The sequence below is a fragment of the Flavobacterium sp. GSP6 genome, assembly GCF_003984855.1.
Lineage (GTDB): Bacteria > Bacteroidota > Bacteroidia > Flavobacteriales > Flavobacteriaceae > Flavobacterium.
Genome location: NZ_RYDO01000015.1, coordinates 1 through 57,671 on the forward strand (window position 1 = coordinate 1; position 57,671 = coordinate 57,671).

Annotated in this window: 49 protein-coding genes and 1 pseudogene (1 of these 50 running past the window's edge); 24 read left to right on the forward strand and 26 right to left on the reverse strand. The window is 35.4% G+C overall.

Annotation, left to right across the window (positions count from 1 at the left end; genetic code table 11):
• Positions 1–206: 206 nt before the first annotated feature.
• The 3 genes from EKM03_RS12845 (at position 207) to EKM03_RS12855 (ending at position 2,353) form a co-directional block, all read left to right on the forward strand.
• Positions 207–497, forward strand: a complete 291-nt coding sequence (locus EKM03_RS12845; RefSeq protein WP_126461608.1) for a hypothetical protein — start codon at positions 207–209, stop codon at positions 495–497.
• A gap of 72 nt (positions 498–569) precedes the next feature.
• Positions 570–704 (forward strand): anti-sigma factor, encoded by a 135-nt coding sequence (locus EKM03_RS12850; RefSeq protein ID WP_199741564.1) that lies wholly within the window; start codon positions 570–572, stop codon positions 702–704.
• Positions 705–904: 200 nt separating this feature from the next.
• Positions 905–2,353, forward strand: a complete 1,449-nt coding sequence (locus tag EKM03_RS12855) for an IS1182 family transposase (protein ID WP_126740545.1) — start codon at positions 905–907, stop codon at positions 2,351–2,353.
• A 598-nt stretch (positions 2,354–2,951) separates the two neighbouring features.
• Here the strand turns inward: EKM03_RS12855 and EKM03_RS12860 are convergent.
• From EKM03_RS12860 to EKM03_RS12870, 3 genes are read right to left on the reverse strand one after another with little or no spacing between them, the layout of a single operon-like run.
• Positions 2,952–5,627, reverse strand: coding sequence for a hypothetical protein (locus EKM03_RS12860; RefSeq protein ID WP_126740546.1), 2,676 nt, complete (start codon positions 5,625–5,627; stop codon positions 2,952–2,954).
• An 8-nt stretch (positions 5,628–5,635) separates the two neighbouring features.
• On the reverse strand, positions 5,636–6,259 hold the full coding sequence (locus tag EKM03_RS12865) for a hypothetical protein (RefSeq protein WP_126554617.1): 624 nt from the start codon (positions 6,257–6,259) through the stop codon (positions 5,636–5,638).
• A complete protein-coding gene (locus EKM03_RS12870) occupies positions 6,256–6,738 on the reverse strand; it encodes a T9SS type A sorting domain-containing protein (protein WP_126461620.1) in 483 nt (160 codons plus the stop codon). Before EKM03_RS12870 ends, EKM03_RS12865 begins: the two co-directional genes overlap by 4 nt.
• 313 nt (positions 6,739–7,051) lie before the next feature.
• On the opposite strand from EKM03_RS12870, the gene EKM03_RS12875 reads away from it, so the two are divergent.
• The gene (locus EKM03_RS12875) at positions 7,052–8,215 is read left to right on the forward strand and encodes an AraC family transcriptional regulator (protein ID WP_126740547.1); all 1,164 of its coding nucleotides are present in this window, start codon (positions 7,052–7,054) and stop codon (positions 8,213–8,215) included.
• 99 nt (positions 8,216–8,314) lie between these two features.
• Positions 8,315–8,650 carry an OmpA family protein gene (locus EKM03_RS12880; protein ID WP_233584092.1) on the forward strand — a complete coding sequence of 112 codons (336 nt, stop codon included), beginning with the start codon at positions 8,315–8,317 and terminating at the stop codon, positions 8,648–8,650.
• A 79-nt stretch (positions 8,651–8,729) separates the two neighbouring features.
• Here the strand turns inward: EKM03_RS12880 and EKM03_RS12885 are convergent, their stop codons facing one another.
• On the reverse strand, positions 8,730–9,311 hold the full coding sequence (locus EKM03_RS12885) for a tRNA-(ms[2]io[6]A)-hydroxylase (protein ID WP_126461626.1): 582 nt from the start codon (positions 9,309–9,311) through the stop codon (positions 8,730–8,732).
• Positions 9,312–9,422: 111 nt separating this feature from the next.
• Here EKM03_RS12885 and EKM03_RS12890 point away from each other — a divergent pair, with 111 nt between their 5' ends.
• A complete protein-coding gene (locus tag EKM03_RS12890) occupies positions 9,423–10,664 on the forward strand; it encodes a glycosyltransferase (RefSeq protein ID WP_126740548.1) in 1,242 nt (413 codons plus the stop codon).
• A 56-nt stretch (positions 10,665–10,720) separates the two neighbouring features.
• On the opposite strand, the gene EKM03_RS12895 is transcribed toward EKM03_RS12890, so the two are convergent.
• From EKM03_RS12895 to porU, 5 genes are all read right to left on the reverse strand, one after another.
• Positions 10,721–12,394 carry a pyruvate dehydrogenase complex dihydrolipoamide acetyltransferase gene (locus EKM03_RS12895; protein WP_126569168.1) on the reverse strand — a complete coding sequence of 558 codons (1,674 nt, stop codon included), beginning with the start codon at positions 12,392–12,394 and terminating at the stop codon, positions 10,721–10,723.
• A gap of 7 nt (positions 12,395–12,401) precedes the next feature.
• Positions 12,402–13,400 carry a pyruvate dehydrogenase (acetyl-transferring) E1 component subunit alpha gene (gene pdhA, locus EKM03_RS12900; RefSeq protein ID WP_126554627.1) on the reverse strand — a complete coding sequence of 333 codons (999 nt, stop codon included), beginning with the start codon at positions 13,398–13,400 and terminating at the stop codon, positions 12,402–12,404.
• Between the two features lie 156 nt (positions 13,401–13,556).
• Positions 13,557–14,039: a cytidine deaminase gene (cdd, locus tag EKM03_RS12905; RefSeq protein ID WP_126461638.1), complete on the reverse strand. Its 483-nt coding sequence runs from the start codon at positions 14,037–14,039 to the stop codon at positions 13,557–13,559.
• An 85-nt stretch (positions 14,040–14,124) separates the two neighbouring features.
• Positions 14,125–15,297, reverse strand: a complete 1,173-nt coding sequence (porV, locus tag EKM03_RS12910) for a type IX secretion system outer membrane channel protein PorV (RefSeq protein ID WP_126562836.1) — start codon at positions 15,295–15,297, stop codon at positions 14,125–14,127.
• A gap of 37 nt (positions 15,298–15,334) precedes the next feature.
• Positions 15,335–19,162, reverse strand: coding sequence for a type IX secretion system sortase PorU (gene porU, locus EKM03_RS12915; protein WP_126740549.1), 3,828 nt, complete (start codon positions 19,160–19,162; stop codon positions 15,335–15,337).
• A gap of 208 nt (positions 19,163–19,370) precedes the next feature.
• Between porU and gldJ the strand changes: the two genes are divergently transcribed.
• Positions 19,371–21,059 carry a gliding motility lipoprotein GldJ gene (gldJ, locus tag EKM03_RS12920; RefSeq protein ID WP_126461647.1) on the forward strand — a complete coding sequence of 563 codons (1,689 nt, stop codon included), beginning with the start codon at positions 19,371–19,373 and terminating at the stop codon, positions 21,057–21,059.
• Between the two features lie 63 nt (positions 21,060–21,122).
• Positions 21,123–22,406 carry a UDP-N-acetylmuramoyl-tripeptide--D-alanyl-D-alanine ligase gene (gene murF / locus EKM03_RS12925; protein WP_126740550.1) on the forward strand — a complete coding sequence of 428 codons (1,284 nt, stop codon included), beginning with the start codon at positions 21,123–21,125 and terminating at the stop codon, positions 22,404–22,406.
• Positions 22,407–22,438: 32 nt separating this feature from the next.
• Here murF and EKM03_RS12930 read toward each other — a convergent pair.
• Positions 22,439–22,702, reverse strand: a pseudogene (locus EKM03_RS12930) (glycoside hydrolase family 3 N-terminal domain-containing protein); the annotation flags it as partial.
• 51 nt (positions 22,703–22,753) lie between these two features.
• A complete protein-coding gene (locus tag EKM03_RS12935; protein WP_126740551.1) occupies positions 22,754–22,963 on the reverse strand; it encodes a hypothetical protein in 210 nt (69 codons plus the stop codon).
• A 318-nt stretch (positions 22,964–23,281) separates the two neighbouring features.
• On the opposite strand from EKM03_RS12935, the gene EKM03_RS12940 reads away from it, so the two are divergent.
• A complete protein-coding gene (locus tag EKM03_RS12940; RefSeq protein WP_126740552.1) occupies positions 23,282–24,037 on the forward strand; it encodes an NUDIX domain-containing protein in 756 nt (251 codons plus the stop codon).
• A gap of 368 nt (positions 24,038–24,405) precedes the next feature.
• Here the strand turns inward: EKM03_RS12940 and EKM03_RS12945 are convergent, their stop codons facing one another.
• The 5 genes from EKM03_RS12945 to fabD form a co-directional block, all read right to left on the reverse strand.
• The gene (locus EKM03_RS12945) at positions 24,406–25,134 is read right to left on the reverse strand and encodes a superoxide dismutase (RefSeq protein WP_126452624.1); all 729 of its coding nucleotides are present in this window, start codon (positions 25,132–25,134) and stop codon (positions 24,406–24,408) included.
• Positions 25,135–25,466: 332 nt separating this feature from the next.
• The gene (locus EKM03_RS12950; protein ID WP_126740553.1) at positions 25,467–25,967 is read right to left on the reverse strand and encodes a hypothetical protein; all 501 of its coding nucleotides are present in this window, start codon (positions 25,965–25,967) and stop codon (positions 25,467–25,469) included.
• A gap of 54 nt (positions 25,968–26,021) precedes the next feature.
• Positions 26,022–26,891, reverse strand: a complete 870-nt coding sequence (locus EKM03_RS12955; protein ID WP_126740554.1) for a chromate resistance protein ChrB domain-containing protein — start codon at positions 26,889–26,891, stop codon at positions 26,022–26,024.
• Between the two features lie 506 nt (positions 26,892–27,397).
• Positions 27,398–27,649 carry a hypothetical protein gene (locus EKM03_RS12960; RefSeq protein ID WP_197037213.1) on the reverse strand — a complete coding sequence of 84 codons (252 nt, stop codon included), beginning with the start codon at positions 27,647–27,649 and terminating at the stop codon, positions 27,398–27,400.
• 117 nt (positions 27,650–27,766) lie between these two features.
• Positions 27,767–28,642, reverse strand: coding sequence for an ACP S-malonyltransferase (fabD, locus tag EKM03_RS12965; protein ID WP_126456372.1), 876 nt, complete (start codon positions 28,640–28,642; stop codon positions 27,767–27,769).
• Between the two features lie 174 nt (positions 28,643–28,816).
• Between fabD and EKM03_RS12970 the strand changes: the two genes are divergently transcribed.
• Entirely contained in the window at positions 28,817–30,460 is a 1,644-nt protein-coding gene (locus tag EKM03_RS12970) for a hypothetical protein (RefSeq protein WP_126562840.1), read from the forward strand.
• A gap of 38 nt (positions 30,461–30,498) precedes the next feature.
• On the opposite strand, the gene EKM03_RS12975 is transcribed toward EKM03_RS12970, so the two are convergent.
• The 5 genes from EKM03_RS12975 to EKM03_RS12995 form a co-directional block, all read right to left on the reverse strand.
• The gene (locus EKM03_RS12975; RefSeq protein WP_126461666.1) at positions 30,499–30,822 is read right to left on the reverse strand and encodes a DUF6370 family protein; all 324 of its coding nucleotides are present in this window, start codon (positions 30,820–30,822) and stop codon (positions 30,499–30,501) included.
• Between the two features lie 143 nt (positions 30,823–30,965).
• Positions 30,966–31,118 (reverse strand): hypothetical protein, encoded by a 153-nt coding sequence (locus EKM03_RS15295; protein ID WP_231507376.1) that lies wholly within the window; start codon positions 31,116–31,118, stop codon positions 30,966–30,968.
• Positions 31,119–31,384: 266 nt separating this feature from the next.
• Complete coding sequence (gene purT / locus EKM03_RS12985) at positions 31,385–32,545, reverse strand: formate-dependent phosphoribosylglycinamide formyltransferase (RefSeq protein WP_126740555.1); 1,161 nt, start codon at positions 32,543–32,545, stop codon at positions 31,385–31,387.
• A gap of 235 nt (positions 32,546–32,780) precedes the next feature.
• Positions 32,781–33,983 carry a pyridoxal phosphate-dependent aminotransferase gene (locus tag EKM03_RS12990; RefSeq protein WP_126461673.1) on the reverse strand — a complete coding sequence of 401 codons (1,203 nt, stop codon included), beginning with the start codon at positions 33,981–33,983 and terminating at the stop codon, positions 32,781–32,783.
• A 99-nt stretch (positions 33,984–34,082) separates the two neighbouring features.
• A complete protein-coding gene (locus EKM03_RS12995) occupies positions 34,083–35,177 on the reverse strand; it encodes an acyl-CoA desaturase (RefSeq protein WP_126461676.1) in 1,095 nt (364 codons plus the stop codon).
• Positions 35,178–35,283: 106 nt separating this feature from the next.
• Between EKM03_RS12995 and rsmG the strand changes: the two genes are divergently transcribed.
• Complete coding sequence (gene rsmG, locus EKM03_RS13000) at positions 35,284–35,913, forward strand: 16S rRNA (guanine(527)-N(7))-methyltransferase RsmG (RefSeq protein ID WP_126569159.1); 630 nt, start codon at positions 35,284–35,286, stop codon at positions 35,911–35,913.
• 71 nt (positions 35,914–35,984) lie between these two features.
• On the opposite strand, the gene EKM03_RS13005 is transcribed toward rsmG, so the two are convergent.
• Positions 35,985–39,536, reverse strand: coding sequence for a PAS domain S-box protein (locus EKM03_RS13005; protein WP_126740556.1), 3,552 nt, complete (start codon positions 39,534–39,536; stop codon positions 35,985–35,987).
• A gap of 344 nt (positions 39,537–39,880) precedes the next feature.
• On the opposite strand from EKM03_RS13005, the gene dnaG reads away from it, so the two are divergent.
• A complete protein-coding gene (dnaG, locus tag EKM03_RS13010) occupies positions 39,881–41,863 on the forward strand; it encodes a DNA primase (RefSeq protein ID WP_126740557.1) in 1,983 nt (660 codons plus the stop codon).
• 141 nt (positions 41,864–42,004) lie between these two features.
• On the opposite strand, the gene EKM03_RS13015 is transcribed toward dnaG, so the two are convergent.
• The gene (locus EKM03_RS13015; protein WP_126461693.1) at positions 42,005–42,634 is read right to left on the reverse strand and encodes a response regulator transcription factor; all 630 of its coding nucleotides are present in this window, start codon (positions 42,632–42,634) and stop codon (positions 42,005–42,007) included.
• A 94-nt stretch (positions 42,635–42,728) separates the two neighbouring features.
• Positions 42,729–43,532 carry an NAD(+) synthase gene (gene nadE / locus EKM03_RS13020; protein WP_126461696.1) on the reverse strand — a complete coding sequence of 268 codons (804 nt, stop codon included), beginning with the start codon at positions 43,530–43,532 and terminating at the stop codon, positions 42,729–42,731.
• Between the two features lie 100 nt (positions 43,533–43,632).
• Between nadE and gldB the strand changes: the two genes are divergently transcribed.
• Positions 43,633–44,589 (forward strand): gliding motility lipoprotein GldB, encoded by a 957-nt coding sequence (gene gldB, locus EKM03_RS13025; protein WP_126740558.1) that lies wholly within the window; start codon positions 43,633–43,635, stop codon positions 44,587–44,589.
• On the forward strand, positions 44,589–44,924 hold the full coding sequence (gene gldC, locus EKM03_RS13030) for a gliding motility protein GldC (protein WP_126554651.1): 336 nt from the start codon (positions 44,589–44,591) through the stop codon (positions 44,922–44,924). The genes gldB and gldC overlap by 1 nt, the downstream gene beginning before the upstream one ends.
• An 80-nt stretch (positions 44,925–45,004) precedes the next feature.
• Here gldC and yihA read toward each other — a convergent pair whose 3' ends face one another.
• Both yihA and EKM03_RS13040 read right to left on the reverse strand, forming a co-directional pair.
• The gene (yihA, locus tag EKM03_RS13035; RefSeq protein ID WP_126740559.1) at positions 45,005–45,625 is read right to left on the reverse strand and encodes a ribosome biogenesis GTP-binding protein YihA/YsxC; all 621 of its coding nucleotides are present in this window, start codon (positions 45,623–45,625) and stop codon (positions 45,005–45,007) included.
• Positions 45,626–45,650: 25 nt separating this feature from the next.
• Entirely contained in the window at positions 45,651–46,430 is a 780-nt protein-coding gene (locus EKM03_RS13040) for an alpha/beta fold hydrolase (protein ID WP_126461705.1), read from the reverse strand.
• 378 nt (positions 46,431–46,808) lie between these two features.
• On the opposite strand from EKM03_RS13040, the gene mraZ reads away from it, so the two are divergent.
• From mraZ to murC, 10 genes are all read left to right on the forward strand, one after another.
• Entirely contained in the window at positions 46,809–47,282 is a 474-nt protein-coding gene (mraZ, locus tag EKM03_RS13045; RefSeq protein WP_126562845.1) for a division/cell wall cluster transcriptional repressor MraZ, read from the forward strand.
• A complete protein-coding gene (gene rsmH / locus EKM03_RS13050) occupies positions 47,257–48,165 on the forward strand; it encodes a 16S rRNA (cytosine(1402)-N(4))-methyltransferase RsmH (protein ID WP_197037212.1) in 909 nt (302 codons plus the stop codon). The genes mraZ and rsmH overlap by 26 nt, the downstream gene beginning before the upstream one ends.
• Before the next feature lie 105 nt (positions 48,166–48,270).
• Entirely contained in the window at positions 48,271–48,618 is a 348-nt protein-coding gene (locus EKM03_RS13055) for an FtsL-like putative cell division protein (RefSeq protein WP_126452681.1), read from the forward strand.
• Positions 48,609–50,612, forward strand: a complete 2,004-nt coding sequence (locus EKM03_RS13060; protein ID WP_126461714.1) for a penicillin-binding protein 2 — start codon at positions 48,609–48,611, stop codon at positions 50,610–50,612. Before EKM03_RS13055 ends, EKM03_RS13060 begins: the two co-directional genes overlap by 10 nt.
• Positions 50,609–52,072, forward strand: a complete 1,464-nt coding sequence (locus tag EKM03_RS13065; RefSeq protein WP_126461717.1) for a UDP-N-acetylmuramoyl-L-alanyl-D-glutamate--2,6-diaminopimelate ligase — start codon at positions 50,609–50,611, stop codon at positions 52,070–52,072. Before EKM03_RS13060 ends, EKM03_RS13065 begins: the two co-directional genes overlap by 4 nt.
• 98 nt (positions 52,073–52,170) lie before the next feature.
• On the forward strand, positions 52,171–53,400 hold the full coding sequence (mraY, locus tag EKM03_RS13070) for a phospho-N-acetylmuramoyl-pentapeptide-transferase (RefSeq protein WP_126461720.1): 1,230 nt from the start codon (positions 52,171–52,173) through the stop codon (positions 53,398–53,400).
• A 1-nt stretch (position 53,401) separates the two neighbouring features.
• Complete coding sequence (gene murD, locus EKM03_RS13075; RefSeq protein ID WP_126461723.1) at positions 53,402–54,733, forward strand: UDP-N-acetylmuramoyl-L-alanine--D-glutamate ligase; 1,332 nt, start codon at positions 53,402–53,404, stop codon at positions 54,731–54,733.
• 72 nt (positions 54,734–54,805) lie between these two features.
• Positions 54,806–56,095: an FtsW/RodA/SpoVE family cell cycle protein gene (locus EKM03_RS13080; RefSeq protein ID WP_126461726.1), complete on the forward strand. Its 1,290-nt coding sequence runs from the start codon at positions 54,806–54,808 to the stop codon at positions 56,093–56,095.
• Positions 56,096–56,136: 41 nt separating this feature from the next.
• Positions 56,137–57,240: an undecaprenyldiphospho-muramoylpentapeptide beta-N-acetylglucosaminyltransferase gene (gene murG, locus EKM03_RS13085; protein WP_126740560.1), complete on the forward strand. Its 1,104-nt coding sequence runs from the start codon at positions 56,137–56,139 to the stop codon at positions 57,238–57,240.
• A 51-nt stretch (positions 57,241–57,291) separates the two neighbouring features.
• Positions 57,292–57,671: the 5' end (the start) of a UDP-N-acetylmuramate--L-alanine ligase gene (gene murC / locus EKM03_RS13090; protein WP_126740561.1), read on the forward strand. It continues 970 nt past the right edge of the window; 380 of the gene's 1,350 nt are visible here — the first part of the coding sequence; it begins with the start codon at positions 57,292–57,294; its stop codon lies beyond the right edge, outside the window.

The window sequence follows — 57,671 nt, forward strand, 5'->3', positions numbered from 1 at the left end:
ATTTGAACCCCAGTCTGAAAAGACTGGGGTTCTTTTGTTTATAGATACCACGTGTTCGCCATGCGGGCTCGGTTCGTAGCCTTTCTTTGAAAACCCCTATTCCGATAGGAATAGGGGGTTTTTGTTTTAAAAAATTATGTTTTTTTACTTAAATTTGGACAAAGTTTTAAACTAATTTTATTAGTACATGACAAAAACATATATTATTGAAATTCAACAAAATAACTGCTACTAAAAACAGCTCTTATAGAAGAATGCAAAGATTCATGAAGGAATTTTATTTTCGCATGAAAATAGTTTCTTCATTGATATTCATTTTATTATCAGCTAAATCCGATTTGGTATTGGTGCTAGATAGAACCAATTGGAAGTTCGGAACTAAAAACAGTAACATTCTGATGTTGGGAGTAAGTTATAAAAACGTAGCATTTCCATTGATGTTCAAAATGTTGGACAAACGAAGGAATTCAGATACACTAGGGAGGATTGATTTATAGAATGGTTTATGTAGATGCTACAGTATTACCGGAACCTCCAGAAGAATTGTATATCAAGTAGGGGCATTAAATTTGAATCCATTAACTCCTACAAGCATTGGATTATTAGATAATTTCAAGGTTAATGATCAAAAAATGTTTGCTGTAGCTAACGCAATTGATGCAGGAGCTTTTGGGATAACCTTAGAACCTAAGGAAGGAAGTTGAACCCTTACAATGGAACAATTATATACGTTAGGAAAAGTGTAAATAGTACTTCTTCTTAATTACTAACAAAAAAGGTTCAACCGTAAAGCGAGGGCACTGAAAAAGTCTTTTTAAGAATTAATTGTTAATAAAAAGGAGTAGAAAACTATAGTTTTTTGCTCCTTTTTTCGTATTTTTAATGGTAACCAAAAGGCTTTTAGATGTTAGTTCAACAACAAAAAATTCAATTCAGTCCGTACTCTTCGTTATATGATTTAATCGTTCCCAAGGACAATATGCTAAGAAAAATCAATGAGTTGATAGATTTTTCATTTATCTATGATGAGTTGCTAAATAAATACTGTACAAATAATGGTCGCACAGCAGAAAGTCCTGTGCGTATGTTCAAGTATTTACTTCTGAAAACAATTTATACCGTTTCAGATGTTGATGTAGTGGAGCGTTCCCGTTTTGATATGTCCTTTAAGTATTTTTTGGAAATGGCACCAGAAGAAGATGTTATCAATTCTAGTACGTTAACAAAATATAGAAAACTACGTTTGAAGGACACCGACTTATTAAATCTATTGATTAGTAAAACGGTGACTATAGACCTTGAAAAGGGCATTATCCGTCCTAAGTCTATTATAGTTGATGCCACACATACTTTATCGAGATCAAATCCATTTTCGGCAATTGCAGTATTGCGTGAGCGTTCAAAACTACTGCGAAAAACGGTTTATTTATTTGATGACCAATGGAAAGAACGTATGTCAGAGAAGAACAATACCAATGAATTAGAAAAGGAATTGGCCTATTGTAAAGAGTTGGAGAGACGGCTAGAAAAAGAACAATCTTTAAGTTCTATACTTGCGGTGAAAGAAAAATTAAACTTGCTTAAAGAAACGATAGAAGACACTCAGGAAAATTTTACGTTATCAAAAGATCCAGATGCTAAAATGGGGCATAAATCCGCTGATAGTTTCTTCTTCGGCTATAAGACTCATTTAGCGATGACCAAAGAGCGCATCATTACAGCAGCTGTAGTCACATCAGGCGAAAAAGGAGATGGCCCGGAGTTACCTAAACTTTTAGAAATTAGTCAGGAAAACGGAATCGATGTTGATATAATTATTGGCGATGGAGCCTATACAGGAAAAAAAAATCTCAAACTCACAAGTGGGCAAAATATTAAAGTGGTAGCAAGACTAAATGTTACAATAGCACAAGGGGCTAGAAAAGACGAAGATAAATTTGATTACAATAAAGATGCCGATAGATTTGTTTGTCCTGCTGGTCACATGGCTATACGAAAGGCTTGCCAAGGCAAAAAAAATGTTGGAACCAATCAAATACAAACCTACTATTTTGATGTGGAAAAATGTAAGACCTGCTCTTTAAAAGAGGGTTGTTATAAAGAAGGAGCCAAGACAAAAACATATTCGGTGTCGATAAAATCGGACTTACACCAAGAACAAATTAGCTTTCAAGAAACTGATTATTACAAAGAAAAAGCAAAACACCGATATAAAATAGAAGCGAAAAATAGTGAGTTGAAAAATGTACATGGTTATGATAGAGCAATATCATATGGCATTACCAATATGCAAATGCAAGGTGCAATAGCAATTTTCGCAGTCAACTTAAAAAGAATACTCAAATTAATGTAGGAAAATCAAAGCTACATGCGCAGTACACTCAATGAGCCTATAAAAGTCAAAAATCGACTCATATAACCTATAATAAAAAACAGTTGTAAAAATTAAAACGCTCATAAAGGATCTTTAAAATCCTGTTATAAGCGTTTTTTTATTGTCTAAAAAACGACTCTAATCAAAATAAGTGAAGTTTTTCAGTGCCCTCCGTAAAGCTGAACCTTTTTTATATAAAAATCTAAATAACAATAACTATAAAAATTATCGCTAATTTGCATCATTGGCTCAAGGTCATTTTTAAATTTTACGTGAAATATCACTTCGCAAAATCTACTCTTATTAAAATATTACCACAACCATCCTTTGTTACAAAAAGCAAAAACTTTGTCTATGCTATCCATCGAGGTGTTCTTTCTTTAGCCCTGAATATACTCCTTACCAATTTCAATGCATCCCTTTTTACCCCCCCCCCCCCCTTGGATAATTACAAACATTCATTTATTTTTTTGAAAAAATCTTTATCCAAGGGTATAAATCATAATAAGTGCTATTTTTTAAATTAGACCGCTTATGCGGTAATGAAAAAATGGTTAATCCCGATAGCTATCGGGAGTTAAAAAGCCCTAACTCCACGTACGGAAACCGCGGTGGTCTTAAGATCGATTATGACGTAACCAAGTAAGAAACTGAAGTTATACGCCATAGAGTTTGTATTTTCGGTACTGCTCCAATAGTTAGCTGATATTGAAAGCAGTGTGTTGTTACCTGCTCGCAAAGCCTTTTGTGCACTATAACGATTGGAATACAATAATATTAATTCATCAATACTTGGCAAATACCACTCAGGGCCTAATCCGTTAATATAAGTTTTCGTTGGGCTTCCTGTCATTAAATTGGTGTTAAATGCACCATCTTCGGTACGGTTGGCACCTGTAAGTGTGGGTGCTGTTTGCCATGCATATGTGTTTTCGGTAAGCGCAACGATAAGCCCGTGTTCTAAACCATCGCTACCTTTGTAGAGATAATAAATTATGCCACCATTAAAGAGTTCGCCAAGGTAATGTGTAAAACCACCCGATGCTGCTGCCCAAGTAGCCACACCACTTCCATTTGTTGTAAGTACTTGCCCGTTGGTGCCATTTATAGCAGGATAAGTAATACCACCAGCGGTTAAACCTCCAGTTAATGTCCAGTTCGTACCATTATTTTGTGCTTTAATGGCTCCTGTACCGTTGGCTAAAATGATGTTGTTGGTAAGCGTTGTGGCTAAACCTGTTACATTAGCCCCTAGTATGGTGTTGCCAGATCCTGTACCGGAACCTGCACTTACACCTGTATTGTAACCGATAGCAGTATTGTTGTTGCCTGTTGTGTTTTCGTACATCGCATCCTTACCTATAGCAGTGTTGCCGCGACCTGAGGTGTAGTAAAGGGCATTAGAACCAATACCAGTATTGTTACTGCCGATTGCGTTAATGTGAAGAGCATTAACACCGATAGCAGTATTTTCGCTACCTGTGGTGTTGTTTCTAAGGGCTAGAGCGCCATTGGCGGTGTTAACGCTACCTGTGGTATTGACCTTTAATGCCTCATAGCCTACCGCTGTACTATAGAATGAATTGCCTGTACCACGCCCTACAGTAATTTCATTGAATTTCGCATCAGTGCTAAAAGTTTTTACGCCCGCAACAGTTTGCGCAGTTGTTAAATCTACAAAAGAACCTCCAGCAGAAGTTGCCGCATTTACAAATGCGGTTGTGGCTAAGGCGGTCGTATTATTTCCAACCGCTTGAGTTACGCCAATAGTTCCGGTTGGCAATATAGGTGCGCCGGTAAAAGTTGGAGAAGCTATATTAGCTTTTAAGGCTAATGCGGTATTTGTAGCGGCGATTGTTGTTAAGCCGCTCAAATCTTGATCCCCTGAGTTAGTGCCCGATTGATTGCCAAGTTTTGTGATTTCTGTTGCGTTGATAAGTCTTTCTCCTGTTACTTTATCTACTTTGGATCCTAATGCAGTTGCGGTTAATGTTGAAACAGGTTTATTAACATCGCTGGTATTATCTACATTACCTAAGCCCACCATTGTTGAGGTAATTCCTGCTACCGTTCCGGTAAAAGTGGGAGAAGCTAATGGTGCTTTCAGGTCTACCGCACTTTGATCTGATTTAGCTGCCAGCGCAGCTAGACTCGCCTTTAAGTCTAATGCGGTTTGTATGGCAGTTGATATCGGCTTTGCTGCATCGCTTGTATTATTTACATTGCCTAAACCGACCATCGTTGCTGTTACTCCAGATACAGTTCCGGTAAAAGTAGGAGAAGCTAATGGTGCTTTCAGGTCTACCGCACTTTGATCCGCTTTAACTGCCAGCGCAACTAAACTCGCTTTTGCATCTAATGCGGTTTGTATGGCAGAGGAAACAGGTTTATCTGCATCTGCTGTGTTATTTACATTGCCTAAACCTATATCGGTTTTATTTAGTGTTATTGCTCCGTTTACCTGTGTAACTCCGTTAACTGAAGTGGTTAAACCAGCTGCTCCTGTTGCACCGGCTACTCCTGCTGCGCCAGTATCCCCTTGAATTCCTTGGGGTCCTGTTGTAGGTACTTGACTATCTACATAAGTCTTAACCGATTTTACCGTTGGATATTTAGTATCTGATGCAGCATCAGTTGCAATACTAGTGCTTTTGTTTGTTACATTTTCTTTTAAACTGAATACTAATTGAGCAGCGGCACTTATTGGTTTATTCAAATCGCTCGTATTATCCATATTCTCCATTCCGAAGTTTGTTTTTAAACCACTCATCGTAATCGCTCCGGTACCTCCATTTTCAATAGCCACCATACCAGTAACATTTTCTGCATTTTTAGTAAAAAACGCAAAAGGAACCGAATTAAAGTGCTGATTGCTTATTTCAGTAAAAGAGTTGCAACTGCCATTTGTGTTAATAGCCACTATCAATTTTTTACTGATAGAATTCCATACGATTTCCTGAAAAGAGGAAGCATACCCGCCTGTTTGTGATCCTGATCCAATGATCAGATTGACCATTCCAAATTTATCTGTTTTAGTTTGAATCACTTCCTGATATTCTACATTAGAATATTCGTCAACAAATTCAAACTTCATGCAAATGTCTTTACTTACTAAAAAAGCATTTGAATTATTTACTCCTGGTATTTTTTCTCCTTTTGGATTCAAAATTACGGCCTGATAGGTTATCCCATTAGTTTGCGCAAAATTTTTGGCGCCAATAAAAAGGAAAATAAGTAGAATTATTTTTTTCATAATTTAATTTATTTAATTGGGAAATTAACACCTAATTGTAGTTGATGGGTCATGAATGATATTTTTTCAGTTGTCGAATTGGATATGTTTAAAGTTTGACCATAATTATAGCCAATACTTAAAAAACCCAGGGAAGGAACACGATACTTGACTTGAAAACCGATGGATGATTCCACTACTAGTCCCGTAAATTCCTTTTGGTGCACTAAATCATAATAAGCGCCATCTATTTTTTGTTTTCCATAAATGATGGTTTCGCCTAAAATACCCACTTGCAGTAAAAAATTTAATTTATGAAAATCGTCCATAGGGAACAAAGAAAATCCTAATCCTGTTTTAACGCCCAGGTATTTAGTTTCCCAACTATAGGAATTTGCAACATTCCCGCCTAGGGCATTATATTCATTAAGAGAAAGTCCATATGAATAAAGTATATGCTTATTTAGTATCGGTTTATTAAACCCAATTTCATAAAAATTACCCGTTCCGCTTTGAAGATCTGGATCTGATTGCCCAAAGCCATTCTTATAATCATACTTTGTAAAATTCTTTCCTGTATTTAAAAAAATTTCTTGTGAAAATAATTGACAGGAAGTAATTAAAATAACAAATAGTAGGTAATTTTTCATCATCGTTTTATAATTTTAGTATAATAATTGAGGTTGGTGGAATTTAGTCGTACTAGGTATTCTGAACTTGGCAACTGTGCCAAATTAATAGTCAAAATTGTGTTGACGGATACTTTTTTTTGTTCAAATATCAAACGTCCCAAAATATCAAAAATAGAAATGGTAATTAGATCAGTAATCGATTCTGAGAATTGAAAATTGACAGTTTCAGTAAATGGATTGGGATAGGTTATGGTTTTAATACCTTCAATCACATCTATTTTATTGGAAGTAATATATTTCCCCCAAAGGCTTTGCTGAAATCCTTGCATTACGGTATAATCTTTATTCGTGGAAGTTCCTGTCATACTTTGCTGACCAATAGTTTGTACTACTATCAAACCATTATATGTTTTTGTTGATATCCCTTGAGAAGAAAGCATTTCATGGTGTAGTACCTGTGCATAAAAAGCTGTACTGAAAAGTAAAAGTAAATATTTCATATAAACGGATTTTGATGTAATGATAAGACAAAAAAAAAGCTATCAAACATCATAAATCCGACGAACTACACAAATTAATCAAAATAGTAAGAGTTTTTGAGTTTTTAGTAAATAATAAATTCAAAAAATGATACAATAAAAAGTAATTCTGAAATCAAAAAAGAATTGTTTCAATGTTAATTTAAAAACATATTACTTGTTTTTGAATTTTTTTGCTACCGAAAAATTGAATTAATAATATATATTTGTCTTTGTGTCGCAGCGTCTATTTCAGTAAAAACAAATTTTTAGTTTTATTTAAAATATATAAATTTTGATTATAAATTTACTTTTCATTATCACTGGTTTTTTAGGCTTTTTAACCTTAATAATAATCCTAGCAAGCTTTAGAAGAAATAAAACGATCAATTTTTATTTAATATTGATTTTTACTCTAATTTCTATTCGTTTTCTATTAAGCGGATTTTTCTCTTTTGGTTATTTAGTTTATTTAAAAGAACATTATATTAATTACTGTAAATTTTTAATACTAATCATTCCTAGTTTATATTTGTATTTTAAAAATTTAATTGCCGATCAGAAGCTATTTATGAAGGCTGATCTTGTCCATTATATTTTCCCTCTTGCATTTTTGGCGATAAATTTATCTGTCGTAAGTACAAATTATTTCTTGCCACCCTCTTTTTATTTTTCCTTCTTTTTAGTCTTAATATTGTACACCATAACATACTTTTTTTTGGCTTACCAGATATTAAACAAGAATGTTTGGGCAAAAAAAAATGGAGAAAGTAATAGTAAACATAGTATATTGATTAAAAAATGGAACCTTTTTTTGTTCATCATAGTATTAATTATTTCGCTTAAACTTTTTGCGACGCTCTTTTTAGTTAACGATTATCGCAGTGGTTTTGTTGTAGCCGATCGTTTTCAGTGGATAGGTGCAATAATTTGGATAATAACTTTTTTTAGAGTATTAATATCTCCAGAATTACTTTATGGCTACCCAATTTTTGATATCATGAAGGAAACAAAAAAGGTCAATCTGTTATTGGATACAGATTGGATTGTTGAATTTAACAAAGAGCAAAAAAAAGATCAAGATAGTAAATTACAAGAAAAAATTGATAAATATATTATACGGTATATTAATGAAATTGAGGAAATTTCTAGAAAATTTGAATTGTTTCAAGATTCAAAATTTTCAATAGTTGACTTAGCAATAAAATTAAACATTCCCAATAGCCATTTAAATTATCTTTTTAAGTATCATTCTAAAATCTCGTTTTTAGATTATAAAAAGAAAATCCGAATTTATCGTTCAATTCTATTGATTGAATCGAATTATTTAAAAACAAATACAATGGATTCATTGGCAAAAGAAGTGGGATTTGCCTCGTATAATCCCTTTTTCACCAGTTTTAAAAATATTACTGGAATTTCTCCACAAAAATATATTCTCCAAGAAAATGATTTTTAAAAAACAAAAAAAGCTTCCAATTTTATAGATTGGGAGCTTTTTTTTATTAGATTAAATCCTATTTCTAGTCCTTATTTTTACTATAGTATTTTCTATATTTTGAATCCTATTTATTTCGATTACAACAAAAGTAATATAACAAAAAAAGGCGCGACAGAACTTGATAAATTGGTTTATGTGATGGCTCAAAATGATCAATTAAAAATTAATGTAAAGGCACATACGGATTCCAGAGGAACAGAGGAATTTAACTTGGATCTTTCTGAGAGAAGAGCAAATGCTGCGGTAGCTTACATTGTTTCAAAAGGAATTAGTGTTGATAAAATAACAGGAGAAGGGTTTGGCGAATCAGAATTTAAAGTGGATTGTCAAGAGAATTGTACCGATGAGGAGCATGCCTTAAACAGACGTTCGGAGTTTATGATCGTTAAATAATAGACTAGAATTTTAAGTAAACAAAAACAGGATACCGTAAAGCATCCTGTTTTTATTTACTATTAGATTGTCTGTTTAATTATCCATGAATCGTTTCCTGTTTTCCGTAATTAGTGATAATTGATCCTTCAAATTCTATCCATGCTGCCCATCTTTTGTCAACATCTACATTATCAGCATATTTCCGTGCAAATCTCAAAAATGTGGTGTAATGTCCCGCTTCACTAATCATTAAATCTCTGTAAAAAGTAGCCAGTTCAACATCTTTTATGTTTTCTGATAAAACTTTAAATCGTTCACAGCTTCTTGCTTCAATCATTGCTGAAAATAATAATCGGTCACACAATGCATCTTTTCGGCTGCCATCTTTTTTCATGAATTTGAAAAGTTCATTTACATAATGGTCTTTTCTTTCTCTGCCTAAAGTCAATCCTTTGCTTTTTATTAAGTCATGTACCATTTGCAGATGTTCTAACTCTTCTCTTGCAATTATTAACATTTCGGTTACTAGTTCTTCTATTTCCGAGTTGTAGGTAACAATACTGATGGCATTTGAAGCAGCCTTTTGCTCGCACCACGCATGATCCGTTAGAATTTCTTCTATATTTGATTCAACTATATTTACCCAACGCGGGTCTGTGGCTAATTTTAATCCTAACATACTGATGAAATTTATTTGGTGCAAAATTAGTGTTTTATAATCTATTTTTGATTCAAATGACCAGATTGAACTCAAAATAGCATTATTTTGCAATTGAAATTTTATAATACTATGAATCAAGTTCAAAAGCTTTTAATTATTGGTTTTGTTTGGCCGGAACCCAATTCGTCTGCAGCGGGAGGAAGGGTGATGGAATTAATTTCACTCTTTAAAGCGCAAGGTTTTAGCATTACGTTTGCCAGTCCTGCACAAAACAGTGATTACATGGTTGATTTACAAGAGTACGAAGTGGAGAAAATAGCAATAGAACTTAATAATTCCAGTTTTGATGTTTTTATAAAAGAACTGAATCCTGGTGTGGTTTTGTTTGACCGTTTTATGATGGAAGAGCAATTTGGTTGGCGTGTTGCCGAAAATTGTCCGGATGCGTTACGGTTGCTAGATACCGAAGATTTACATTGCCTGAGATTGGCTCGTCAGAAAGCATTCAAAGAAAATCGTTCCTTTAAGACTACTGATTTATTTGTTGAAGAGGTAGCCAAACGTGAAATAGCCAGTATTTTACGTTGTGATTTGTCTTTGATGATTTCTGAATTTGAAGTGGAACTTTTGGAATCTACATTTAAAATTGAGAAAGCCTTATTGTATTATTTGCCTTTTTTATTGGAACCAATTGTTGTTGCCGAAATAGACAAGCTACCTTTCTTTGAAAAACGAAAAGACTTTGTTTTTATCGGGAATTTTCTTCATGAGCCCAATTGGAATGCGGTTCAGTATTTAAAAGAAACGATTTGGCCCTTAATTAAGATGCGTTTGCCAGAAACAGTTTTGAATATTTATGGTGCTTATCCTTCTCAAAAAGTACTGCAATTGCATAATAAGAAAGAAGGCTTCTTAATCTTGGGACGTACCATTGATGCGCAAGAAGTTGTGAAGGAAGCACGAGTGGTTTTGGCTCCTTTGCGTTTTGGTGCGGGTATTAAAGGGAAATTATTAGAAGCCATGCAATGCGGAACGCCAAGCGTAACAACTACTATTGGTTCAGAATCCATGCATGGTGATTTGTCTTGGAACGGTAACATCACGGATGATGTTGTTGATTTTGCGGATGTGGCAGTACAATTATATCAAGACAAAACAATTTGGCTTCAAGCCCAACAAAATGGACTAAAAATTATTAATCAGCGATATGTAAAATATTTGTTCGAAAATAACTTTAGAACTAAAATAGAATTTTTATGTGCTAATTTGAAGGAACATCGACTACGTAATTTTATGGGAGCCATGTTGCAACACCATACTTTAAAAAGCACAAAATATATGTCGCGCTGGATTGAAGAGAAGAATAAATAAAAAATCCCGTCAAGTTTTTGAAACAAGACGGGATTTGTATTTTAAAAACGGAGTTATTACGCAAGCATCGTAACTGGGTTTTCTATAAATTGTTTCAATGTTTGTAAAAATTGAGCTCCAGTTGCGCCATCAATTGTTCTGTGATCGCAAGCTAAAGATAACATCATTGTGTTTCCTACCACAATCTGACCATTTTTCACTACTGGTTTTTCTACAATAGCTCCTACGGATAGAATAGCAGAATTGGGTTGGTTAATGATTGAGTTGAACTCAGTAATACCAAACATTCCAAGATTAGAAACGGTAAAAGTACTTCCTTCCATTTCTGTAGGTAATAATTTTTTGTTTTTAGCTCTTCCTGCAAGATCTCTTACGCTTCCGCCAATTTGAGATAAACTCATAGCATCTGTAAAACGCAATACAGGAACTACTAATCCGTCTTCAACCGCTACAGCAACTCCTATATTCACGTGATGGTTTATAAGAATTGAATCTTCTCTCCATTGTGAATTCACTTTTGGGTGTTTTTTTAAAGCCATTGCACACGCTTTTATCACCATATCGTTAAACGATACTTTTGTGTCCGGAACACTGTTAATGATTACTCTTGATTGCATTGCTTCATCCATTGCTACCTCTATCACTAAGTTGTAATGTGGCGCGGTGAATAAAGATTCTGCTAAACGTTTCGCAATGATTTTTCGCATTTGCGAATTTTTGATTTCTTCTGTAAAAATTTCTCCTGCCGGAACAAATACTTTAGGCGCAGCTGCAGTTTCTGTTTTGGCTGGTGCAGCCGCTACATTTGTCTGCGCTGGAGCGGCAGTTTGTGGCGTGAAGTTTTCAATATCGCTTTTTACAATACGTCCGTTTTCACCAGAACCTTTTACTTGTGTCAATTGAATTCCTTTATCACTTGCAATTTTCTTTGCTAATGGGGATGCTAAAATTCGTTGCCCGTCAGTTGATGCTTCTTGAGCAAGTGGTTCTTGAGTCACTGGCTCTGAAGTTTTTTCTGTCGAAGCGACTTCTTTTTCTATCTCTTTTTCAGCTACGGGTGCTGCTTGTGGTGCTCCGCCAGTTTTATGATTTTCTGCAATTCCGGAAATATCCGTTCCTGCTGGTCCAATGATTGCTAAAAGGCTGTCTACTGGTGCTGAATTTCCTTCTTCAATTCCAATATACAATAAAGATCCTTCGTTGAAGGATTCGAATTCCATTGTTGCTTTGTCTGTCTCGATTTCAGCAAGAATGTCTCCTTCGGCAACTGTATCGCCTACTTTTTTTAACCAAGTAGCAACAGTTCCTTCGGTCATGGTGTCACTTAAACGTGGCATAGTAATAACTATAACTCCCTCTGGTAAAGCAGTGGTAGTAGGTTTTGTTTCTTCTTTTATAGTATCGGGAGTTGCTTCTGTAGTAGCTTTTGCTTCTTCTTTAACTGGAGCCACATCAGCTGTTTTTCCAGCGATTAAGTCAGAAACATCTTCGCCTTCATCTCCAATAATTGCTAACAAAGAATCTACAGCTGCGGTTTCTCCTTCCGGAATACCTATATATAAAAGAGTTCCTTCATTGAAGGATTCGAATTCCATTGTTGCTTTGTCTGTTTCAATTTCGGCAAGGATATCGCCTTCGCTGATTTTGTCCCCTACTTTTTTTAGCCAAGTCGCTACCGTTCCTTCCGTCATCGTATCGCTCAAACGAGGCATTGTAATTATTGTTGCCATAATTGATTTATAGTTTATGAGGTAAAAATGGATAGTTCTCTTGTTCGTATACTACATCGTAAAGTTGTTGAATAGGTGGGTATTCAGATTCTTCAGCAAATTTCACACATTCTTCAACTAAACTTTTCACTCTCTTATCGATTGCTCCAATTTCTTCATCGGTAGCATATTCTTTTTCTTTAATTATATCTAAAACCTGTGTAATTGGATCGATTTTTTTGTACTCTTCAACTTCTTCTTTCGAACGATACAATTGCGCGTCTGACATTGAGTGTCCTCTGTAACGGTACGTTTTCATTTCAAGAAAAGTAGGTCCGTCACCACGACGTGCTCTGTCAATTGCCTCTGTCATTGCTTCAGCAACTTTTACAGGATTCATTCCATCTACTGGTCCGCAAGGCATTTCATATCCTAGACCTAGTTTCCAGATATCAGTATGATTCGCTGTTCTTTCTACAGATGTTCCCATGGCATATCCATTGTTTTCAACAATAAATACGACAGGAAGTTTCCATAACATTGCCATGTTGAAGGCTTCGTGTAAGGATCCTTGACGTGCGGCGCCATCACCAAAATAGGTCATAGTAACACCCCCAGTTTCAAAATACTTGTCTGCAAAAGCCAATCCTGCACCTACAGGTATTTGTCCGCCCACAATTCCGTGTCCACCATAAAAACGGTGTTCTTTTGAAAAAATGTGCATAGAACCACCCATTCCTTTTGAAGTTCCGGTAACTTTTCCTAAAAGTTCCGCCATCACACGTCTGGGATCAACTCCCATTCCTATTGGCTGAACGTGATTTCTGTACGCGGTAATCATTTTGTCTTTTGTCAAGTCCATGGCGTGCAATGCACCGGCTAGTACTGCTTCTTGACCGTTGTATAAATGTAGAAAACCTCTAACTTTTTGTTGGATGTATAATGCGGCAAGTTTGTCCTCAAACTTTCGCCAAAGCAGCATGTCTTCATACCACTTTAAATATACTTCTTTTGTAACTTCTTTCATCTGAATTTTTCTTTTGCTAAAGTGTTATTGTATTATCAATGTGTACCTATAACGCAAAATAGTTTCCTCCCACAAATTTGCGCCCCGAAGGGTCGGGATGCAAAAATAAGACATTCCAACTTAGAACTAAAATTTAATAGGTAGTTTTTGGATTTTTTACAAGTATTTTTTGTCAAACATAAAAGGGAGCAGGTTTTTTAGGGATTCGGATTTGTAAATTGTACCAATCTCTCCCATGAAATAGATTTCAATAGGGGTCTCTTGCCGAATTTCATATTCGGCTATGGATTGTCTGCAAGAACCACAAGGCGGTATTGGGGTCGAAGTCGTATTAGTATCTGAAGCCGCTGTGATAGCCATTTTCAAAATTTTAGCCTCTGGATAGACTGCGCCTGCATGAAAAATAGCCACCCGCTCCGCACAAAGCCCGGATGGATAAGCCGCATTTTCTTGGTTTGAACCTAAAACGATCTTGCCGTTATCTAAAAGAAGGGCTGCGCCAACTCTGAATTTTGAATACGGGGCATACGCTTTTTTTCTAATTTCAACAGCTTGTCCCATTAAATTCTGAATGTCATTTGGCAAATCTTCAATGGCATCAAATGCTTTGAATTGTGTAGTAATTATTATTTCTTTCATACTAATTTGAGGAAAAAAAATCCAAACTTCATTCCGAAGCGTTCGGGCTGAAATTTGGATTATTATTGGTAAATTTTATTTATGTTTAATATTCTTCGTATTTATCTCCAAAATTGAAGGTAAGTGAAAAACGAAGGGTGTTTTCTAAAGGGTTTTTTACTTTTGATGCCGAGAATAAATACGAAACATCTACTTTGACAACATTGTATTTAAAACCTGCTCCAAGGGATAAAAATTGTCTAGCCCCTTTCAACGGACTTTCATGAAAATATCCCAAGCGCATGGCAAAGGAATCTTGGTACAAATATTCAGCACCTACCGCATAAGTTACTTCTTTTACCTCTTCTCCAAATCCATCAGGCGCATCACCAAATGATTTAAAAACACCAGATGCCCAGCCTATTGAACGGTAATTGTCATTGTTTTGATTGCGTTCTTCGGGAGCCACTGTGCCATCTCCATTCAAATCTGGATTTTGAGGAGTTGGAACTAATAATTTATTAAATTCAACATTTAAAGCAACCTTATTATAATCGTCTAATATAAAATCAAAACCAGTTCCTATTTTTAGATTTGCAGGAATGAAATTATTATTGAAATCATCGTTGTCGTAACTAATTTTTGGTCCTAAATTCTGAATATTAAATCCCGCTCTCCATCTCCCGTTGAATTCATTGTACGCCAGTTCTTCGGATTGGTAAAAACCGGCTACATCAACAGCAAATGAACTGGCAGATGTGGCGTCGTTATTTTCGGAAGCAATTTTTAAATTAGAATTTATAAATCGTCCTGCAATCGCCATCGAGAATTTCTCGCTTAGTTTTAAGGAGTAGGAGCCGTCAATAGCAAATTCATTAGGCGATACGGTTGGAAAGGTTTCTGTAGGTTCGCCAGTTCTGCGTAATTCAATATCGCCCCATCCAAAATAACGAATGCTTCCTGCAAAAGCACTTCGGTCATTCAGTTTTTGATAATAGGTCAGTTGTGCTAATGCGATATCATTTACCAGATCAGTAAGGTATGGCGTGTAACTTATTGAAAACCCTTGCGCATCTGTGGCAAATGCATATTTTGCCGGATTCCATTGCTGAGAAAAAGCATCGGCTGATGTGGCAACCCCTATATCTCCCATACCTGCAGCTCTTGCATCGGCAGCGACTAATAAAAATGGAACTCCAGGGTTTATGACCCTATTATCCTGAGCTTTTGCAAAGGAAACCATAAATAAAAGGGTAAAAATCAGTATTGTTTTTTTCATTATTTCAGAAGGTTTGTTAAACAAATATAGTATTTAATTAAAGGATTACAAGTTTCTCATATTTTTCGGATTTCTTGTTGGTTAGGCTTGATTTTACAGTGAGTTTATAGATATAGACGCCCTTTCCTATTCGGTCTCCAAAATCATCTTTGCCGTCCCAAGTGATTTCTTTGGATAAAAAACCGTCTGTCGTGACGATTTGATTCCTTGTCCAAACTATTTTCCCTGTTATTGTCATTACTTGAACCTGAACGTCTAATGGTTCAAATGGTCTGTTGTGCGTAAACCAAAACTCCGTATAGCTGACAAATGGATTGGGGTAATTTAGCACATGTGTCAATGTTATGGCATCATCACCCACTACAATAAACTGAATTTCTGTGGTTACGGGATTGTTGTACACATCCCAAGCTTTGAATGCGATTGTATGCAACCCGGGAGCTAAATTGCGCAACGGAAACCGAAGCGTTCCACTGGTGAAATCATCCAGTTTTGTTTGATAATAGTCATTTAATACAAAGGGATTGCTTACATCGCCATCTAAAATGGCAACAATATCATGGCCTATTCCGCTGGCTGTATTTATGCCGTTTTCATCTTCAAGTAACGCAACAAGAAACGGGGATTCATTTGTTATTCCGCCAGAAACAAAAGTCTCGTCATTCATGTATAACTTCACTGTTGGGCTAATATTGTCTGTTGCGGCATTTTCGTTTATTCCGCCTATTTTTATGGTAGCATCATATCCGGTTTCGTTTTGTAATACTTCATTTTTTTTGGCATAAAAGCTAATTCTTCCGTTTGCCAAAGGGATTCTGATGTCTCGGGGTACAACAAAGCTAAATTCAAATTCACCGTTTGTAACCGATGCATTTCCCCGGAATATGGTTTCTCCTAAAACATTAAAATTCATGACTGGACTATTTCCGTCATTATTATAGGTTGCTCTTGAAATGGTTTTGTCAAAAATAGTAGTGGAAACTTCACCATTATAGTTGGTCAAAGGATTGTTGTTCTCATCCGTAATCTCTCCGGTCAACTTGATTTTAGAGAGTGATTTGAAGTCCTCAATACTTTGGGTAACGGCTATGTCATTCACTTTTGTTAATCTAATTTTTGGTCTGGGGACAGCGAGCATTAATGCAGGGTCGCCAATGTAAAAGACGACATTGGTCGCTGAATTGGGATTGCTGTTTTTCGAAATTCTCAGTGCTTCTGCAATAGATAAATATTGGTTTGAGCCGTATGATAATAAATTTTTAGTAAAAACATCATTAAAGTTTTCGGCACTAAACTGACCAATGGAACGAATCGTTGTAATCATGGCTATTGCCCCGCCTTTTGGGTTCCAGTACGTATATTCCCCAGCTGTAGGTCTAAAGGGATTGTCAAAGCGGGAAAATTCACAGGTAATAGTGATGAATAATGGATATTTGAATTGATTGCTTAAATTTTGTCCGTCTGATTTTTCCCAAATCCGCTCGCTTGATAAACCGTCTTCGCCACCATGACCTAAATAATTAAATACTAAAGCGCCTTTTTCGAAAGCATTAAAGAAATCGGCTCGTGCTTTAGGGTATCTGGATCCTCCTGCAGCGGCTTCCTGAATGTAGGAATCCAAGAGGATTTTATTGACATTCAAAAAAGGTTTTTCGGTAGCAATGGTATTTGCAAGCGTATTTTGTCTTTTTTGCAAAGTGGCATCGGAAGCAATATCGGAATCATCAGAAACGAGTACAAAGTTATTCCTCCAGCTTCCGTAGGATTTTAGGTCGTGATATTCAATCACTTTATTCACCATTTCATCCGCCTGTTTGGAGTCGTTCACCAGCATTCGGCCTACTGCAATATCGATTCCCCCAAAATAGGAAATAACATTTCCTTCTGAAGGATCCATTAGTCCAAAAAAATCATCAGAGGCAAAAGAGGATTCTCCCGATGTATTGCTATTTAAAGAGTGATAAATAGGGACAACATTGGTATTGTTGATGATTCTGTTTTTGAAATCGTAGGAAGCATCGCCAAAAAGGTTAATGAATTGTATTCTTTTTTGTGGTGTTGAAGCATTTTTATAGATGTATTTAATGCAGTTTCTTATAGCAGCGACATCCTGTTTGCCCGAAGAAAATTCTTGATATATCGATTCTAAAGGGATTACTTTTACATTCAAATTAGAATAATTGCGATGAAAACCGGCTAGTTTTTCAGCTTGAGAAACTAAAAATGAAGGCGAAATAATTACATAATCGATATCTTGAAATTGACCCAGACTATTTTTGAATAAGGTTCCTTTTAGGTTTTGATTCTGGACCGTTGATCTGCTTTCTTTTAAAGGAGTATAATAATCCAAGGCCTCTACTGCAATGTACTTTCTGGGTTCTCCCAAACCTGCTTTAAAATTGACTGTATTTTGATCTACATTTTCGATTTTAGTTGTGTTGTAGCTATCCGTAACATCCCATATTTGAGAGATTCCCGCTGCATTTGAAATAAGATAATTGACAATTCCGGTCTTTGCGCCGGATTGATCGTATTGAAAATGAAACTGTTTTCCGTATCCTTGAAGTTTTCTCTTGGCAATTAGCCTAATATTATCCAGAAAGCCTTTAGAGCCCGGAACACCATTGTTGTTGTATTTGAGCTTTATTTTGATCGTTTCGGCTCCATTGAATGAGGCGTTAAGGGGTAAAAACCCCAAAACAAATTCCGTTTCTGAATTTTTATTCAGCGCAGGAAACGAGATGTTTCCAACTGAAATTCCGTTTGCAGTCACAGTAAATGAAGTAGGTGTAAAGGCGGCTGAGGCTGCTGTCAGCATGATTTTAACGGGTGATGTGGTGTCAAAATTAGGAAAGGTAAAGTCAAATTCCTGTTCGTTTTTAACCTCAAATGATTCACCAAGCCATTGACGGCCCAATCGGGCAATGTTTGCCAGATCTACTTCATGGTGTTGGTGATCATCAAAGGAGGTTAAAGTCAACGTGCTGTTTCCGGCAGGTTGACTTAAAGGAGCCATTCTTTTCCCGTCAGCACCTTGCGTTGTAATGTAGTAATACGATTTTGTGTCATATAAGTTAAGGTGTGTTTTGCTTTCCTCATTCCAAGTATCAACGCCTTCACCATAAAAAAGGATGTAATCTTCATTGTTGAAAATGCCGTCCCCCTCGCCATTTATTTGAATTGCATTTTCGATCAAGTCATTTGGATAGTAAATGTTGTTGGACAGTGGTGCCATTCGTCCACCATTGCCGTATATTTTTATTTTTCGGGGGTCAGCGGTAACATCAAGTCCGAGTTGTTGCAGAAAGCTTTTAGAGATTTTATACACGCCCGATTTTTCAATATAAAATCGAAACCAAGTACCGCTCGATAAAACCGAATTAGAAATGCCATTAAACGTTTTTTCGGAGGGTGAAATTCTAGAAGCGTTACGCTCTATTTCATACGAAAAGGATTTGATTCGTTTGAATCCGAAATTATCTTTAATTATTGGTGTAAGCTCAATAAAGGCATTCTTTAGCTCTCTGGAATTACGTATTTGCAAAGACGAACTTACTGTTTTAGGAAGGTTTACAATATCTAAATCTCCGAGTTCAGCAGCAGTAATCGATTCGTAAATTATATTTGTAACTTGAATTTTCCCTTCGTCAAAAGAGACTGGTTCATTTATTTTTAAAGTAAAAAGGAGCGTTTTGGCAGTAGCATTATAATGGAAACTATTTCCTAAAAAAAAAGGGATCGTAACTTTGAAATCACCATAGGACATTTCTTTTTTTTCTAACCAATCGATGGTTGCATCGCCTTTGATTTGGGCAAAAGAAATGAACGGAAATAGGACTAAATAAGCCAAAATAATTTTTCTCATTATTTTTTTAACGGGATTAATAGACAGTTATTATTAATCAGTAAAAATAAATCATTTCATGTTATAGTAAATAATAAATATTATAAATTTGCGTTCGTATATATAATTTGTTGTTAAAATTGGTTTTTTGAAAATAGTAAGAAAGATCGATGTTGATTAATTGATAATTATTATATTGCGCCACTAAAATTATTACCCACTAAAGAGTATGAAAGCAAACAGAATTATGAGCTTACGATTGTTAATATCAATCCTGTTTATTATTGGTTTTTCCAGTTGCAGTAAAAAATCTAGCTCAAAGAATACTTCAAGAGCGACTGGTTGGAATATGGACAGTAAAAAGGCAGGTTCAAATAATAAGAAACAAGTAGCAGGTCCGGGATTGGTTTTTGTGGAAGGAGGTACATTTACCATGGGTAAAGTGCAGGATGATGTTATGCATGACTGGAATAACACCCCAACACAACAACATGTTCAATCTTTTTATATGGATGAAACGGAGGTAACGAATTCAATGTATTTGGATTATTTAGACTGGTTGAAAAATGTGTACCCACCAACGGAAGAAAATTATAAAAATATATATGAAGGTGCCTCGCCAGACACTTTAGTTTGGAGAAATCGATTGGGCTATAATGAAACAATGACCAATAATTACTTAAGACACCCTTCTTATGCAGAATATCCTGTAGTAGGTGTAAATTGGATTCAAGCAGTCGAATTTAGCAATTGGAGAACCCAACGTGTAAATGAAGCGCTTCTGGAAAAAAACGGATACCTTAAAAAGAATGCAAAAACACTAGATGTGACTGCAGACAGCAATTTTGATACTGAAACCTATTTAAATTCACCGACCTTGGCTTATGGAGGAAATGAAGATATTGTATTAAAAGGAAGAAAAGGAGCCAGAAAAACTCCTAAAGCTGGAAAAAACGGGACGGTTGTAGAACCAAAGAATGTTTATGCGCAGCGTTCTTCCGGAATTCTTCTTCCGGAATACAGGCTTCCTACAGAGGCGGAATGGGAATATGCAGCTGCAGCCGATGTGGGACAAAGAGAATATAACATATACAAAGGGCAAAAAAAATATCCTTGGTCAGGCGGGTACACGCGTTCAGGCAAAAGACAAAGCAAAGGGGATCAATTGGCTAATTTTAAGCAAGGAAATGGTGATTACGGCGGAATTGCAGGTTGGTCTGATGATGGGGCTGATATTACAAATGAAGTAAAAAAGTATCCTGCAAATGATTTTGGATTGTACGATATGGCCGGAAACGTAGCTGAGTGGGTTCAAGATGTTTACCGACCTATTATCGATAATGAAGCAAATGACTTTAATTATTTCAGAGGGAATCAATACACTAAAAATAAAATTGGTGAAGATGGCAAAGTAGAAATTGTCACTAAAGACAATATGAAATTTGACACTTTAAGCAACGGAAGAATCATTGCCAGAAACTTTCCAGGTCAAATCGCTCAGGTACCCGTTGACGAACAAGAGACTTATCTGAGACAAAATTTTAATAAAAGTGATAATATTAACTACAGAGATGGAGATAAACAATCTACTAGATATTATAATTTTGGAGATTCAGAATCAGATGACGAGAAAACGAAAGAAGAAAAAAACATGTATAACTCCCCAATACACAATGTGACTACGGACAGTTTAGGGAACATGGTTAGGAAATATGATAAATCAAGCAAAAGAACAACTTTGATAAATGACAATGTCAGAGTTTACAAAGGAGGATCCTGGAGGGATAGAGCCTATTGGTTAGATCCGGCTCAAAGAAGGTATTTTCCTCAGGACATGGCCACAGATTACATTGGCTTTAGATGTGCGATGTCTAGAGTAGGAGCAAAAGCAGATAAAAAAAGATCAGCCAGAAATTAATTTTTATATAAATACAAACAAAAGCCCTTTGATTAGGGCTTTTGTTTTTTTAAATCGTTTCAAATGGATATTAATTACATTCATAGTTTGTTTTTGCAATGCAACTCAGTTTCAATTGACACCCGCAAGATTGAGCCAAACTCCTTATTTGTTGCCATAAAAGGAGAGCGTTTTGATGCTAACACTTTTGCAAAAGAAGCATTAGAAAAAGCAGCTGCGTATGTTATAATTGATGATGAATCTTATTTTATTGATCAAAGGACTATCTTAGTTGAAGATAGTCTGGTCGCGCTGCAGGAATTAGCAAAATACCATCGTGAATATTTAAAATTACCTATAATTGCGCTTACGGGAAGTAATGGAAAAACAACCACTAAGGAACTTATTCAGGTTGTACTTTCGAAAAAATTTAAAACCAAAGCAACCGTTGGCAATTTAAACAACCATATTGGGGTTCCATTGATACTGCTTTCTTTTACTTCAGAAACTGAAATAGGAATAGTTGAAATGGGAGCAAATCACAAAAAAGAAATTGAATTTCTATGTGAATTAGCAACACCGGATTATGGGTATATCACTAATTTTGGCAAAGCCCATTTAGAAGGTTTTGGTGGTGTAGAGGGCGTTATTGAAGGCAAAAGCGAAATGTATCAATACCTTTCAAAAAAAGACAAGCTTGCTTTTGTTAATTTGGAAGATACAATTCAAGTTGAAAAATCAAAAAGGTTACACTCATTTACTTTTGGTATAAATAAAACAAATGCGGATGTTAATATTACTTCGATTAAGGCAAATCCTTTTGTAGAAATATGTTATTTCGGATTGGAAATAAAATCCCACCTAATTGGGTTGTATAATGCCAATAACATCAATGCAGCGCTCACTATTGGTAAGTATTTTAGTATCGATGATATCGCAATAAAAGAAGCTTTAGAAAGCTATGTACCTGAAAACAACAGATCACAGTTGTTGACAAAAGGAACTAATCAAGTAATTCTAGATGCCTATAATGCAAATCCGAGTAGTATGGCTGTAGCTATTGAGAATTTTCTACAGTTAGAGGATTTAAATAAGGTTATGATTTTGGGAGATATGTTTGAGTTGGGACAGGAAAGTCAGCAAGAACATAAAGCAATAGTTGACCTTCTTTTGAACGAAGATAAAGTGAAATGTTATTTTATAGGTGCAGCATTTTATACCAATAAAATGGGAAAAAGCAACTTTTGGTTCTATAGTACATTTGAGGAATTTTCTAATGATTTACCAATGATAACATTCAACAATAGTACTATTTTGATAAAAGGATCGAGAGGAATGGCATTGGAACGAACGTTAGATTTTTTGTAATTAAAAAATATTTTTTTTTAATAAAAATGCCATCATATTAAAGTTATGATGGCATTTTTCATGGAAGTTCCCACGCCTTGACTTTGAAGACCATTGATAAAACTAACAGCAACTTCTCCGGCTAAAACTGGATATTCAGAAAAATATTCGAAGTTTCTTCCGAGAAGAGGCGATCGCTTCATATTTACTCCGGGGTCTAATACTATTTGAAGATCGTTAGTCTGAGATTCGATTTCTAGGGTTTCACCCATTTTTTGTACCAATGCTGGATTCCAGGACGAAGCAAGTGCCGATGCAGTCGGAAAAGAATGGAAGGAACACTATTAGTAAAGTCGAAACCTTCTGCTTTACGCAAACCAAGCGGTCCATCCGTCATAAAAATAGTGGGAATATCCAGTATTGAACAGCTTTTGTGGACTAATCGGTTTCGCCGGAACATAAAAAAGCTTTTCTTCTAAACTCATTTTAGCTACTAGTTTTTTTGCCTTAGCGCGATAATCTACATCTTGAGCATGCGATTGGGAGATTGATATCAGTCCAAAAAGTAATAAAAACATTTTTTTTTCGTCTTTTACTGGGTTGTTTTTGAATTATTGGGTTCGTTAATTAAATGTGTTATTTTGACGCATTGCGCATATTTATTTGATTCGTAATGCATTTTGTATAATTTTTTGATTAATACTTTTTTTAAGCTATTTTTAGTACAGATGTGTTTTTACACAATCGATTTGTACTATTATTGCAGTGTTTTTTCTTTTCAATAGAAAAACACAGCATTGAGAGTTTTGAAAAAGTGATGTTCTTTAATTTTCTTATAAAAATGAGCTAAATTGCAACACTAATAAATTATACTTTAATTATCAGAAAATAAGTACATGTTAAAAAATATTTTAGACAATAAGGAAAACTATCAGCCCGGTTTATCAATAGATTGTGTGATTTTTGGATTTCATGACAATCAGCTAAAAGTGTTATTGATAAAAACAAAGTACAGTGATAAATGGGCTTTGCCCGGTGGTTTTGTGCCTATAAATGAGGATATTGATCAGGCTGCTATCACAGTTTTGAATGGTAGAACGGGACTAAGGGGGATTTTTCTAAGACAATTTTCAACTTTTGGAGCAGCCAGAAGGTGCAATGTTGATGTCAGTAATACTGTTTTAGATTTTTACGGAATACCTTTAGCGGAAGGCAAATGGTTTGCCAGTCGTTTTGTAACCGTTGGGTATTATGCCTTGGTTGATTTTTTAAAAACGATTCCGCAACCCGAGGGTAACAATGAAACGGTGGAATGGATTGACCATAATGCGGTGCCGGAATTAGTTTTAGATCACAAGGAAATTTTAGATAAAGCATTAGAAACACTCCGCATGGAATTGAATTTAATGCCGGTAGGCTATAATTTATTACCCGAAAAATTCACGATTCCTGAGTTGCAGAAATTATATGAAACCATCTTAGGCAGAAAACTCGACCGTAGAAATTTTTTACGTAAGATAATGGCAATTGGGATATTAAATAAGCTGGACGAGAAGAAAAGTAATGTAGCCCACAAAGCCCCTAATTTATACCGTTTTGATAAAGAAAAATACGAAGAGGTTGTTAAAAACGGGTTGACGCAGGGGTGGTAAATTAAAGAAAAGGCATAAAAAAACTTCATTAGAAATAATGAAGTTTTTTGTGGGCGATTAGGAACTGTTTTCTAACCATTTTATGCAGGATTTGAAGAAATAACAATTTATAATTTAATTCGATTTTAATTAACCATTCTTTTTTGAAGGGTTATTGGCAGGAAAATATTTTTTTCATCTTTCTAAAAGACTTCTACTTATTTTAAACCGAGTAGCCAAACGTATAGAATAAGTAAGTCGAAAGTTTAAACGTCATAAAGTCAAAAGTAGTAAACAGTAGTTTAAAATCAATCTGTTGGGTTATTTCATCTAATTTTAAAATACGATATTATACAATGGTTGTTACTTAGTTGGTTTTTATTACTATTTTATTTCATCAGATTTTCTGCATCGTTCAATCTCATCGCCACATTGTCCCAATTGATTATATTGAATAAAGCATCTACGAAATCGGTTCGTTTATTTTTGTATTTTAAATAATAGGCGTGTTCCCAAACATCAATAACCAATATCGGAATGGCTCCCCACTGCGTAAGTTTTTCGTGGTTTTCGCATTGTAAAATTACCAGGCTATCGCTGTAAGGTTGATACGCAAGAATTCCCCAACCGTTGCCGTCAACATTTTTTGAGGTGGCAGCAATTAGAACTTTCAATCTATCGAAACTACCAAAACTTTTTTCTATTCGTTTTAGCAAATTACCTTGGGGTGATGTGTTTTTATTGGTAAGATTAGTCCAAAATATAGAATGTAAAATGTGAGATGAAAAATGATGGGAGAGCTTTTTTGTCCAAAAATCAACAGTTTCCAAATTGTTTTCATCCAATGCTTTCTTTATCATTTGTAAATCTTTGTTAGCACCCTTTACTGCGCCACCGTGATGAAAAGTATAATGCAGGTGCAAGGTTTCGGCATCCATGTAGGGTTCCAAAAAACTTTCGCTGTAAGGCAACGTTTGTTGAATATAATTACCATTGGCATCTACCAATTTATCAATGGAATTGTCTGCTAAATTTTTAGCAAACGTGTTTGTAGTCGGAAGCACTAATGCTGCTGCTCCAAACAAGCTACTCGATTTTAAGAAATCTTTTCTGTTCATTTTTTTAGCGTTTAAATTATTTTTAAAATTAGTCCTATTATTGCGGAAATCAAAATGAGGTTCGTTCTTGTGTTTCCTTAATGTAGATCTTGCAAATATTGATAAAACGGCATGTATTGTCGTCGTTATGTTCGTTATATTATGCTGTGCCTTTTTTTTAAATGACTCTAAATTTATTTTTTCGAAAGCCTATTTTCTTTGACTAAATCTCGGGGGTACTTAATTGACTAGTAGCACTGGACTAGCGAAACCTGAATGACTTAATTTTTAGAAAACAAACAGTTAACACTTTTAACATATATATTGTGTTTTCTTTCATAAATTAAGTAGCTTTAAAAGGCGATGCCAAATTGGAAACCTACAGTAAAAGTGGTAGGGTGATCATTACCAAACCGCACTGGCAATGGAATGGCAATATAATAACTGCTATTGGTGTTTTTTATTATCGTTTTGTTGAATACTGGAGTTATGCCATACCTACCACTAGTCTCAAATGCTGCTCTGCCTGCAAAGGTGTATCCGTTTCCTAGTGCTACTAATACGCCAGGATGAAATAATAAACTATTCACTTTACTAATTCCGTTTTCTGCTCTTATATTGGGTACAATTTCAAATGAGAACCCAATTTTTGGACTTTTCCAAATATTGATTCCAGTTGGGAAACCCAGAGCATAATAATCTCTAAAATTGATATTAGTTCCATCCGGACTTACCGTTACAATGGGATGTAATATCCCAAAATATCCCGTAATTTTCGGATAAGTTATTTGCCCAATTGCAGGTATAGAAAATACTAATATAGCAACAAGAAGAAAATATTTGAAAAAAATCATAATAGTTTGTATTTTTTACAAAACTACAGAGGAGAAATAGGAATAAATAGAATGCTATTTACTTTTTGTATTTGAATTACTTTTTTGCTTTTTTTTTCGGTAGGAAGAAGGGTTTTTCCCTGTATGTATTTTGAATATCCTCGTAAAATGACTTTGGTCTGAAAAGCCGGTCATATAAGCTATTTCAGTAAGAGAGTACGTTGAATTCTGAATAAGGAAGATTGCTTTTTCAATTCGTAATTTTCTAACATAGTCTCCAAAATTGAGGTCTCCAAAATATTTTGAAAATTCTCTTGATAAATAAGAAGGGTTAATCTCCAAGTCACTAGAAATTTTTTTTAGGTCAAAAGTAAATTGATTGTCTATTTGATCCTGAATAATTTTTTTCAAATCTTTGACCCAAGCTGGAGCTTTCTTTTTGTTTTTTTTCTTTTCCTTTAAAAATTTATTGTACACTTCGTGCAGCAGGTTTTCAAAAGGACTATTCTGCAAATGATTCTGTTTGTACAAATTTGTTGCCCAACTGTATAGCCCATCATAAATAACCATTCCTGTTTCTAATAACTTATAATCATCTGTAATATTATAAGAAAGTCCCGCTGAAATTGCCAAAAGTCCCGCTGATTCTTTTGCAATATCGTGTCTATCTGTGTCTGCTCCTCGTACAATATCAGCTATAATTAAAATAGCTGGGTCTTTAATTTTATATTTTTTTACAATATAATCAAAGGTGCTTTTTTCTTCATAATGTGTGTATTCTACATTAGGAATATCAAAAGGAATGGCATCAAATTCTTTTGCTTTATTCAAAACATCACTGAATGGGACATAAATAAATTCAGCGTTTTTGTCTACAAAAGTTTTGATCAACCAAGGACTGGCTATTCTATCAATTTTAGGGCGTTCTCTAGTAATCCATTTCATTTGAAATAATATAAAGGAAATTTTGCTCCTTAAATAGTAAGCTAATCTACATTTATTTATCTAGGTTTCAAAAAAACACTTACGAATCAATTGTTCAAGAGCTAAGATTAGAGATTGATTATTTCGACAATGGATCTTTATACAAAAAAAGATAAAACAAATAAATATCAGTCTCTTTAATATGACTTTAGGATATTCGAATCAATAAATTGAGGGTTATCAATTGTAGAACCAAACTAACCTCTAAAATTAAATGACTTTGGCTATTTGAATTTTGTGCGCGATAAAGAATTTGAGCACCCGATAACTTCGGGTATAATCGTAATGTTATGAACCATTTAAGCTTATTTTTGTTTAAATTAATTCTTGAAATTTAACCCGGTTTTCCAAGATTTAACGTTGTACCTCTTTATTAATTTACAGTACGCAACTAGATGAGGGCTTGTGTACTCAATTTAGAAACAAGGCTGTCTGGAAATTACTTTCCGGGCAGCCTTGTTTTTGAATTATTCTTTTCCGGATTCCTTCAGTTTTTCAGCAGCCTGATTTATTTTGTCAGCTCCTTTTTTAAGAATTTCTCCTGCTTTTATTCTGGTAGAATCAGCGGCAGCATCAACTTTTACCGCCGCAGTATCGATAGCTCCTTCCATTTCATTACTAATGGCCTCTCTAGCTTCTTTCACTTCCTCTTTTGTTTCTTCTTTACAAGAAGTCATTAAAGTGGCAACAAATACTAATCCTAAAAGTGCTTTTTTCATTATATTTTCATTTTAAAAAATTGATAATTGAGTACATTCATCGTATAAAGATAAACAAAATCGCTACAAACATAAGTTTGGGGAAATTTCGTTTATTGGACACCAATTACCACTATTTTATACATTAGCGGTAACAGCGTCTCTGTCAATTTTCCCGATCAATCCTGCTAATACTTTTCCAGGGCCTACCTCAGTAAATGAGGTTGCTCCGTCTTGGATCATTTGCTGTACTGATTGTGTCCACTTTACGGGAGCTGTCAATTGAATGATTAGGTTTTTCTTAATTTCTGCGGGGTCTGATACTGCACTGGCTGTTGTATTTTGATATACCGGACAAATAGGAGTTGAGAACGTTGTTGCTTCAATAGCTGCGGCCAGTTCTTCACGAGCCGGTTCCATCATTGGAGAGTGAAAAGCACCTCCAACAGGCAACAATAATGCACGTTTTGCACCAGCGCCTTTCATCGCTTCACACGCTTTTTCCACTGCTGATGTTTCTCCTGAAATCACTAATTGTCCTGGGCAGTTGTAATTTGCAGGGACTACAATTCCGTCAATCGAAGCACAAACTTCTTCTACAATGTTGTCAGCCAATCCTAAAACGGCCGCCATAGTCGATGGTTTTATTTCGCAGGCTTTTTGCATAGCTAAAGCTCTTTGAGAAACCAGTTTCAAGCCGTCTTCAAAAGATAAAGTACCATTAGCTACTAAAGCTGAAAACTCACCCAATGAATGTCCCGCTACCATTTCTGGTTTGAAATCCTCCCCTAATGTTTTTGCTAAAATCACCGAATGGAGGAAAACGGCTGGTTGTGTCACTTTGGTTTCTTTCAATTCCTCGGCTGTTCCTTCAAACATGATGTCTGTGATGCGGAAACCTAAAATTGCATTGGCTTTTTCGAATAATTCTTTTGCGAGAGCAGAATTTTCATACAAGTCTTTACCCATTCCTGTGAATTGCGCGCCTTGACCTGGAAATACGTATGCTTTCATGTTTTTATTTTAAAGATTGAAAAAAATTAAAGACTGAAAAATGAATTCCAATCAGAATGCAAAAATACTGTTTTTTGCGGTATTGTAAATAGGGTTATTGTTTTCTTTAAAATTGACACTTTTATTAGTGTAACATTTAGGAGTATTAAAGACTAATATTTAAAACTTAGTTTTATGAAAAAGATTTTATCAATAGCTTTCTTACTCCTTTTTAGTTTTTTATTGTTTTATGGCAACCTTCCGGTAATCAATTATGGATTTACTGGTTTTGCTTTTATTTTATTACTGTTGTTAGTAATAGGGATCTTATTTTCTGTTGGTTTGACTATTTCTCAGCAAACAAAGCAAGTCAAGATTGTTTCCAAACCTAACAAGATTTTGTTTGTTTTGGTAGGATTGCTTTTAGCGTATTGTGTTGCACTTCCTTTTATAACCAGCCTAAAAATGTTCCGAAGCGATTCGTATCAAAAATTAATAGGCGAGGTTAAAAACGGACAAAAAATTACGAATCATATTGCTCCAATTTCAATTGATAAAATCCGTGTGGTCGATGAGGAACTAGCCCATCTTTTGGGAGAGAAAATTTTAGGTTCTCAACCCGCTTTGGGAAGTCAGGTAGAATTGGGGGATTTTTGTATCCAAAAGGTGAACAATAACTTGTACTGGGTTGCTCCATTATTACATTCTGGTTTTTTGAAATGGTTTAACAACCAAGAGGGAACTGCGGGATATGTTATGGTTTCTGCAACCAATGAACGTGATGTGAAATTAGTTCAGAGTGTAGGAGGGAAGAATATTAAGATTAAATACCAGCAAGGCGCTTACTTCCAAAGTGACATTCACAGACACGTTTATTTTAATGGAAATGCTACTGTTGGTCTGGCTGATTTTAGTTTTGAAATTGACGATGCTGGAAATCCGTTTTGGATTGTCACTAAATATGTGAAAAAAATTGGTTTTTCAGGAAAAGAAGCTACGGGAGTTATTGTGGTTGATGCACAATCTGGAGTTATAAATGAATATTCAATTGCTAAAACGCCAAAATGGGTGGATCGAATTCAGCCTTTGGATTTTATAGAAAATCAGTTGAATGATTGGGGTGAATATGTTCACGGCTATTGGAATTTTTCTAATCAGGATAAACTGCAAATTACAGAAGGAATGACATTGGTGTACGGAAAAGACAATAAATCCTATTGGTACACCGGATTAACTTCGGTCGGGAAAGAAGAATCTGCTGTAGGTTTTGTATTGGTAGATACCAGAACCAAAGAAACTACTTTTTACAAACAAAGTGGCGCGACGGAATATGCGGCTCAAAGTTCGGCACAAGGGAAAGTTCAGGAGAAAGGATATAAAGCGTCGTTGCCTATTCCGTATAATATCAATAACATTCCCACGTATGCGATGACGCTCAAAGATAACGGCGGATTAGTTAAAATGTTTGCGATGGTGGCCATTTCAGATTATACGATTGTGGGCGTCGGCAATACAATGCGGGAAACCTTGACTTCGTTTAAAAATGTCTACAATATGTCTGATAATAAAATAAACCCAAATAGTGTTTCTAATAAAAAATCAGTAAAATCAGTAGTAACGAGAATTCAGAATGATGTGAAAAACGGGAATAGCTTTTATTATTTTAAGGTGAAAGATTACCCTAATATTTTTGTGGGTTCGTCACAAATATCCAATCAATTGCCAGTAACAATTGTGGGTGACAGTGTGAAAATTTCTTTTGATGTAGACATGGAAGAAGTTATTGATGTTTCAAGTTTTGAGAATATCAATTTGGAAGCGAGTATGAAATCGAAGTAATAAAAAAAGGGCTAAAGAATTTTCTTTTAGCCCTTTTTTTATTTTTTTGGCAGTAATTTAAAAGAAGTTACTTTGAATCGATTGTCTACAATTTTACCAACAATTTCGGCTTTTCGTATTGTTGTACAAAAACCGTCATTGGCGTGTGCATCTCCGTGCGAATCGATTGAACTACCGTCAACAAAATAAGATTTTCCATCCACACGAACGGCTAATTCACAACCGTGTCCTTCCATTCCAAACTGGCATTGACCACAAGCAGCCTCAACAATTTGTGGTTTTGGTTCTTCTTTTTTATCTTTATCCTGAGCACTTGCTAATGTTACAACGAACAAAAGGGTTAAGTATAATAACTTTTTCATAATTGATTGTTTTTTGCTTTAGCTAAGATACTCGTTTTTTACATCGAATAATTTTTAAACATGTAAATTCATATTAATCTGGAAAGAGGAATGTTAATAGAAGCCATTTCAATAATGACAACTGCAATAATTGGAATGATTCGTCAATCAAAACTTTCGGCAAAAAAGAATTGAGCAAGGCCAAATGTGGCAATACCTTGTGCTACCGTCAGACCATAATTAACATACATTGCACCATGAAAATAACCCGGTTCTTTCTCGAATTTATTGTGACCATGGAGGCAATATTCATTCATTTTTGGAAATCCTATGTGTAAGCAAATATTTTTTTTCTTTGAAAACTTTCCCTTGAAGGCAGTGTGGGTAATCATTATTCAGGATGTCTACGATAGAATTAGACATCGGTATTTTTTTATCAAAGGTATTTAAAGGTTCCAGAAGAACTTTCGAATGGTTAGGTGATAATTCACAAGATGATAAAAAGGAACGCTGATAACACTGATTTAGCGAATTTTTTTTTCATCTTGTTTTCGGTATAATATTGGAAGTTTATTAAATGTAATTACGAATGCACGGTAATCAACCTTGCTGCATTTTTTGCTTTTTCTACCACTTCTTCAATTGGAGTTTCTACGGTATCACTTACTAAAGCCACTGCCATTCTGCGGTAGGGTCTTGAAGTTGGTTTACCAAATATTCTGAAATCCGTTTTAGGTAAAGCCGCAATTTTTTCGATACCGGAGTACGTTGGGTTTGTAGAGTTTTCCGAAGCTAAAATGACTGCACTGGCTCCCGCTTTTTCTAATGTGATTTCAAAAATAGGCAAACTTAAAATAGCGCGTAAATGCAATTCAAATTCATTGAAGTTTTGTGTTCCAGCTAATGTTACCATTCCGGTATCATGCGGACGAGGCGATATTTCCGAGAAATAAACGCCATCATCAGTCAAGAAAAATTCGACTCCAAAAAGTCCTGCGCCGCCCAAAGCTTCGGTTACTTTTTCGGCCATGTCTTGCGCTTCGTACAAATCCTTGTCGGAAATTCTGGCGGGTTGCCAGCTTTCCTGATAATCGCCACGTTCTTGTCTATGGCCAATTGGCGCACAAAAAAGTGTCGGATTATTGTTTTGTACCACCGTTAATAAAGTAATCTCCGAATTGAATTTGACAAATGCTTCTACAATCACTTCTACGACATCGCCACGGGAACCTTCCACGGCATACTTCCATGCTTTTTCAATATCGGCTTCGGTTTTTATGGTGGATTGTCCTTTTCCGGACGAAGACATTAATGGTTTGACGACACACGGCATTCCAACGGCTTCAACGCCTTTTTGTAATTCCTCGGCAGTAGTGGCGTAGCGGTAGTTTGCGGTTTTTAATCCTAATTCTTTAGATGCTAAATCTCGAATCGCTTTACGGTTCATCGTGAAGTTTGCCGCTTTCGCAGAAGGAACTACGGTAATTCCTTGGTTTTCATAGTCATAAAAACGCTCGGTTCTGATAGCTTCTATTTCGGGAACAATAAAATCAGGTTTATGTTTGGCGACGACGCGGTCTAGGGCTTCTCCGTCGAGCATATTGATGACTTCAAAATCATGGGCAACTTGCATGGCGGGTGCATTTTCGTAACTGTCCACCGCAATTACGATTTGCCCTATGCGTTGTGCAGCGATTGTAAATTCTTTTCCTAATTCGCCTGAGCCGAGAAGTAGTATTTTCATGTTTTTATTGTGTTAGGTATAGCTAGGGACATCTCGCGAGCTGTTCTTACTGCATGAGGGATAGTAGTGGAAATCCTTTGTATTCCCGCAGCGATAGCGAAGGTAATAAAAAAGATTGCAACGGATAGCCCGACCCGCCTTTTCTGCGGGGCATGCCCCAAAAAAAAATAGTTTAAAATTTAAAGCGTTAAAACTTTAAACCTTAAACTATTTTAAACTTGAAACAAATTTTATATTATGCAGGAACCTCAGTAAGAGCTACAGCTTCTTTGATTCGGCGTAAGGCTTCAATTAGCAATTCTTCGCTTGTTGCGTAAGAAAAACGGATACAGTTTGGGTTTCCAAAAGCGTCACCGGTTACGGTTGCTACATTGGCTTCGCCCAAAAGATACATAGAGAAATCATTGGCGTCTTTGATAAACGTTCCTTTTAATGTTTTTCCGAAAAAAGAAGAAACGTCTGGGAATACATAAAAAGCACCTTCGGGAACGTTGATTTTTACTCCTGGAATGTCTTTTAATAATCCAACGACTAAATCTCTACGGCTATGGAAAGCGTCCACCATGTGTTTTAGAACACTTGGATCAGCATCAACAGCAGTAATGGTAGCACGTTGTGCAATACTATTGGCACCGCTTGTTACTTGACCTTGAATTTTTGTACACGCTTTTGCAATGAATTCTGGTGCGCCAATATATCCAATTCTCCAACCTGTCATGGCGAAAGCTTTGGCTACTCCATTTACGGTAATTGTTCGTTCTAGCATTCCCGGGATGGATGCGATGCTGCAAAAAGTTCCGGAGAAATTAATGTGCTCGTAGATTTCGTCAGCAACAACATATACATGTGGGTGTTTTTCCAACACTTTGGCAAGAGCCGTTAATTCGTCTCTGTTGTACACCGATCCGCTTGGGTTACAAGGGGAACTAAACCACATCATTTTTGTTTTTGGTGTAATTGCTGCTTCTAATTGTTCTGGTGTGATTTTGAAATCCGTATCTACAGAAGTGGGTACTTCTACAGGAATTCCGCCTGATAATTTTACGATTTCGAAATACGAAACCCAGTAAGGAGCCGGTAAAATTACTTCGTCACCGTCGTTTAGCATTACTTGAGCAATGTTGTATAAGGATTGTTTTGCTCCGGTTGACACTACAATTTGAGAGGGTTTGTACTCTAAATTATTGTCTCTTTTGAATTTTCTGCAAATGGCTTCTTTTAATTCAGCATATCCTTCTACTGGAGAGTAGGTGCTGTAATTTTCGTCAATCGCTTTTTTCGCCGCTTCTTTGATGAAGTCTGGCGTATTGAAATCTGGTTCGCCTAAGCTTAAACTGATAATGTCTCTTCCTTGTGCTTTTAATTCTCTGGCCAAAGCTGCCATTGCTAATGTTTGAGATGTAGATAAATTGTTTATTCTATCGGATAATGGATTCATTGTAATAGGTTGTAGTTAGTTTATTAGTATATATACACTGTAAAGATGCAATGTAGAGATGCACTGCAGAGCATCTCTAGATGTTGTGATTTTGAATGATTATGTAAGTTCTGGTTTCATTCCCAATTCTTTCAAATGCTTAAAATGAGCAATAACAGCACTTCGCATCGTTTTGTATTCGTAATACGGCAAGTTGCATTCTTGGGCGGTTTGCTTTACGATACTCGCAATTTTCCCATAATGCACGTGACTGATATTTGGGAAAATATGGTGCTCTATTTGGTGGTTTAATCCACCGGTGTACCAGTTGACAATGGCATTTTTTGGTGCAAAATTGGTGGTGGTAAACAATTGGTGAATCGCCCAAGTGTTATCCATTTCTCCTAATTCATTAGGAGAAGGATTGGTCGTTTCTTCGACAACGTGTGCTAATTGGAATACAACACTTAATATGAGTCCTGCGGTATAATGCATGAGGAAGAATCCAATAAGAACTTTCCACCATGTGATTCCAATAACGATTGGTAACACGATCCAAATAGAAACGTAAATTATTTTAGTGATAATTAAAGTGGTCCAAAGTATTTTTGGGCTTTTTGCTTCTCCGTAAGATAATTTTCGCTTTAAATAGCTTTTCATCTGCTTGAAATCAGTTGTAATAGCCCAGTTGAACGTTAATAATCCATATAAAAATACCGAATAATATTGCTGAAAACGGTGAAAATTATACCATGTTGCTTCTTTTGTAAAACGAATCACACGTCCGGCATCTAAATCCTCATCGTGACCTGGAATGTTTGTGTACGTATGGTGCAAAACATTATGTTGAACTTGCCAGTTGTAGACATTTCCTGCCAGAACATAAATAGTTCCTCCCATAAATTTATTGACCCAGTGTTTATTGGAATAGGAGCCATGATTTCCATCATGCATGACATTCATTCCCACTCCAGCCATTCCAATTCCCATAACAATTGTTAATAGAAGATGTGCCCAAAAAGGCATACCTAATGTCAGAATTAAAAAATAAGGCGCCAGGAAAACCGTAATCAAAATGATAGTTTTTAAATAAAGTTTCCAGTTTCCAGTCTTTTGGATGTTGTTTTCTTTAAAGTAAGTATTTACCCGTGAGTTAAGTGTTCTGAAAAATTTCAGGCTATCTTGTTTTGCAAATGTTGGTAGCGTATCTGTCATAAAAAAATCAATAAAGGTCAAAGGTAATTATTATAAATTTTTGGATATACAAAATTGAGATAAATATTTTAACTCTAAAGTATTACTTTTGTTAAAAAATTAAAAGATGAATGAGATTCTGAAGCATTTTCCTAATTTAACGGATATTCAAAAAGAACAGTTTGAAAAATTGGATTTTTTATACCATGATTGGAACGAAAAAATAAATGTTATTTCCAGAAAAGATATTGATGCCTTATACACCAAACATATCTTGCATTCGTTGGGGATTGCCAAAATCATACAATTTGAACCGGGAACGTATGTCCTTGATGTGGGAACAGGAGGTGGATTCCCTGGAATTCCATTGGCGATTCTTTTTCCGGAAACGCGTTTTTATTTGATAGATATTATTGCAAAAAAAATAAAAGTGGTTCAGGCTGTTGCCGAGGGATTGGAATTAAAAAATGTTAAAGCTGAGCAAATGCGAGCAGAGAATGTAAAAGGAGATTTTGATTTTATTGTGAGTCGTGCCGTGACCAATATGCCGGATTTTGTTTCTTGGGTGAAAACCAAAATCAAAAAGAACAACAAACACGAATTGAAAAACGGAATTCTGTACTTAAAAGGAGGCGATTTAACTGAAGAATTAAAGGGTTTCCCTAAAGCGACTGAATACAATTTAGCTGATTTTTTTGAAGATGAATTCTTTGAAACAAAGAAAGTAGTCCACGTGCCGTTGAAGTTTGTGGTTTAGAAACATAGAATAATTTTGTCTCAAACGGCTTTTTTTCAGGAAATAGGAATCTCTGCTGGTTGAGATTCCTTCTAATTGTGTACTGGAAATTCAAGGGTTACCTTAGTTCCTTTTCCTAATTTACTTTCAAGTTGAATTGTTCCTGAGTTTTTTTCTGTAAATGTTTTTACGATATAGAGGCCTAATCCAGTTCCTTGGATTCCATCGGTATTACTGGCCCTAAAAAAAGTATTGAATAATTTTGGTTGATCTTCGGCTGGAATTCCAATACCTAAATCAATAATCTCTAAACAAATAGTTTTTTCGATGACACATAAATTTAGCTCAATATCACCAAAGCCTTCTGAATATTTAAAGGCATTGTTTAATAAGTTGAAAATAGTATATTCCATCAGTTTTTGATCTGCCATAACTCGAAAATTATCGCCTTTGATGGAGGTTTGAACTTTTCTTCCAATTAATTGATCGGGATAACTTATTTCGATCACATCCAGGCAAATTTGTTTTAAATCAAATTCGGTAGGATCGAAATTCGTTTTTCCGGAGTCCTCTTTTGAGATCGTTAGCACGGCATTCATCAATTGAACAATGCGATCAATTTCTTCAATAATACAATCAATTCTTTTTTGCAAACGGGGAGCATTTTCTATTTTTTCATGTTCTAAGTAAAGACTTATTAGTTCAGCACTAGTTCTGATGGTTGTCATAGGCGTTCTGAACTCATGTGAAATTGTGGATACTAAATTCGTGCGAAGATCATTTAAATCGCGTTCTTTCAGTAATGCTTTTTCAATTTTTTCTTCGGCTTCTTTTTGGGTGGTAATTTCTCTGTTTGAGGAATGAAAGCTAATTGTAACACCATTTTCTTTAACTAAATTGGCCTTAATTTCAAACCAAATATAATCGCCGCTTATGTTTCTAAACCGGATCTGAATTGCTATGTCTTCCATTTCTGTTAGAAAGCCTATGATGTGACTTTGAAGTTCCTCAATATCGTCAGGATGGGCATAATCTACAGGAAATTTCCCTATTAAAGATTGTGGGGTGTATCCTAATAGTTTTTCAATAGAAGGAGAAACGTATTTGAAAGAGGTGTCTGTATTATGCAAGCAAACTAAATCAACGGTGTTATCAGCTAAAAGACGGTATAAATTTTTAGCTTTGTTGAGCTGAATGGTTTTGATCCTGTTATTTTCTTCGGATAATATTTTGTTTTGTTTTTCAATCCTTTTCCGATCTGTTATATTGATCATCTGGAAAATATGACGCTTCGTTTTGTTTCGACTGCTTTTAATTATTGAAGCAGATATATACATCCAAATGACAGATTTATTTTTATGAATAAATCTTTTTTCTAAATTGAAATTAGAGATTTTTCCGGAATTTAATTGCTCTTTCAAAATAAAATCATTTTTTAAATCTTTTGGATAAGTTATTTCTTGAGAGGTTAAGGACGCAAATTCCTTTTTAGAATAGCCTAATATTTCACAAAGTTTTTCATTGACTTCTACAAAATTATCATCAATGTCTATTAACGCCATTCCTGCTGCCGAATATTCAAAAGCATCTTTAAACTGTTCTTGGCTTTGTTGTAATTCATCTTTGAGTATCTTCTCCTTAGTGATCTCTTGCATTGCACCAATCATCCGTATGGCTTTACCTTCATTGTTTCGAATGATTATGGCCTTGTCATTTACGAATCCATAGGAAGTATCTGTTTTTTTATAACGATACTCATGGGACCATACATTATTTTGACTTTTAACAGCCACATCTAGACTTTCAAAAACAGCTTTTTTCTCATCCGGATGTAAAAAATTATTAAGCAAACTAGCTGCTAGTACATTTTTCTTAAATGTATAACCAAAAAGCGTTTTAAACCCATCTCCGACATAAATTTTGTCAGTGGTCAAATCCCAATCCCAAATGGCATCAAAAGTAGCCTTGCTAAAATAAGAAAAGCGCTCGTTACTTTCTTTTAAATCATCTTCTGCTTTTTTCTGTGCCGATATGTCAATAAAGGAACATATTACGAAAAGTAATTCATTGTGTTTTCCAAGTACGGGTACGGCATCAACCAACAACCATACTAAATTTTTAAGTGTGGGATTATAGACTCCCATAATGACATTGTTTATTGGCTTTAGTGTCTGGATTGCTTGAGGGACTGCATGATCCTCCACTTTAAATAAAGTACCGTCAAGATGAATTGTCTTCCAGTGCTCGTCGTAGGATGTTTTTCCAAGTAATTGGTCTTCTGTGAGTCCTAGCATTTCGCAGGCTGCTTTGTTGTTTTCTAATATTTCTGAGTCAGGGCCTTGGACTATAATTCCCACAGCTATATTGTAGATTATACTTTTAGTAAGCTGTCTGCTTTTAATAATTTCTTGCTGGGTTTTTTTACTTTCAGTGATATCTACACCAAATCCTATCATCATTTCTAGGGTTTCATCTTCATGAAAAACAGGAGTTAGTTTTCGGGTATGATAGGTTTTTGTGCCATCAAGATGTTCTATAGTATCCTCCCACTCAATTGTATTCCTGGATTCTATGGCTTCTAGAAAATGGATGCGTCTTGTTTTTGCAAAGGCATCATCTCTGCCAGTATGTTTTGCATATTCAAAATCGTTTTTTCCTATAATGAATTTTCGTAGCTCCTCTTTTTTTATAGCGGCTGGATTTAAATACGTGTAGGTATGACTGCTGTCAAAAACGGCGACATCCGTTGGGAGCCTGTCCAATATTTTTTCATAAAATTCTTTTTGTAATACTAGCTTTTGTTGAATTTCAATATACTCCGTAATGTCTCTACAGTTTCCTATAAAAATTGGCAGACCATTTTTTTGAGATAATTTTAAACGTGTGGAATGCCAAACATAATAACCTTCCTGATGAAGAATTCTATAGGTAAATTCACCTTCATTTTTTCCGGTTTCAATTGCTTCACTTAAATAAGTTTTGCAATTTTCTAAATCGTCAGGATGTAAAAAAAAAGTATTGCTTTTGTCTAAAATATCTTTATTCTCATAGCCTAGGTATTTAGTCCAGTTGTCTGAAGCATAGGTGATTATTCCTTCTAGGTTAAGCTCGTAAGTAATTTCTTTTGAATTGTCAATAAATAATTGAAATTGAGTGTCCTGTTCTTTGATTGTTTTTTGTAAGCTCTGGTTTTCAATATGTAATTTTAATAAAGATTGGATTTGTAGCACAGTATATTTTAGATGTTTTAACTGCATTACAGAAAGCTCTCTAGGGCTAGTATCCATAATACAAAGAGTTCCAATGACTAGATTTTCATTAAAACATATAGGGAAACCCGCAAAAAAAGCTATTAAATTTAAATTTTCGGGAGGAGCATCAATGTCTTTATTAATGTCTGAGATAATTTTAATTTTATTTTGCTGGATGGTATTCTCATTAAGTGCAATAATAGTAGGAGAGATGGGAATATAATCAAAACCTATTTTTGTAACTATTATGGGACTAATAGAGTCTGTTAATGAAATAAATGCAAGAGGCATCTCGCATACCTCGGATGCAAATAATAAAACCGTATTGAATTCCTCTTGAATAGTTCTGTTTTCAAATAATTCGCTTATTTTTTTCTTGTCAAATACAGGCATAGGTTCTTGGTGTAATTGATTAATTAACAATTATTTTGCATCATAGATATAGGTTTTTTAAAGTAATTGTTTCTTTATCAATAAGTTGTAATGTAGATTGGGGGGGGATCAATTACAAAATAACGTCTAATTTATTAAATATAAAAGAATGTTAAAAACTAATAACTTTTTTAACTGATTTAAAATGATGATTTAGCGCGTTTCTTTGATTTGTAAAACATTAATAACTTCTTAAATTATCAAATGGAATGATTTATGAGTTTAACTAGGAGTTGATTTTATTTGTACTAACAATAATTTTTCAGGTTAAACTTTGTAACTTTGGATTTCAAAAAATAATAGATTTGATCACAAAAGCTACTATAGATACTGTTTTCGAAACTGCTCGGGTAGAGGAGGTTATCGGTGATTTTGTGCAATTAAAACGCGCAGGGAGTAACTTCAAAGGGCTTAGTCCTTTTTCGGAAGAGCGTTCTCCATCGTTTATGGTTTCCCCAGCAAAGGGAATCTGGAAAGATTTTAGTTCTGGAAAAGGAGGGAATTCAGTTGCTTTCTTAATGGAACACTCCCATTTCACTTACCCGGAAGCCATACGGTATTTAGCCAAAAAATACAATATAGAAATTGAGGAAACCGAGCAAACGGATCAAGAAAAAGCCATTACGGATGTACGGGAAAGTATGTATTTGGTATCGGAGTTTGCAAAAAGTTATTTTCATAACACCCTGTTCAATTCTGAAGAAGGCAAAGCAATAGGGTATTCTTATTTTAAAGAAAGAGGATTTACTGCGGATACAATTAAGAAATTTAGTTTGGGATATTCCCCTGAAAGTTGGGATGCCTTTACCAAAGAAGCCTTAGGGAAAGGTTATAAATTAGAGTTTCTAGAAAATACCGGACTCACAATTCCCAGAGATGACAGGCCTTTTGACAGGTTCAAAGGTCGCGTTATGTTTCCTATAGAAAGTATGTCAGGTCGAGTACTTGGTTTTGGAGGCAGAATTCTTACCAACGATAAAAAAGCGGCAAAATACTTGAATTCACCGGAAAGTGAAATTTACCATAAAAGTAAAGTGATGTATGGTATTTTTCAGGCCAAACAATCAATAGCCAAATTAAATAATTGTTATTTAGTCGAAGGATATACTGATGTAATTCAGTTCAACCAATCCGGAATTGAAAATGTGGTTGCTTCCTCAGGCACGGCGCTTACACCGGATCAAATCCGTTTAATAAACAGATTGACAAAAAATATCACAGTGCTTTTTGATGGTGATGCCGCAGGTTTACGGGCTTCTGTGCGTGGAATTGATCTAATTTTAGAGGAAGGAATGAATGTAAAAGTGTGTACGTTTCCTGATGGGGAAGATCCGGACAGTTTTGCAAAAAAAACATCTTATGAAGCGTTAGTTTTATACTTAGAGAATAACGCAAAAGATTTTATTCAGTTCAAAGCCTCTCTTTTGATGAATGAAGCGAAAAATGATCCCGTCAAAAAAGCAGATCTTATACGGGACATGGTCGTCAGCATTTCGAAAATTCCGGACAGGATTCAACGAGAAATTTATATCCAGGAATGTTCCAGAATAATGGATATTTCAGAGCAGGTTTTACTAAGCACTTTGGCGCAATTAGTCCAAAAAGACGGTATCGAAATTGAAAAAAAACACAAACAAAAGCAATTGCAGAATGCCTTTGACTATGTTAAAAATGACGATACTGTCCAGACTGACAAAGTAGATTCACTGTATCGATTTGAACGTAAAATAATTGAAATCCTATTGCTTTATGGTAACAAGACGGAAAAATTTGAAGAAGTTTTATTAAAGTCAAATAGCGACGGAGAAATTGTGGACGTTACCGAAATAAAAGAATTAAAAGTTTTTCAGAAAATATATTTGAGTTTGCAAGATGATGAAGTAGAATTTGCAAGTCCTATATTTAGAGATATATACAAAAATTTAATCGATTATTATTTGCAAAATGAGAACTCTGGGCTTGATAAATATATAAATCACTACCAGTCAGGTGTTCCTGATGAAGTAACTAATATTATAATGGAAGAGGAAAAAAATGTTTTGCACAATTGGACTGGTCAAAATATTTTCCCTAAAAGTAAAGAAGAAATGTTAAATCAGGATGTTTCGGACACATTGCTTACTTTAAGATGGTTTCTGCTTAGTGAGATTATTGAAGAGTTGAAAAACTCCGTTTCTAACGATCCGGAATCAGATAATATGGAGTCATTGTCTTTAGCAATGAGTTATATCGAGTTGCGAGGTAAGTTTTCAAAAAAATTAGGGCGAGTTGTGGTACGATACCATTAAAGGCTACACAATCTATAAATCAAAAAGCGCTGTATCTCTGAAATTTGATACAGAGATACAGCGCTTTTATTAATTGTAATGAATCACATGTAATCCATTCTTTTTTTTAAATTGCCTAGACGTGGTTAGGCCTCAATGGTACTAAACGATTTCTAACGTTTTTGCTTTGTTTACTAAATCTACTAGATTAGTAACATTTAGTTTTGTTAACAATCGCAGTTTGTACGTACTAATCGTTTTTTCATTTAGTTTAAGAATAGTCGCGATCTCGTGGTTTTTCTTTCCATCACTTAGATAACGCAAAACCTCCACTTCCCGGTTGGAAAGCTTACGATACAATCTTTCACTCTTGCTTTGTTTTGCAATTAAGGCTAAATTTTTCTTTACAGTCTCATTCATGATTATTTTTCCTTGGTGGACTTTAACAATCGACTGACCTAAGGTTTCTAGTTTTTCAGATTTGTGCACAAAGCCAGATACTCCGGCTTTAATGGCATTTGGCGCATAAATCTGTTCTGAAAGACCACTGAAGATAATGATTTTAGTTTTTGGAAAATTTTTCAAAAGTGCTTTCACTTCAAAAATACTGGAAAGACCTTCCAGTTCCAAGTCTAATATCAATACATCAATGTCTTTTGTTAAAAGTATATCCCGTACCATCAAAAAGTTACCAACATTGGCTACTATTGATATCTCGGCATTGTCTTTAAAGTAAGATTTTACTCCAAAATGCACAACGGGGTAATTATCGGCTATACATACTTTAATCATGATTTTAGTTTTTTAGAATTATTTATTATTGGAAATGTAAAATTAATAAATAAATTCTGTAATTAATTGTAAATCAATATAAAATATCATTTCTTTAATCTTTTGGGATAAAACAAACTGGTATTGCGGTCATTTTATGTTGATTATTAGTGTTTAATCGTTTGTAGATTTCAAAAACAATTTTGTCTCTTCCGGTAAAATTTTCGATTGATTTTCCAGCGTGATCTTCTGCCATTGCCCACTCTAGCTCATTATAGCTGGCGCCTAATTGATCTTCATCGGTTCTTTCATCTCCAAATAATCCGTCGGTGGGCGGTGCTTTCAAAATAGAATCTGGAATTTTTAAATAGTTGCCTAAAAGATAGACTTCTGACTTCATTAAGTCGGCAATAGGGCTTAAATCAACACCTCCATCGCCATATTTAGTATAAAAACCAACGCCAAAATCCTCTACTTTATTTCCCGTTCCGGCAACTAATAAACAATGAATGCCTGCAAAATAATACAATGTGGTCATTCTTAAGCGAGCTCGGGTGTTAGCCAGGGATAGGTTTACTTTAGAAATATCTGAATGATTACCGGGCACTATTTTTTTGAAACTCTCAAAAACAGATGTCAAATCAGCTTCCACGCTAGTTACGTTAGGGAATCTTTTTTTTAATTGTTCGATATGTTCCCGGCCTCTTGTTACATGGCTTTGCGCTTGATGGATGGGCATTTCAATACATAAAACCTGCAGTCCGGTCTGGGCGCATAGTGTAGAGGTTACCGCTGAATCAACTCCCCCTGAAATCCCAATAACAAATCCGTTCACTTTAGCATTTTCAGCATATGTTTTTAACCAATTTACAATAAGAGTATTTATTTTTTCGACGGGTAGTGCCCTTTTTTTAGTCATAATAGTTTACGTTTTAAAAAGTAGGAATGTATATTTGCACACTAAATTAGTTGCAGATGGGTTTCCTTAAATTCTGTGGTAACAAATTTAATTAATAATTATGAAAATAGATCTGTTGTTCCTCGTCTTTTGCCTCTTTTTTTTGTCATGTGATAAGAAAAGTAAAGTAGAGAATACTATTGCTGCAATTCCTGTACAAGTAAAATTAGAACGATTTGATAAAATATTTTTTGAAACGCCTCCAAAAGACTTAGAGAAAATAAAAAATGAGTTTCCTTTCTTTTTTCCTCCAGGAAATGACAACAGCGTTTGGCTGAATAAAATGCAGGATCCAATCTGGAGAGAATTATATACGGAAGTACAAAAAAAATATGCTGATATTGAACCGGTAAAAGAAGAATTAGAAGGCGTGCTTAAGCATATTAAATACTATTTTCCTGAAACAAAAATACCAAAAGTGATTACCGTAATCGCTGAGATGGACTATAATAATAAAGCCATTTATGCAGACAGTCTGGTTATTATCTCACTTGAATTGTATTTAGGGAAAGACCATAAATTTTATCAGTTTCCCAATTATTTAAAACAAAATTTTGAACAAAGACAGATTGCACCAGATGTAGTTTCGAGTTTTTCAACACGTAAAATTCCTCCTGTTTTAGATAAGGATTTGCTGAGTCAGATGATTTATTGTGGAAAACAATTGTATTTAAAAGACTTGCTTTTGCCAAAGTATACAGAAGCCGAAAAAATAGGGTATACGCCAGAGCAATTATTATGGTGTCAAGAAAATGAAAGTTACATGTGGCGTTATTTTATTGAGAAAGAATTACTTTACAGTAACGATCAAAAGTTAATTCCACGATTTATAAATCCAGCACCATTTTCTAAGTTTTATCTGGAAATAGACAATGAATCTCCAGGTCGGGTTGGTGCCTGGATCGGTTGGCAAATAGTGCGATCCTATATGAATAATAAGGATGCAGGTATTGCAGATCTGTTAAAAAAAGATGCGAAAGAAATATTTAAACAATCAAAATACAAACCTAAAAAGTAATGGCAAATACACATACCTCAGAAATTAAGTTTCTAATTGAATTAGATGAAAATAAGGTTCCGGAAAAATTAATGTGGACCGCTAAAGATGGCGGAGTAGAGCTGGAGGAAGCCAAAGCAATAATGTTGTCTATTTGGGATAGCAAAGCAAAAGAAAGTATGCGCATTGATTTGTGGACGAAGGAAATGCCGGTAGATGAAATGAAAATTTTCTTTCACCAGACTTTAGTGGCAATGTCTGAAACTTTCAAGCGTGCTACTGATGATGAAAAAATGGCGGATACGATGAAAGATTTTTGCGATTATTTTGCTGAAAAATTGGAGCTCACAAAGTAAATTTTTGTATTGTTTTGCAAAAAAATCCCAAGACTAAAGTGTAGTTTTGGGATTTTATTGCAATGCTCTTAGATTGTTTTCTAAAACTGGCTGTTGTTTTTAAAAACTGCCTGATTTACTTCTTCAATGTAATTTAATACGTCCTCTTTTCCGGTAGATTCAGTCGCTGATGTGACAAAGTAATGCGGCATTTCGGCCCAGTTATTCGCAAACATTTTCTTTTTATAAGCGGCTACGTGAGAGTCTATTTTTACCTTGCTGATTTTGTCCGCTTTCGTGAAAACTATACAAAAAGGAATTTCGCTTTCACCCATATACGACATGAATTCAATGTCGATAGTTTGTGCTTCGTGACGAATATCAATCAAAACAAAAGCACAAACAAGTTGCTCTCTGGTCTCAAAATAATCAGTGATGAATTCTTGAAAAATAGATTTTGTTTTTTTAGAAACTTTAGCATATCCATAACCGGGTAGATCGACAAGAAACCAATTGTTGTTAATTAAAAAATGATTAATCAATTGGGTTTTTCCTGGTCTGCCGGATGTTTTAGCTAATTTTTTTTGGTTGGTCAGCATATTTATCAAAGAGGATTTTCCTACATTTGATCGACCTATAAAAGCATATTCCGGTAAAAAGTCTTTTGGACATTTTGCCACATCAGAGTTGCTAATAACAAATTCGGCGGTATTAATTTTCATTTTTGCTAGGTATAAAATTCTCCTTTTACGATTTGTGTACGGATAAATGAGTGTTTGTAAGCCACTCCTCAAGTAAGCGATTGAATTCCTCCGGATGTTCCATCATGGCCGCATGACCGCAGTTATCGATCCAATATAAAGTAGAATTAGGTAATAATTTATTGAACTCTTCTGCTACATCTGGAGGGGTGACTTTGTCATTTTTTCCCCAAATAAGACAGGTTTGAACATGCATTTTAGGTAAATCTTTTGCCATATTATGGCGAATGGCACTTTTTGCAATAGTCAGTGTTTTGATCAATTTCATGCGGTCGTTAACAGACTCGTACACTTCGTCTATAAGTTCTTTAGTCGCAACTTTTGGATCATAAAATACATCTTCTGCTTTTTTCTTAATGTATTCATAGTCCCCCCTTTTTGGGTAGCTATCGCCCATGGCGCTTTCATAAAGACCTGAACTTCCGGTTATTACAAGACCGGCTACTTTTTCAGGATACATTTTAGTGTGGTACAATGCAATATGGCCACCAAGTGAATTTCCTAAAAGGATAACACGATCTAATCCTTTAAAAGTGATGAAATCCTTGACATATTTTGCAAAACTTTTCACGTTAGTTTTTAAAATATTTTGAGTATATATCGGTAAATCTGGAATAATTATTTTATATCCTCTTGTAGAAAAGTAGCTGGCAACGGTATCAAAGTTGCTAAGTCCCCCCATAAGTCCGTGTAAGATTACGATTGGAGTTCCTTCACCAGCTTCATAATAGCTGTATCTGCCTTCTTTTTTGTAGTGTTTTTCCATTTTTTGTAAATGCGGATTTTCAATTTTGACAAATATAGGATTTAATAAATAAAAATGGATTTTTAGAACAATTTTTAATTGTAAAATTATCCCACTTTAGATAAAATTTAGTTATTTTTTTTTAGGATTTAGCAACAAATTTCTATGTAAATGCCTTTTATTTTTACATTAAAAAAATCAAATTTCATTGGTTTTGGCAGTCTTTTTTCTATAACGATCTCTTTCTTACAAATTAAGCAGAATGGGTTAATGGCCTGATTGTCCAAAAAGTAAGGGTTTTTGTTTGAAAGTGGTTAAACTTATTAACAAAGTGGGGTATAGTGGTAGATAGTGGTAATATTTTTTATATTTTTGCTCAACATCATTTAATATTTTTTCTTGGATACAATTATTGGAACATATGAATGTAAAGTTGATGCTAAAGGAAGGGTGCTGTTGCCGGCGCCTTTGAAAAAGCAATTGGCACCTTCACTTCAAAACGGATTTGTTTTGAAGCGTTCCGTTTTTCAGCCCTGTCTGGAGTTATATCCCATGGAGGAGTGGAATGTAATGATGCAAAAAATCAATAAACTCAATCGATTTGTAAAGAAAAACAATGACTTCATCCGCAGGTTTACTGCAGGCGTAAAAGTGGTTGAGATCGATGCATTAGGACGATTATTGGTACCTAAAGATTTAGTAGTTTTTGCCAGTATTACAAAAGAGGTAGTGTTTTCGTCAGCCGTAAACATTGTGGAAATTTGGGATAAAGAATGGTATGAAAAATCAATAAATGGGGAAGATGTTGATTTTGCAGATTTAGCAGAGGAAGTAATGGGAAATATAAATGACAACGACGATGGAATATCATAATCCGGTTTTGCTTCAGGCATCAGTAGATGGTTTAAATATTAAGCCAGATGGCATTTATGTTGATGTCACTTTTGGGGGTGGCGGTCATTCAAAAGAAATTTTGAAAAGGCTAGGGCCGGATGGAAAGTTATTTGCTTTTGATCAGGACGAAGATGCATTAGCAAATGCTTTGCCGGACGAAAGATTTACGCTGATTAACGAGAATTTTCGTTTTGTAAAGCGGTTCTTGCGTTTTTACGGTGTGAAAAGTGTGGATGGTATCTTAGCAGATTTAGGTGTTTCATCGCATCAGTTTGATGTTCCGGAAAGAGGGTTTTCGACTCGTTTTGATGCCGATCTGGATATGCGAATGAGTCAAAAAAATGATTTGAATGCCTATAAAGTGGTCAATGAATATGATGAAGCAAATCTAAAAAGAGTGTTTTTGGATTATGGCGAATTGAAAAATGCTCCTGTTTTGGCAAGAACAATTGTAGAGGCAAGAGAGCTGCAGCCAATCAAAACAACAGATGAGTTGAAAGCCGTTTTGGCGCGATATTTACCGGAAAGAGTTCGAAATAAAATATTAGCCCAAATATATCAGGCCATTCGAATTGAGGTAAATCAGGAAATGGATGTTTTGAAAGAGTTTTTAGAGCAATCTCTGGAAATATTAAATCCAGCAGGGAGATTAAGTGTAATATCCTATCATTCCTTAGAAGACAGATTGGTAAAAAGATTTATCAAAAACGGAATGTTCGAAGGAGAGCCGGAAAGAGATTTTTTTGGTAACTTTTCTGTTCCTTTTAAAACCATTGGTAAACTAACAGTTCCGAATGCCGAAGAAATAAAAGCAAATAACAGAGCGCGAAGCGCAAAATTAAGAATTGCTGAAAAAATATAATCCCCACCCGGCCTCCCCAAAAGGGAGGAGCCAAACAGGAAAAATAAATATTAACTTTTAATATCTCGGCTCCCTCTCCTTTGGAGGGGGTCGGGGAGAGGACAAATGAAAAACGGAGTGTATAGCATATTGAAAGCGAAGTTTCTTATTGATGATGATGCTGTCAAAAACTGGCGGTTCATTGTTTTTATCCTTTTGTTAGCTATTGTTATGATTGCAAATACTCAGCGATTTGAGCAAAAAGTATTTAAAATTACGGAGCTCACCGGACGGGTTAAAGAGTTGCGTTCCGAATTTGTAGATCGGCGGTCTGAGTTAATGAAATTAAAAATGGAATCAACGGTTTCTGAAAAAATGATAGAAAAAGAAATCTTTCCTTCAACAGTTCCGCCAATTAAAATAAAAGTTAAAAAAGAGGAAGATAAAAGCTTCTTTAAAAAATTATGGCAGTAGAAGATAAATACATATCCTACAGAATTTATCTGGTCGCATTTGGAATTTTCCTGATGGCGATCGCGATAGCCGTAAAATTAACAAATATTCAATGGGTAGAGGGTGATTATTATAGAAAATTAGCCAAACAAAGAACCGTTAAAAATTTTATTATTCCGGCCAATAAGGGGAATATTTATTCTGCTGATGGAAGTCTTTTGGCTACATCAATTCCAAATTATGAAATACGCTTTGATGCACTTGCTTCAAAAACAGAATTATTTGAGAAGAATGTGAAACCATTATCAGACTCTTTGGCTCTATTGTTAGGGAAATCAGCAAATTATTTTGAAAATGAATTAAGAAAAGCCCGGGGCAATAAAAACAGATATTATTTAGTGGCCCGAGATTTAAGTTATACAGAATATGTTAGAATCAAAGGGTTTCCTTTATTTAATCTTGGTGCTTATAAAGGAGGAATTATTGTAGAACAGGAAACCATAAGAGAGCATCCTATTGGAAAAATTGCAGAACGTACTGTAGGGTATGAGCGAACATCAAACGGGCAATCGCTGGATGGAAAAGGAATTGAATGGGCTTTTAGGAATTATCTAAATGGTAAAGACGGTAAAATATTAAAACAGAAAATAGCCAAGGGACAGTGGAAACCCATACGCGATGTTAATGAAGTAGACCCTCAGGATGGCTATGATGTGATATCAACAATTGATGTTTATATTCAGGATATCGCACATCATGCTTTGCTTAAACAGTTGGAATTGTATCAGGCAGATCATGGTTCTGTAGTGGTTATGGAAACTAAAACGGGTCATGTGAAAGCAATTTCTAATTTAGGAAGAGCAAAAGACGGAACGTACTACGAAACCACTAATTACGCAGTAGCGGAGTCTCATGAACCGGGTTCTACCTATAAATTAGCGGATTTGATGGCACTTCTGGAAGATAAAAAAGCGGATACCAGTTCTGTTTATGACAGCAAAGGAGGAGTCGTTGTATATTCAGGTAAAAAAGTGCGTGATTCCCACAAAGGCGGTTATGGAAAAATTTCTTTAGCAAGAGGTTTTGAACTTTCGTCTAATACCATCATGGTTCAGGCGGTGTATGAAGCGTACAAAAATAACCCGTCGCAATTTGTCAATCATCTTAATGATTTTGGATTAAACAAAACTTTAGGACTCTCCATCAAAGGGGAGGGCGTGCCTTATATCCCTCAGCCAGGCGATAAAAACTGGTCAAATATTTCGCTTCCTTGGATGGCTTTTGGATATGGAGTCCACATAACTCCCATGCAGACACTGGCATTTTATAATGCGGTTGCCAATGATGGGGAAATGGTAAAGCCTCAATTTGTTTCTGAAATAAAAGAATGGAACAGAACCATCAAAAAATATGAGAAAGAAGTTTTGAATCCAAGAATTTGTTCCCCACAAACTATTTCCAAATTAAGGGCAGTTCTGGCAAATGTTGTCAAAAAAGGAACGGCTTCTAAATTATATTCAAAAGATTTTTCGATGGCAGGAAAAACAGGAACAGCGGCGGTGAATTACGGAAAGGCTGGAGGAACTGGAAAATATTATGCGTCGTCTTTTGTGGGCTACTTCCCGGCAGACAAACCAATGTATTCTTGTATAGTTGTGGTGCATAAACCAAGTACAGCGCTAAATAATTATTACGGTGCGGATGTGGCTGGGCCCGTTTTTAAGAGAATCGCACAAAAAATATTTACCGATGCCCCTTCGACAAATGAAATTAAAAATTTAGATAGAAAGATACCAAAACAAGAAAATAATTATGATTCTTATTTTGTGAAATCTCAGAACAAACAACAGTTTATACCCAATGTAAAAGGAATGCCAGGAATGGATGCTGTTGCTTTATTAGGAAATTTGGGAGTCAAAGTAAAGGTCGTAGGAGTTGGAAAAGTGAAAAAACAGTCGCTTGAAGCAGGTCAAAATATTCTAAAAAACACAACGATACTATTGGAATTATCATGAGTATACTAAAAGACATATTATACAAAGTAGCCATTGAAGCCGTAATGGGTTCGACGGATATTGCTGTAAACAAAATAGATTTCGATTCTAGAAAAATTGAGTCTAACGATGTTTTTGTAGCAATTCGTGGGTCAATATCAGACGGTCATGATTTTATAGGAAAAGCAATCGCATTAGGAGCAGTTGCGGTGATTTGTGACACATTTCCGGAAATTATTGAAAAAGGAATTACGTACGTTCAGGTAAAAGATACGAATTCAGCCTTGGCATTTATGGCCTCTAATTATTTTGGGGATCCTTCTAAGAACCTGAAATTGGTTGGAATTACAGGAACAAACGGGAAAACCACAATTGCTTCTTTGTTGTATCAATTGTTTAAAAAGGCAGGGTTTAAAGTGGGATTGCTCTCAACAGTTAAAATTTTAGTTGATGATATTGAATATAAAGCCACACACACGACTCCGGATTCGATTACTATAAATTACTATTTGAATGAAATGGTCAAAAATGGAGTCGACTATTGTTTTATGGAAGTCAGTTCTCATGGTATTCACCAAAAAAGAACCGAAGCCTTGCATTTTGTAGGGGGTATTTTTACTAATTTGTCTCATGATCATTTGGATTATCATCCAACGTTTGCAGAATACAGAGATGTAAAAAAGGCCTTCTTTGATAATTTGCCTAAAACTGCCTTCGCATTATCGAATATTGATGATAAAAATGGGCAAGTAATGTTACAAAATACAACAGCCAAAAAATGTACGTATGCCTTAAAATCGTATGCGGATTATAAAGCGAAAATCCTGGAAAATCAATTGTCCGGTTTGTTGTTGAAAATAAACGGAAATGAAGTTTGGGTTAAGCTGATAGGAACATTTAATGCGTATAATTTAGTAGCTATTTATGGAGCGGCAGTCGAATTAGGAATGGAAAGTCTGGAAGTACTTCGTTTATTGTCGGATTTAGAAAGTGTTTCGGGACGTTTCCAATTTATTGTTTCTGCTTCAAATATTACCGCTATTGTAGATTATGCCCATACGCCGGATGCTTTAGAAAATGTACTAAAAACCATCAATGACATTCGCGCCAAAAATGAACAGTTGATCACCGTTGTGGGGTGCGGTGGTAATAGAGACAAAAGCAAGCGCCCTATTATGGCCGGAATTGCCGCTGAATGGAGTGATACAGCAATTTTCACTTCGGATAATCCAAGAAATGAAAATCCGGAAGTGATTATCACCGAAATGGAACACGGTGTAGCCGCTCAAAACTATAAAAAAGTGCTGTCAATAACCGATAGAAAGCAAGCCATAAAAACCGCATGTCAATTGGCACAGCCCAACGATATTATTTTAATTGCTGGGAAAGGGCATGAGACGTATCAGGAAATAAATGGAATTCGCCTTGATTTTGATGACATGGAAATAGTTAAAAAAACACTAGGCCAACTGGGAAAATAAAAGTTTAACCGGAGTAACTGTTTATTTGTTTATGGGAATATCCAAATAACCGATTAACCAAATAACCAAAAAAAGATAAACCAAATAAACAAAGAGATATGCTATACTATTTATTTGAATATTTAGACAAAACACTTGACGTTCCGGGAACCGGTGTTTTTCAGTACATCACTTTTAGATCTGCATTAGCATTGATGCTTTCGTTGTTGTTATCAACAATTTACGGAAAAATTATAATTCGCTTTTTGCAAAGACAGCAAGTGGGTGAAACCGTGCGAGAGCTTGGTTTAGCTGGTCAGAACGAAAAAGCGGGTACGCCGACCATGGGTGGATTAATCATTATTTTTGCTACGCTGGTACCGGTATTATTATTTGCAAAATTGCATAATATCTACATTGTGTTATTGATTGTTACCACGCTTTGGATGGGGACTATTGGTTTTATAGATGATTATATTAAAATTTTCAAAAGAGACAAACAAGGATTAAAAGGAATATTTAAGGTTGTTGGTCAAGTGGGTTTAGGTCTCATTGTGGGAACCGTCTTGTATTTTCATGCCGGGGTTACAGTGAGAACGGATATTGGTAAAGCCAATGTTTTCAAGGCTTCTACTGAAAATGTAGTTTTTCAAGCGCCGCTCGAAGAAAAATCAACTGCAACAACGATTCCTTTTTTTAAAAATAATGAATTCGATTATGCGGAACTATTAGCATGGACTGGGGAAGGATATGAAAAATGGGCTTGGTTGATTTTTATTCCGGTTGTTATTTTTATTATCACCGCTGTTTCTAATGGAGCTAATTTGACTGATGGAATAGATGGTTTGGCAGCAGGAACATCCGCGATTTCAGTATTGGCACTGGGAATATTTACGTTTGTTTCGGGAAACATTATTTTCTCTAATTATCTGAACATCATGTATATCCCTAATTCAGGGGAAATGACAGTCTTTATTGCGGCTTTTGTTGGATCGTTAATCGGGTTTCTTTGGTACAATTCGTATCCGGCATCTGTTTTTATGGGTGATACAGGAAGTTTAACAATAGGCGGAATTATTGCAGTTCTGGCAATTGCAGTCCGCAAAGAAATGCTGATTCCTTTATTGTGCGGAATTTTTCTTGTCGAAAATTTATCTGTGATTCTTCAGGTCAGTTATTTCAAGTATACCAAGAAACGCTTTGGCGAAGGCCGAAGAATATTTTTAATGTCGCCTTTGCATCACCATTATCAGAAAAAGGGCTATCACGAAAGTAAAATTGTGACCCGGTTTTGGATTGTTGCCATCATGCTGGCCATTTTGTCAATCGTTACTTTAAAATTAAGATAACATGAGGCTAGTAATTTTAGGTGGAGGCGAAAGCGGTGTTGGCACTGCTATTCTGGGTAAGAAAAAAGGATATGATGTTTTTGTGTCTGATTTTGGAAAGATAAAAGAGAATTACAAAGAGGTTCTTCTTATTAATGAAATAACCTGGGAAGAGCAGCTGCATACGGAAGAATTGATTTTGAATGCTGATGTGGTGATGAAAAGTCCCGGAATTTCGGATAATTCTCCAATTGTAAAAAAATTAAAGGAGAAAGGAATCTCGGTAATTTCTGAAATTGAGTTTGCTGCTCCTTACACTGAGGCTACCATTATAGGGATAACTGGGAGTAACGGAAAGACCACCACTACAATGCTGACACATCATTTGCTAAAAGCAGCGGGGCTAAATGTAGGATTGGGGGGCAATATAGGAAAGAGTTTTGCCTGGCAAGTTGCTGATAATAAATATGATTTGTATGTGCTTGAATTGAGTAGTTTTCAGCTGGACGGGATTGAAAATTTCAAACCGCATATTGCCATAATTACCAATATAAGCCCGGATCATCTGGATCGATATAATTATAAATATGAAAATTATATTGACGCAAAATTCAGGATTACGATGAATCAGACTCAGGAGGATTACCTCATTTATGATGCGGATGACGAAGCCATCAATGAATGGTTCAAAACACACACAACAAAGGCGAAATTAATTCCTTTTTCATTGACTAAAACATTCAACGAAGGAGCTTATATACAAAACAACAAAATGGAAATAAAGATTAATCAGGAAGAGTTTACAATGGACACCGAACACATTGCTTTAGAAGGGAAACATAACATGAAAAACGCAATGGCAGCAACTTCTGTGGCAAAATTAATGCAAATAAGAAAAGCTACAATTCGGGAGAGTCTTTCTAATTTTCAAGGAGTAGAACACCGTTTAGAAAAAGTTTTTAAAATCCAAAACGTGCAGTATATTAATGATTCTAAAGCAACGAATGTGAACGCTACTTTTTTTGCATTAGACAGTATGAATGCTCCTACGGTATGGATTGTGGGCGGGGTTGATAAAGGAAATGATTACAATGAATTGATGTCCTTAGTGCGTGAAAAAGTTAAAGCGATTATCTGCCTTGGTGTGGATAATAAAAAGATAATTGATGTTTTTGGGAATGTGGTTGACATGATGATTGAAGTGTCCAGTATGGATGATGCGGTGAGAATGGCACAACGAGTATCAGAAAAAGGAGACGTAGTGTTATTGTCCCCGGCATGTGCCAGTTTTGATTTATTTGAAAATTATGAGGACAGAGGAAATCAGTTTAAACTAGCCGTTAGAAATTTATAGAAAAAAGGTTTTAGGTTCTAGGTGCTAGGTTTTAGCGCCAAAATCCAAAACCAAAAAAAGCCAAAACCAAAAATGAAGCAACTAATAAACAATTTGAAAGGAGATAGAGTAATTTGGTCATTCGTGGCTTTATTGGCTTTGTTTTCCTTTATGCCTGTTTTTAGTGCGAGTAGTAACTTGGCCTATCTTGGTCGGGGAACCGGAAATACATTGGGCTATTTAGTCAAACATTTGGCTCATATTTGTATTGGTTTTTTAATTATTTACTGGGTTCATAAAGTACCGTATCATTATTTTCGGGCTATTTCTAAAGTAGGATTGCCCGTTGTTTGGGTTTTATTGGCCTACACATTAATCAAAGGAACAGTTATTGCCGGCGCTAATGCCAGTCGATGGATTCAGGTTCCGTTTATTGGGGTCACGTTCCAAACGTCAACATTGGCCTCAATAGTGTTGTTTATTTTTGTAGCGCGGTACTTGTCTAAAACCAGGGAAGTCCCTATTACTTTTAAGTCTTCAATTTGGGAGCTTTGGACGCCGGTATTCATTACCTTAATGTTTATTTTGCCAGCTAATTTCTCAACAACGGCATTGATTTTTTCGATGGTATTGATGTTGGTTTTTATTGGAAAATATCCTATCAAATACATTGCAGTCATTCTGGGTTCAGGAATTGTATTTCTGGCCTTTTTTATTCTGCTTTCAAAAGCGTTCCCTGATTCGAAATTTTTTAGTAGGGTAGGAACTTGGGGAAACAGAATTGAAAGTTTTACCACAGATAAACCAGAGGAAGACGATTACCAAATTGAAAAAGCGAAAATTGCAATTGCATCCGGAAAAATATACGGATTAGGTCCGGGGAAAAGCATTCAAAAGAACTTTTTGCCACAATCTTCTTCTGATTTTATTTTTGCAATTATTGTAGAAGAATATGGGCTCATTGGAGGTTTAGGCGTGCTTACACTATACTTATTGTTGTTGTTCCGATTTGTTATTGCCTCACACAAAGCCACCACGCTCTTTGGGAAATTAGTCGTCATAGGTTTGGGTTTTCCAATGATATTCCAGGCCATGGTCAACATGGCTGTTGCTGTAGAATTATTGCCGGTCACTGGACAAACATTACCCTTGATTAGCAGCGGAGGAAGTTCTATCTGGATGACGTGTTTTGCCCTTGGAATCATTATTAGTGTGACCAAAAAAGAAGAAGAGATCGTACAAGAATTGAAAGAAGCAGCCAAAAGGGAAGAAGCACTTCAGAAATTAATCGATAGGGAACTAGAAGAAGAAACAGTGGTTGAGGAATCCTATTCTATTGAAGATAAAGCGAAAAATCCATTGCAGGCAGTTTTAAATAAATAAGTTGTTTTATAAAAACACAATAACGCAGTAATTGATTGAAAATGAAACAGTATAAATTCATATTAAGTGGAGGTGGAACGGGTGGGCATATCTATCCGGCAATTGCTATTGCTAATGAATTGAAAACTCGTTTTCCGGACGCAGATTTCCTTTTTGTAGGGGCCAAAGATAAAATGGAAATGCAAAAAGTACCTCAGGCAGGCTACAAAATAATAGGGTTATGGATTGCAGGATTACAAAGACGATTCACCTTTGATAACACTCTTTTTCCAATAAAACTGATTAGTAGTTTATTGAAATCACGTACTATAATCAAACAATTTAAACCAGATGTAGTAATAGGAACAGGTGGTTTTGCCAGTGGACCGTTGTTACAGATAGCAGCGCTTTGCGGAATTCCAACACTGATTCAGGAACAAAATTCCTTTCCAGGAATTACCAATAAATTGTTAAGCAAAAGAGCCAACAAGATTTGTGTGGCTTACGAGAATTTACAGCGATTTTTTCCGAAAGAAAAAATGATTTTGACTGGAAATCCTGTGCGTCAGGATTTAATTGATATTGACAGTAAAAGAGCGGAGGCAGTTCGCTATTTTGATTTAGATCCCAATAAAAAAACGCTTTTGGTATTAGGAGGAAGTCTAGGTGCAAGAAGAGTAAATCAGTTGATTGCTAAAGAAATTCTAACTTTTTCAGCCCATAATGTACAAGTGATCTGGCAATGTGGGAAATTGTATTTTGAGGAGTATAAATATTGTCAAGAAAATGAAAACATACAAATTCATTCTTTTATTGACCGGATGGATTTAGTATATGCAGCAGCAGATTTTGTGATTTCCCGGGCAGGAGCATCTTCTGTTTCGGAATTATGCATTGTTGGTAAACCGGTGATTTTTATCCCTTCACCTAATGTTGCAGAGGACCATCAAACTAAAAATGCGCAAGCTGTAGTAGATAAAAATGGAGCAATTCTGCTTAAAGAAAATCAACTGGACACACAATTTAGTGTTGTTTTTGAGTCCTTGGTCAATGATCCGGAAAAACAGAAAGAACTTAGTGAAAACATAAAACAGTTGGCTCTGCCAGAAGCAACAAAACAAATTGTAGATGAAATAATTAAATTAGTCCAAATCCGAAAGGCATAAAGTCAAATGACTTTAAAACTTTAAGGCTTTAAGACTTTAAGACATAAAAAAATGAACTTAAATCAAATACATAACGTCTATTTTATAGGGATTGGAGGAATCGGGATGAGTAATCTGGCTCGTTATTTTCGCAATTTGGGAAAGCAAGTTTCGGGTTATGATAAAACGCCTTCTATTCTTACTACGGAGTTAATTGAAAGTGGAATTTCAATTCATTTCGAAGACAGTATTGATTTGATTCCAAAAGATTTTTATCTAGACAATACACTGGTAATTATTACTCCGGCTGTTCCTAAGACGCATTCTGAGTGGAATTTTTTTGTAGAAAGAAATTACCAAATCAAAAAAAGAGCCGAAGTTTTAGGGTTAATTACAAAAGACACCTTTTGTTTTGCGGTTGCCGGAACACATGGTAAAACAACTACATCAGG

Excerpts from the sequence above, each read along its gene's own strand:
- murG (WP_126740560.1), top strand. The coding sequence starts at position 56,137 with ATGAAACAGTATAAATTCATATTAAGTGGAGGTGGAACGGGTGGGCAT.
- EKM03_RS13005 (WP_126740556.1), bottom strand. The coding sequence starts at position 39,536 with ATGCCTGTATTTGACAAGAAAAAAATAAGCGAATTATTTGAAAACAGA.
- EKM03_RS12935 (WP_126740551.1), bottom strand. The coding sequence starts at position 22,963 with ATGTTTTTATTACTTTTTGGACTGATATCAATCTCCCAATCGCATGCT.
- EKM03_RS12940 (WP_126740552.1), top strand. The coding sequence starts at position 23,282 with ATGTTAAAAAATATTTTAGACAATAAGGAAAACTATCAGCCCGGTTTA.
- EKM03_RS12860 (WP_126740546.1), bottom strand. The coding sequence starts at position 5,627 with ATGAAAAAAATAATTCTACTTATTTTCCTTTTTATTGGCGCCAAAAAT.
- mraY (WP_126461720.1), top strand. The coding sequence starts at position 52,171 with ATGCTATACTATTTATTTGAATATTTAGACAAAACACTTGACGTTCCG.
- cdd (WP_126461638.1), bottom strand. The coding sequence starts at position 14,039 with ATGAAAGAAATAATAATTACTACACAATTCAAAGCATTTGATGCCATT.
- gldJ (WP_126461647.1), top strand. The coding sequence starts at position 19,371 with ATGAAAGCAAACAGAATTATGAGCTTACGATTGTTAATATCAATCCTG.
- EKM03_RS12990 (WP_126461673.1), bottom strand. The coding sequence starts at position 33,983 with ATGAATCCATTATCCGATAGAATAAACAATTTATCTACATCTCAAACA.
- rsmG (WP_126569159.1), top strand. The coding sequence starts at position 35,284 with ATGAATGAGATTCTGAAGCATTTTCCTAATTTAACGGATATTCAAAAA.
- EKM03_RS13015 (WP_126461693.1), bottom strand. The coding sequence starts at position 42,634 with ATGATTAAAGTATGTATAGCCGATAATTACCCCGTTGTGCATTTTGGA.
- EKM03_RS12890 (WP_126740548.1), top strand. The coding sequence starts at position 9,423 with ATGAATCAAGTTCAAAAGCTTTTAATTATTGGTTTTGTTTGGCCGGAA.
- EKM03_RS12895 (WP_126569168.1), bottom strand. The coding sequence starts at position 12,394 with ATGGCAACAATAATTACAATGCCTCGTTTGAGCGATACGATGACGGAA.
- murD (WP_126461723.1), top strand. The coding sequence starts at position 53,402 with ATGAGGCTAGTAATTTTAGGTGGAGGCGAAAGCGGTGTTGGCACTGCT.
- EKM03_RS13055 (WP_126452681.1), top strand. The coding sequence starts at position 48,271 with ATGAAAAACGGAGTGTATAGCATATTGAAAGCGAAGTTTCTTATTGAT.
- gldB (WP_126740558.1), top strand. The coding sequence starts at position 43,633 with ATGAAAATAGATCTGTTGTTCCTCGTCTTTTGCCTCTTTTTTTTGTCA.
- gldC (WP_126554651.1), top strand. The coding sequence starts at position 44,589 with ATGGCAAATACACATACCTCAGAAATTAAGTTTCTAATTGAATTAGAT.
- EKM03_RS12975 (WP_126461666.1), bottom strand. The coding sequence starts at position 30,822 with ATGAAAAAGTTATTATACTTAACCCTTTTGTTCGTTGTAACATTAGCA.
- yihA (WP_126740559.1), bottom strand. The coding sequence starts at position 45,625 with ATGAAAATTAATACCGCCGAATTTGTTATTAGCAACTCTGATGTGGCA.
- EKM03_RS12960 (WP_197037213.1), bottom strand. The coding sequence starts at position 27,649 with ATGAAAAAAGCACTTTTAGGATTAGTATTTGTTGCCACTTTAATGACT.
- EKM03_RS12995 (WP_126461676.1), bottom strand. The coding sequence starts at position 35,177 with ATGACAGATACGCTACCAACATTTGCAAAACAAGATAGCCTGAAATTT.
- nadE (WP_126461696.1), bottom strand. The coding sequence starts at position 43,532 with ATGACTAAAAAAAGGGCACTACCCGTCGAAAAAATAAATACTCTTATT.
- EKM03_RS12885 (WP_126461626.1), bottom strand. The coding sequence starts at position 9,311 with ATGTTAGGATTAAAATTAGCCACAGACCCGCGTTGGGTAAATATAGTT.
- EKM03_RS12865 (WP_126554617.1), bottom strand. The coding sequence starts at position 6,259 with ATGATGAAAAATTACCTACTATTTGTTATTTTAATTACTTCCTGTCAA.
- EKM03_RS12955 (WP_126740554.1), bottom strand. The coding sequence starts at position 26,891 with ATGAAATGGATTACTAGAGAACGCCCTAAAATTGATAGAATAGCCAGT.
- porV (WP_126562836.1), bottom strand. The coding sequence starts at position 15,297 with ATGAAAAAAACAATACTGATTTTTACCCTTTTATTTATGGTTTCCTTT.
- EKM03_RS12970 (WP_126562840.1), top strand. The coding sequence starts at position 28,817 with ATGAAAAAGATTTTATCAATAGCTTTCTTACTCCTTTTTAGTTTTTTA.
- EKM03_RS12870 (WP_126461620.1), bottom strand. The coding sequence starts at position 6,738 with ATGAAATATTTACTTTTACTTTTCAGTACAGCTTTTTATGCACAGGTA.
- EKM03_RS13040 (WP_126461705.1), bottom strand. The coding sequence starts at position 46,430 with ATGGAAAAACACTACAAAAAAGAAGGCAGATACAGCTATTATGAAGCT.
- EKM03_RS15295 (WP_231507376.1), bottom strand. The coding sequence starts at position 31,118 with ATGAATGAATATTGCCTCCATGGTCACAATAAATTCGAGAAAGAACCG.
- fabD (WP_126456372.1), bottom strand. The coding sequence starts at position 28,642 with ATGAAAGCATACGTATTTCCAGGTCAAGGCGCGCAATTCACAGGAATG.
- EKM03_RS13065 (WP_126461717.1), top strand. The coding sequence starts at position 50,609 with ATGAGTATACTAAAAGACATATTATACAAAGTAGCCATTGAAGCCGTA.
- rsmH (WP_197037212.1), top strand. The coding sequence starts at position 47,257 with ATGACAACGACGATGGAATATCATAATCCGGTTTTGCTTCAGGCATCA.
- EKM03_RS12945 (WP_126452624.1), bottom strand. The coding sequence starts at position 25,134 with ATGAACAGAAAAGATTTCTTAAAATCGAGTAGCTTGTTTGGAGCAGCA.
- pdhA (WP_126554627.1), bottom strand. The coding sequence starts at position 13,400 with ATGAAAGAAGTTACAAAAGAAGTATATTTAAAGTGGTATGAAGACATG.
- EKM03_RS12855 (WP_126740545.1), top strand. The coding sequence starts at position 905 with ATGTTAGTTCAACAACAAAAAATTCAATTCAGTCCGTACTCTTCGTTA.
- EKM03_RS13060 (WP_126461714.1), top strand. The coding sequence starts at position 48,609 with ATGGCAGTAGAAGATAAATACATATCCTACAGAATTTATCTGGTCGCA.
- EKM03_RS12950 (WP_126740553.1), bottom strand. The coding sequence starts at position 25,967 with ATGATTTTTTTCAAATATTTTCTTCTTGTTGCTATATTAGTATTTTCT.
- purT (WP_126740555.1), bottom strand. The coding sequence starts at position 32,545 with ATGAAAATACTACTTCTCGGCTCAGGCGAATTAGGAAAAGAATTTACA.
- EKM03_RS13080 (WP_126461726.1), top strand. The coding sequence starts at position 54,806 with ATGAAGCAACTAATAAACAATTTGAAAGGAGATAGAGTAATTTGGTCA.
- murF (WP_126740550.1), top strand. The coding sequence starts at position 21,123 with ATGGATATTAATTACATTCATAGTTTGTTTTTGCAATGCAACTCAGTT.
- porU (WP_126740549.1), bottom strand. The coding sequence starts at position 19,162 with ATGAGAAAAATTATTTTGGCTTATTTAGTCCTATTTCCGTTCATTTCT.